The sequence below is a fragment of the Thermostichus sp. MS-CIW-40 genome, assembly GCF_054058315.1.
This window is the reverse complement of record NZ_JBSSAC010000021.1, coordinates 1-45,420: the sequence shown is the minus strand read 5'-3', so window position 1 is coordinate 45,420 and position 45,420 is coordinate 1. Positions and strand designations below refer to the sequence as shown.

At 58.5% G+C, this 45,420-nt stretch carries 44 protein-coding genes and 1 CRISPR repeat array; of the genes, 26 read left to right on the top strand and 18 right to left on the bottom strand.

Annotated features, from left to right (window positions below; translation table 11 throughout):
* Positions 1 to 97 precede the first annotated feature (97 nt).
* The gene (locus ACVWXF_RS08325; protein WP_414331953.1) at positions 98 to 442 is read right to left on the bottom strand and encodes a DUF4168 domain-containing protein; all 345 of its coding nucleotides are present in this window, start codon (positions 440 to 442) and stop codon (positions 98 to 100) included.
* 388 nt (positions 443 to 830) lie between these two features.
* Between ACVWXF_RS08325 and bchI the strand changes: the two genes are divergently transcribed.
* Positions 831 to 1,889, top strand: coding sequence for a magnesium chelatase ATPase subunit I (gene bchI, locus ACVWXF_RS08320; RefSeq protein ID WP_414374395.1), 1,059 nt, complete (start codon positions 831 to 833; stop codon positions 1,887 to 1,889).
* Positions 1,890 to 1,928: 39 nt separating this feature from the next.
* Here the strand turns inward: bchI and ACVWXF_RS08315 are convergent, their stop codons facing one another.
* The 3 genes from ACVWXF_RS08315 to ACVWXF_RS08305 all read right to left on the bottom strand — a co-directional run bounded on the left by ACVWXF_RS08315 (position 1,929) and on the right by ACVWXF_RS08305 (position 3,597).
* On the bottom strand, positions 1,929 to 2,627 hold the full coding sequence (locus tag ACVWXF_RS08315) for a cofactor assembly of complex C subunit B (protein ID WP_457407374.1): 699 nt from the start codon (positions 2,625 to 2,627) through the stop codon (positions 1,929 to 1,931).
* Between the two features lie 105 nt (positions 2,628 to 2,732).
* Positions 2,733 to 3,266, bottom strand: coding sequence for a thermonuclease family protein (locus tag ACVWXF_RS08310; RefSeq protein ID WP_457474147.1), 534 nt, complete (start codon positions 3,264 to 3,266; stop codon positions 2,733 to 2,735).
* A gap of 202 nt (positions 3,267 to 3,468) precedes the next feature.
* Positions 3,469 to 3,597: a hypothetical protein gene (locus tag ACVWXF_RS08305; protein WP_414328685.1), complete on the bottom strand. Its 129-nt coding sequence runs from the start codon at positions 3,595 to 3,597 to the stop codon at positions 3,469 to 3,471.
* Positions 3,598 to 4,089: 492 nt separating this feature from the next.
* On the opposite strand from ACVWXF_RS08305, the gene ACVWXF_RS08300 reads away from it, so the two are divergent.
* The 3 genes from ACVWXF_RS08300 to ACVWXF_RS08290 all read left to right on the top strand — a co-directional run bounded on the left by ACVWXF_RS08300 (position 4,090) and on the right by ACVWXF_RS08290 (position 6,441).
* Positions 4,090 to 4,677: a CPBP family intramembrane glutamic endopeptidase gene (locus ACVWXF_RS08300; RefSeq protein WP_414328684.1), complete on the top strand. Its 588-nt coding sequence runs from the start codon at positions 4,090 to 4,092 to the stop codon at positions 4,675 to 4,677.
* A 120-nt stretch (positions 4,678 to 4,797) separates the two neighbouring features.
* Positions 4,798 to 5,646 carry an alpha/beta hydrolase gene (locus tag ACVWXF_RS08295; RefSeq protein ID WP_457474146.1) on the top strand — a complete coding sequence of 283 codons (849 nt, stop codon included), beginning with the start codon at positions 4,798 to 4,800 and terminating at the stop codon, positions 5,644 to 5,646.
* A gap of 144 nt (positions 5,647 to 5,790) precedes the next feature.
* Positions 5,791 to 6,441 carry a peroxiredoxin gene (locus ACVWXF_RS08290; protein WP_414522330.1) on the top strand — a complete coding sequence of 217 codons (651 nt, stop codon included), beginning with the start codon at positions 5,791 to 5,793 and terminating at the stop codon, positions 6,439 to 6,441.
* Between the two features lie 102 nt (positions 6,442 to 6,543).
* On the opposite strand, the gene scpB is transcribed toward ACVWXF_RS08290, so the two are convergent.
* Both scpB and ACVWXF_RS08280 read right to left on the bottom strand, forming a co-directional pair.
* Complete coding sequence (gene scpB / locus ACVWXF_RS08285; protein ID WP_457474145.1) at positions 6,544 to 7,041, bottom strand: SMC-Scp complex subunit ScpB; 498 nt, start codon at positions 7,039 to 7,041, stop codon at positions 6,544 to 6,546.
* A gap of 171 nt (positions 7,042 to 7,212) precedes the next feature.
* The gene (locus ACVWXF_RS08280) at positions 7,213 to 9,369 is read right to left on the bottom strand and encodes an NAD(P)H-quinone oxidoreductase subunit 5 (RefSeq protein ID WP_457474144.1); all 2,157 of its coding nucleotides are present in this window, start codon (positions 9,367 to 9,369) and stop codon (positions 7,213 to 7,215) included.
* Between the two features lie 336 nt (positions 9,370 to 9,705).
* Here ACVWXF_RS08280 and ACVWXF_RS08275 point away from each other — a divergent pair, with 336 nt between their 5' ends.
* On the top strand, positions 9,706 to 10,062 hold the full coding sequence (locus ACVWXF_RS08275; protein ID WP_457474143.1) for a single-stranded DNA-binding protein: 357 nt from the start codon (positions 9,706 to 9,708) through the stop codon (positions 10,060 to 10,062).
* Positions 10,063 to 10,087: 25 nt separating this feature from the next.
* Here the strand turns inward: ACVWXF_RS08275 and ACVWXF_RS08270 are convergent, their stop codons facing one another.
* Positions 10,088 to 10,936, bottom strand: coding sequence for a cobalt-precorrin-6A reductase (locus ACVWXF_RS08270; RefSeq protein WP_457474142.1), 849 nt, complete (start codon positions 10,934 to 10,936; stop codon positions 10,088 to 10,090).
* Here ACVWXF_RS08270 and ACVWXF_RS08265 point away from each other — a divergent pair.
* Both ACVWXF_RS08265 and ACVWXF_RS08260 read left to right on the top strand, forming a co-directional pair.
* Positions 10,935 to 11,450 (top strand): bifunctional nuclease family protein, encoded by a 516-nt coding sequence (locus tag ACVWXF_RS08265; RefSeq protein WP_457474141.1) that lies wholly within the window; start codon positions 10,935 to 10,937, stop codon positions 11,448 to 11,450. The two genes, ACVWXF_RS08270 and ACVWXF_RS08265, sit on opposite strands and share 2 nt — an antisense overlap.
* Before the next feature lie 45 nt (positions 11,451 to 11,495).
* Positions 11,496 to 12,347, top strand: a complete 852-nt coding sequence (locus ACVWXF_RS08260) for an MOSC domain-containing protein (RefSeq protein WP_457474140.1) — start codon at positions 11,496 to 11,498, stop codon at positions 12,345 to 12,347.
* On the opposite strand, the gene ACVWXF_RS08255 is transcribed toward ACVWXF_RS08260, so the two are convergent.
* Positions 12,319 to 13,512, bottom strand: a complete 1,194-nt coding sequence (locus ACVWXF_RS08255; RefSeq protein ID WP_457474139.1) for an RNA-guided endonuclease InsQ/TnpB family protein — start codon at positions 13,510 to 13,512, stop codon at positions 12,319 to 12,321. The genes ACVWXF_RS08260 and ACVWXF_RS08255 overlap by 29 nt on opposite strands.
* A gap of 161 nt (positions 13,513 to 13,673) precedes the next feature.
* Here ACVWXF_RS08255 and ispG point away from each other — a divergent pair, with 161 nt between their 5' ends.
* The gene (gene ispG, locus ACVWXF_RS08250) at positions 13,674 to 14,903 is read left to right on the top strand and encodes a (E)-4-hydroxy-3-methylbut-2-enyl-diphosphate synthase (RefSeq protein ID WP_457474138.1); all 1,230 of its coding nucleotides are present in this window, start codon (positions 13,674 to 13,676) and stop codon (positions 14,901 to 14,903) included.
* A gap of 69 nt (positions 14,904 to 14,972) precedes the next feature.
* On the opposite strand, the gene ACVWXF_RS08245 is transcribed toward ispG, so the two are convergent.
* Positions 14,973 to 15,137, bottom strand: a complete 165-nt coding sequence (locus ACVWXF_RS08245) for a hypothetical protein (protein ID WP_457474137.1) — start codon at positions 15,135 to 15,137, stop codon at positions 14,973 to 14,975.
* The gene (locus ACVWXF_RS08240; RefSeq protein ID WP_457474136.1) at positions 15,124 to 15,402 is read right to left on the bottom strand and encodes a hypothetical protein; all 279 of its coding nucleotides are present in this window, start codon (positions 15,400 to 15,402) and stop codon (positions 15,124 to 15,126) included. Before ACVWXF_RS08240 ends, ACVWXF_RS08245 begins: the two co-directional genes overlap by 14 nt.
* 99 nt (positions 15,403 to 15,501) lie before the next feature.
* Here ACVWXF_RS08240 and ACVWXF_RS08235 point away from each other — a divergent pair, with 99 nt between their 5' ends.
* Entirely contained in the window at positions 15,502 to 16,173 is a 672-nt protein-coding gene (locus ACVWXF_RS08235) for a hypothetical protein (RefSeq protein ID WP_457474135.1), read from the top strand.
* A 205-nt stretch (positions 16,174 to 16,378) separates the two neighbouring features.
* Positions 16,379 to 16,675 carry a DUF2470 domain-containing protein gene (locus tag ACVWXF_RS08230; protein WP_457474148.1) on the top strand — a complete coding sequence of 99 codons (297 nt, stop codon included), beginning with the start codon at positions 16,379 to 16,381 and terminating at the stop codon, positions 16,673 to 16,675.
* A 19-nt stretch (positions 16,676 to 16,694) separates the two neighbouring features.
* Here the strand turns inward: ACVWXF_RS08230 and grxC are convergent, their stop codons facing one another.
* Together grxC and polA are read right to left on the bottom strand one after the other, a co-directional pair.
* A complete protein-coding gene (gene grxC / locus ACVWXF_RS08225; protein WP_011431797.1) occupies positions 16,695 to 16,955 on the bottom strand; it encodes a glutaredoxin 3 in 261 nt (86 codons plus the stop codon).
* Between the two features lie 92 nt (positions 16,956 to 17,047).
* Positions 17,048 to 19,843: a DNA polymerase I gene (gene polA, locus ACVWXF_RS08220; protein ID WP_457474134.1), complete on the bottom strand. Its 2,796-nt coding sequence runs from the start codon at positions 19,841 to 19,843 to the stop codon at positions 17,048 to 17,050.
* A 339-nt stretch (positions 19,844 to 20,182) separates the two neighbouring features.
* On the opposite strand from polA, the gene ACVWXF_RS08215 reads away from it, so the two are divergent.
* The 4 genes from ACVWXF_RS08215 to cpdA all read left to right on the top strand — a co-directional run bounded on the left by ACVWXF_RS08215 (position 20,183) and on the right by cpdA (position 23,533).
* Complete coding sequence (locus ACVWXF_RS08215; RefSeq protein ID WP_457474133.1) at positions 20,183 to 20,866, top strand: polysaccharide deacetylase family protein; 684 nt, start codon at positions 20,183 to 20,185, stop codon at positions 20,864 to 20,866.
* 63 nt (positions 20,867 to 20,929) lie between these two features.
* Entirely contained in the window at positions 20,930 to 21,688 is a 759-nt protein-coding gene (locus ACVWXF_RS08210) for a PspA/IM30 family protein (protein ID WP_457474132.1), read from the top strand.
* Between the two features lie 263 nt (positions 21,689 to 21,951).
* Positions 21,952 to 22,476 carry a photosystem II reaction center PsbP gene (psbP, locus tag ACVWXF_RS08205; protein ID WP_457474131.1) on the top strand — a complete coding sequence of 175 codons (525 nt, stop codon included), beginning with the start codon at positions 21,952 to 21,954 and terminating at the stop codon, positions 22,474 to 22,476.
* Between the two features lie 262 nt (positions 22,477 to 22,738).
* Positions 22,739 to 23,533: a 3',5'-cyclic-AMP phosphodiesterase gene (gene cpdA / locus ACVWXF_RS08200; RefSeq protein ID WP_457474130.1), complete on the top strand. Its 795-nt coding sequence runs from the start codon at positions 22,739 to 22,741 to the stop codon at positions 23,531 to 23,533.
* On the opposite strand, the gene ACVWXF_RS08195 is transcribed toward cpdA, so the two are convergent.
* Positions 23,530 to 24,354, bottom strand: a complete 825-nt coding sequence (locus tag ACVWXF_RS08195; protein WP_457474129.1) for an ABC transporter permease — start codon at positions 24,352 to 24,354, stop codon at positions 23,530 to 23,532. The two genes, cpdA and ACVWXF_RS08195, sit on opposite strands and share 4 nt — an antisense overlap.
* The gene (locus ACVWXF_RS08190; protein WP_011431804.1) at positions 24,351 to 25,280 is read right to left on the bottom strand and encodes an ABC transporter permease; all 930 of its coding nucleotides are present in this window, start codon (positions 25,278 to 25,280) and stop codon (positions 24,351 to 24,353) included. Before ACVWXF_RS08190 ends, ACVWXF_RS08195 begins: the two co-directional genes overlap by 4 nt.
* A 129-nt stretch (positions 25,281 to 25,409) precedes the next feature.
* On the opposite strand from ACVWXF_RS08190, the gene ACVWXF_RS08185 reads away from it, so the two are divergent.
* A complete protein-coding gene (locus ACVWXF_RS08185) occupies positions 25,410 to 26,564 on the top strand; it encodes a homocysteine biosynthesis protein (RefSeq protein ID WP_414381633.1) in 1,155 nt (384 codons plus the stop codon).
* 155 nt (positions 26,565 to 26,719) lie between these two features.
* Here the strand turns inward: ACVWXF_RS08185 and csaB are convergent, their stop codons facing one another.
* The 3 genes from csaB to psbU all read right to left on the bottom strand — a co-directional run bounded on the left by csaB (position 26,720) and on the right by psbU (position 29,172).
* Entirely contained in the window at positions 26,720 to 27,805 is a 1,086-nt protein-coding gene (gene csaB / locus ACVWXF_RS08180) for a polysaccharide pyruvyl transferase CsaB (protein WP_457474128.1), read from the bottom strand.
* A gap of 77 nt (positions 27,806 to 27,882) precedes the next feature.
* Positions 27,883 to 28,752: an Rpn family recombination-promoting nuclease/putative transposase gene (locus tag ACVWXF_RS08175; protein WP_457474127.1), complete on the bottom strand. Its 870-nt coding sequence runs from the start codon at positions 28,750 to 28,752 to the stop codon at positions 27,883 to 27,885.
* Between the two features lie 51 nt (positions 28,753 to 28,803).
* Positions 28,804 to 29,172, bottom strand: a complete 369-nt coding sequence (gene psbU / locus ACVWXF_RS08170) for a photosystem II complex extrinsic protein PsbU (protein WP_041436072.1) — start codon at positions 29,170 to 29,172, stop codon at positions 28,804 to 28,806.
* A gap of 197 nt (positions 29,173 to 29,369) precedes the next feature.
* Here psbU and gcvP point away from each other — a divergent pair, with 197 nt between their 5' ends.
* The 11 genes from gcvP to ACVWXF_RS08115 all read left to right on the top strand — a co-directional run bounded on the left by gcvP (position 29,370) and on the right by ACVWXF_RS08115 (position 44,390).
* Positions 29,370 to 32,336, top strand: coding sequence for an aminomethyl-transferring glycine dehydrogenase (gene gcvP, locus ACVWXF_RS08165; protein ID WP_457474126.1), 2,967 nt, complete (start codon positions 29,370 to 29,372; stop codon positions 32,334 to 32,336).
* 141 nt (positions 32,337 to 32,477) lie between these two features.
* The gene (locus ACVWXF_RS08160) at positions 32,478 to 33,041 is read left to right on the top strand and encodes a hypothetical protein (protein WP_457474125.1); all 564 of its coding nucleotides are present in this window, start codon (positions 32,478 to 32,480) and stop codon (positions 33,039 to 33,041) included.
* A 2-nt stretch (positions 33,042 to 33,043) separates the two neighbouring features.
* Positions 33,044 to 33,481 (top strand): SRPBCC family protein, encoded by a 438-nt coding sequence (locus ACVWXF_RS08155; RefSeq protein ID WP_457474124.1) that lies wholly within the window; start codon positions 33,044 to 33,046, stop codon positions 33,479 to 33,481.
* A 37-nt stretch (positions 33,482 to 33,518) separates the two neighbouring features.
* Positions 33,519 to 34,100 (top strand): peroxiredoxin family protein, encoded by a 582-nt coding sequence (locus ACVWXF_RS08150; RefSeq protein WP_414332206.1) that lies wholly within the window; start codon positions 33,519 to 33,521, stop codon positions 34,098 to 34,100.
* Between the two features lie 45 nt (positions 34,101 to 34,145).
* Positions 34,146 to 35,801 carry an ABC1 kinase family protein gene (locus tag ACVWXF_RS08145; protein WP_414349926.1) on the top strand — a complete coding sequence of 552 codons (1,656 nt, stop codon included), beginning with the start codon at positions 34,146 to 34,148 and terminating at the stop codon, positions 35,799 to 35,801.
* 277 nt (positions 35,802 to 36,078) lie between these two features.
* Positions 36,079 to 37,628: a CRISPR direct-repeat array (repeat unit 37 nt; unit sequence AGTTCCCCCTTCGGGGGGATCCCTAGAAATTGGAAAC).
* Between the two features lie 272 nt (positions 37,629 to 37,900).
* Entirely contained in the window at positions 37,901 to 39,421 is a 1,521-nt protein-coding gene (locus ACVWXF_RS08140) for a glycosyltransferase family 2 protein (protein ID WP_457474123.1), read from the top strand.
* Positions 39,422 to 39,938: 517 nt separating this feature from the next.
* Positions 39,939 to 41,078 carry a cyclopropane fatty acyl phospholipid synthase gene (gene cfa, locus ACVWXF_RS08135; RefSeq protein ID WP_457474122.1) on the top strand — a complete coding sequence of 380 codons (1,140 nt, stop codon included), beginning with the start codon at positions 39,939 to 39,941 and terminating at the stop codon, positions 41,076 to 41,078.
* A 97-nt stretch (positions 41,079 to 41,175) separates the two neighbouring features.
* Positions 41,176 to 41,619, top strand: a complete 444-nt coding sequence (locus tag ACVWXF_RS08130; protein ID WP_457474121.1) for a SufE family protein — start codon at positions 41,176 to 41,178, stop codon at positions 41,617 to 41,619.
* Between the two features lie 13 nt (positions 41,620 to 41,632).
* Entirely contained in the window at positions 41,633 to 42,754 is a 1,122-nt protein-coding gene (locus ACVWXF_RS08125) for a metal ABC transporter solute-binding protein, Zn/Mn family (RefSeq protein WP_414355392.1), read from the top strand.
* Positions 42,751 to 43,542, top strand: a complete 792-nt coding sequence (locus tag ACVWXF_RS08120; protein WP_457474120.1) for a metal ABC transporter ATP-binding protein — start codon at positions 42,751 to 42,753, stop codon at positions 43,540 to 43,542. Before ACVWXF_RS08125 ends, ACVWXF_RS08120 begins: the two co-directional genes overlap by 4 nt.
* An 11-nt stretch (positions 43,543 to 43,553) precedes the next feature.
* Positions 43,554 to 44,390, top strand: a complete 837-nt coding sequence (locus ACVWXF_RS08115; RefSeq protein ID WP_457474119.1) for a metal ABC transporter permease — start codon at positions 43,554 to 43,556, stop codon at positions 44,388 to 44,390.
* Here ACVWXF_RS08115 and ACVWXF_RS08110 read toward each other — a convergent pair.
* A complete protein-coding gene (locus ACVWXF_RS08110) occupies positions 44,359 to 45,210 on the bottom strand; it encodes a hypothetical protein (RefSeq protein ID WP_457474118.1) in 852 nt (283 codons plus the stop codon). The genes ACVWXF_RS08115 and ACVWXF_RS08110 overlap by 32 nt on opposite strands.
* Positions 45,211 to 45,420 lie beyond the last annotated feature (210 nt).

Here is a 45,420-nt window from a genome sequence, read left to right as displayed (position 1 = left end):
CGCCTGAAATTCCGAAACTTAGCTGTCCTCTGGGGCCGCTAGGGATTGGGATAAAGCCCGCACCCTGCGCATAGCGCGGGTGTCGGGTAGTTTACTTTTATCGGACTGGCGGTTGGGGATCCTCGCTTTGCAGGCGGAGAATTTCGGCCTCAATGCGCTGTTGCAAAGCTTTGCCCTCTTCGGAGCGGATCAAGAGTGTAATGCGGTTGTAGTCGGGCACAGTCATACCGTGGCGAGTGATGATCTCGGTCGCGGTGCGGATGAATTCTCGCCGGATTTGATCTTTGCTGGCTGGGTCGTTTGTGGCTTGGGAGCGCTTTTGGGCCTCTTGCCGGTGGGGCTCCATCTCCAAGACGATACGGGCGTACATTGTTACCTGCTCATCGCTCAACACCACAGAGGTGGTGGGGGTTTGAGCCACGGCCAGAGAGACAGTGAGCACAGGGATCCAAGTGCAAACCCAGATCAAACCCACCAGCCCTTTTTGGACCACGCTTTGGATTGGAAATGCCGTCCACCGTCTCCGACTTGCTTTGCCTGACACCGCTGATGTCTCCCCACCCGCCAACTGTTGCTCAGGTTGCCTAGGGTTTTTGTGAGCTTTCGGCCCCACGCCGGTTCAACACTCTGATGAACCCCGCGGGCTTCGATCCTATCTGCTCCTCTCTGTGAAAGCCCAGGGCGTCGTCCACGCTGACAACTGAGCTTGCTTTTCCATTTAACCGAAAACTGGTCTTTAGGTTCCAGTTCCAGTCCCTTTCCAGCCTATCTGACCCCCAGAAGGGAGTGGCCTCTGGGATAATGGGGATGAATTGTTGGTTATTGCCCCTATGCATTTGGAACGTCGCCCGGTTTTCCCGTTTACGGCCATCGTTGGCCAAGAGGAGATGAAATTGGCCTTGCTCCTCAACGTGATCGACCCGCGCATTGGCGGAGTGCTGATCATGGGGGATCGCGGCACGGGCAAATCCACCACCATCCGCGCTTTGGCCGACCTGCTGCCCCAGATCGAGGTGGTGAAAGGGGATCCCTTCAACAGCCACCCGCGGCAGCGGGACTTGATGAGCGATCAAGTGTGGGAGCGCCTGCAGGCGGGAGAAACGCTGGAAAGCACTTGGATCCAGGTGCCGATGGTGGATCTGCCCTTGGGGGCAACAGAAGACCGAGTGTGTGGCACTCTCGACATTGAGCGGGCCTTGGCTCAGGGGGTGAAGGCTTTTGAGCCAGGGCTACTAGCCAAGGCCAATCGAGGCATCCTTTACGTGGATGAAGTCAATTTGCTGGATGACCACTTGGTGGATGTGTTGCTGGATGCGGCGGCCTCAGGCTGGAACACCGTGGAACGGGAGGGCATTTCCATTCGTCATCCGGCTCGGTTTGTGCTGGTGGGATCCGGCAACCCGGAAGAGGGGGAATTGCGGCCTCAACTGCTGGATCGCTTTGGCATGTTCGTCCAGATCGAAACGGTGCGAGATGCTGCCCTGCGGGTGCGGATCGTGGAGGAGCGCAGCCAGTTCGACGCCGATCCCCAGGCTTTTTTGGCCAAGTATGCCGATTCCCAGCAGCGCCTGCGGGAACGCATCGAAAAAGCCCAACATCTTTTGCCCACCGTGGCAGTGGATCCCGATTTGCGCTTGAAGATCTCCGGAGTATGTGCGGCTTTGGAGGTGGATGGGCTGCGCGGAGACATTGTCACCAACCGGGCTGCCAAGGCCCTGGCGGCTTTGGAAGGGCGGAGCGAGGTCACCGTCGCCGATATCCGTCGGGTGATCAGCCTGTGTTTGCGTCACCGCCTGCGCAAGGATCCCTTGGAAACCATCGACTCCGGCTACAAGGTGGAAAAAGCCTTCAGCGAAGTGTTCCAGGTGAGCTTGGAGAGCGCCGCCTAGCCCTCACCCCCCAGCCCCTCTCCCAGGGGGAGTGTGCCCTCACCCCCCAGCCCCTCTCCCAGGGGGAGAGGGGAGTAGGGTGGCTGCTAGCTTGTCGGCAATGGCGGCAATCCAGGCTTGCTCCTGCCGGCTGAAGCTGCGTGGAGTATCGCTCCCCAAAATCAAGCACCCTCGCTGGCCGATGGGCTGGCACAGCACGGCCTGGGATCCGGGGGGCAACAGGCCATCGAACTCGGCGCGGGCCGGGAACAGCTTGAGATCCACCAAATACACGGGCCGCCCCGTCTGCAAGACCCGCTGTAAAACGCTCTTGGGCTGAATGGAGGGCATCTGGCCGGGGGTGGCTAGGATCCCCCGTTGCAGGAGGGTTCGCCCACCCACCCAGATCACCACGGTGCGGGCGGCGGTGGTGCTGAGCAGGGTATGGGAGGCCCAAGCCAGCTCCAGTTTCTCGCTTTCGGAAAGATCGGGATGCCAATCACAGCCGGGGATCCCCTGCAGGGGGGCCGTTTGGGGTGGAAGAGGCTGGATCTGCTGCCACAGCAGGCCGGTCAGGATCAAAACGGCGCTGAGGAGGATCCCCAAGGCATCTGAACGGGACTGGCTGGTGAGCAATTCCGGCGTAAAGGCCAGTCGATTAATAACCAAAAGGACGCTGCCCAAAAGGCCGGTCACCAGAGGCAGCCGCCTCACCCAGCGATTGGGATCCCTGGGGGCTGGGGTGGGTTCAACCGTCAAGGCAGGCTAGGCATAACCTAGAGGAAGTAACGGGAGAGAAGGGAGAAGCTCTTTCCTCTCTGCTCCCTTGAAGATTAAAGAACTGAAGTTCAGTATAAAGCCAACTCAGAGACGGCTCCAAATGCCAAGGCGCTCCTGCTGGGCTTTTTCTTGTAGGCCACCGTAGTAGCTGTCGTACTTGATGTTGTGGCTGTAGGGGACGATACGGGCCAGGCCATTGCGCACCAACATGGCGTTCATCTGATGGCCTTCTAACCAGACATAGGCCTCCACCAAGCCCGTAGCATCTACGTTGCGCAGCAGCTTATCCCCTTCCAGCTTGACGGTGCGGTAGAGGATGCGCTCCCGCATCAGTTCAATGGCTTGCTGGTAATAGGGGTTTTCTTCCGGGCTGAGACCCTCGATCCCGGCCAACCGGATTAGGCGCATCTTCTGTTCCCCTTCGATTTGCACCACTAGGGTGTCGCCGTTGACCACCCGCACCACAACCGCATCTGGGTAGCGATCGAAGCGGTGGTTGTCGAAGTAGAACCGGGTATCGGGAACGACCCGGGGCTCTCCAAACCCGTGGCTGGGAAGGACGGGTATGGCCAGAAGCAATCCCAATGCAGCAGAGCCGAGAGCAATACGCTGGAACATGACCTTAATTCCCCACTTTGGACGCAGCCCCCTCTTCTTTTCCCGCCGGGGAGTTTCCGGTGGCAACGCTCAAAGTGTAATGGTAGCGGCAACTCTCCAGAAAACAATCCCACCGCAGATTTGAATTGGCCAGCAGTAGATCCGCCGTTGGTTGGGTTGCCCAAGGCTCCCAGGCGACTGAGCCATTCCTGCTCGCTTTTCTTCAGTTCCCCGGCTCTCCCCGCAGTTGCTGGGCAAATTTGTCGGCGAACTTGTCGCTGTCGAAGCGAGCCTGCGCGTTTTGAATGGCTTGGTGAATGCGCCGCTCGGTCGCGTCCGTGGTGCGGAGCACTTTGCACCCATCTCGGGTGTGGGTATTTGGGGTATAGCCGGGCTGAGGGTAAAAGCTTGGAAGCCCTTCTCTACTCTAAGCCTTGAATCACGTTTTTCTTTCTGCTTCTCCCAAGGCGGCTCCGGCGGTCGTTGCCAAGGTATTAAAAGTTCCACGGCTCCTGCTCTCTTTGGGAGACATTCTGAACTCAAAAAGAGGCTCTGGGGTGGTTATTTGTAGAACCCAAGCTACTACGCGGGTACAGCGGGGCAAGTTTCCGGAGAGGTTATCAAGCGCTACACAGAGGCTCAGAAGACAGAGCAAGGGGGCGATTGAGTCCCTTTGGTCACACTCAAGGCTCATATCCATGCTGGCTTACAAGCTGAGGCAGTTTTGAGGGACGCTCTGTAGCTGCTGTCAACCTGCCGTGAACCTAGGACCGCTGAGATAAACGATGATAAAAACAGCAGCTGCTGTTAACCCTCCGGAGTTCGAAGCCTAGGGATCCCCTCCATGACTTCCCAGATTCAGCCCTGCACACGCGAACAGATCTTGAATGGAATGGGCATCACCACCCTGTTTTCGGCTCTCATTGTGGGTCTCTGGATCTGGCTGGGATCCTCCTTTCCCGTGCCGTTTCGCTGGGATCCCCTAGCCTTGGCGTGGGGGGCAGGGCTGGGACTGGGGGTGGCTCTGCTCAGCGGCGGGGTTTACCGGCTCTGGCCAGCCTATCGTCGGGCAGCCACTGCCTACTTACACTGGGTGGCGGATCCCTTGCAGTGGGGAGATATCCTTTGGGTGGGCCTGCTGCCGGGCTGGAGCGAGGAATGGCTGTTTCGCGGTGTGCTGCTGTCAGCTCTGGTGGCCAGCCCCTTAGGGTGGACAGGCGGGATCCTGCTGAGCGGCCTCTTGTTTGGCGCCTTGCATTGGCTGGGATGGCAGGGCTGGCCCTATGCCGTCTGGGCCAGCGGGGTTGGTATCCTCATGGGGATTGGCTTGTGGCTGTCGGGAAACCTGTTGGTCACCATTGTCGCCCACACCCTTGTCAACTGGATTGGGGTTTGTGCCTGGAAATGCTTTTTCTCTCAAGCGGAGCCCTGAAGGATGCAGTTTTCCTGCTCCCCTCTTCCCTTATGGGAAAGGGGTTGCCTGTAAGCAGCGCAGAACCTTGGGCAAGTGCCGCAAATTGAGCTTAACTTACTTGTCGATGCCTTCCTGTCAATGCCCCACCGAGATCTCCTACAACTAGTTTGGGGATCCTTCCCATGGCTGCGCGTGGGGCGATCCTTGCTGCTGGTCGGGCTGGTGGTGTACGGCTACCTGCTCTGGCTGGGCTGGTTTCAATCGGAGCGGCTGATCTTTCTGCCCCAGCCCGCCAGCTATCGAGATGGGGACGCCATTCTCAAGCTCACGACCTCTGATGGGCTGCAGATTTCAGCGGTATATCTGCCCAATCCGGCTGCTGCTTATACCCTCCTCTACAGCCATGGCAACGCCGAAGACTTGGGGGATATCTTGCCCCGCCTGGTGGGCCTGCAGCAGGCCGGGTTTGCCGTCTTGGCCTACGACTACCGCGGTTACGGCACCAGCGAAGGGATCCCTTCCGAGGCCGGCGCTTACAAAGATATCGAGGCCGCTTACACTTACCTAGTTGCCCAAGGGATCCCGCCGGAGCGGATCTTGGTCTATGGAAGATCAGTAGGGGGCGGGCCCTCGGTTTACCTGGCAGCGCAAAAACCAGTGGGCGGCCTGATCCTGGAATCTACTTTCGTGACTGCCTTCCGCGTCTTGACGCGCATCCCGCTGCTACCTTTCGATCGCTTCGACAACCTCAGCCGCATGGCCAAGATCAATTGCCCGCTGCTAATTTTGCACGGTACCCAGGATCGTCTAATCCCCTTCTGGCATGCTGAAGCCCTTTACCAAGCAGCACGGGATCCCAAACGCTTGGTGCCTATCGAAGGGGCCGGTCACAACAATTTGCTGGAAGTGGCCGGAGAGCGCTATGTCCCCATCCTGCACCAATTCGTGGCCGAGCTGGTGGATCCCCATGTCGTCTTCCCTCAGTAGCGGCTTAGGTGAGGACAATCTTAAAATCACCTGCAATCCGCTCGGAAAATCGGGGTTTATGTGGCAAGATCAAGAGGGATCGGATCGAAGGATTCGGATCCCTGTCTCACCGGATTGAACCCTTTTACGGAGGATCAAGAGCGTATGTCTCTCCGACTTGGCGATACTGCTCCCAATTTCACGCAAAAGTCTACCCACGGCGAAATCGATTTCTACTCTTGGGCCGGGGATAGCTGGGTGGTGTTGTTCTCTCACCCCGCCGACTACACGCCGGTCTGCACCACGGAGCTAGGCACTGTTGCGAAGCTGATGCCCGAATTTGAAAAGCGGGGTGTGAAGGTGATCGCCCTCAGTGTGGACGATGTGGACTCCCACGTCGGCTGGGTGAAAGACATCGAGGAAACCCAGAACACCACCCTGAACTATCCCATCTTGGCGGATGCAGACCGCAAGGTTTCTCAGCTCTACGACATGTTGGATCAAACCAACATCAACCAAGAAGGGCTGCCCCTGACGGTGCGCTCGGTGTTCATCATCGATCCCAACAAGAAGATACGCCTCATTCTTACCTACCCGGCCAGCACAGGCCGCAACTTCGACGAGCTCCTGCGGGTGATCGATGCCCTACAGCTGACGGATAAGTATAACGTTGTCACTCCCGCCGACTGGAAAGACGGTGACGATGTTATCATCCCGCCTTCGTTGAAAGATCCGGAATTGCTGAAAGAAAAGTTCCCGAAAGGCTATCAGGAAATTAAGCCTTATTTGCGGGTCACCCCTCAGCCTAATAAGTAGTAAAAGCCCGAACACCAACTTTGACGGGCGCTTGAGAAGGGATCCCTTCGTCGGGTAAAGCTGGGATCCTTTTGGTCTGGATCCCCTTATCGGGGATCCTTTTTACTGTTCGGGGAAAGAAGCCGCCTCTGCTGCTTTTTTGGCCAGCTCATCTACTGTGAAGTAGCGATGAAATTTATCCGTCACGCGCAACCAAGGGGAACGGCAGCCTTCTTTGCGATAGCGGGTCACAAAGCCTTTTTCTACCAGCTCTGCCACGTGCTGATAAGCACCTTGGCCGCGCAACTCCACCAACTCCGCCTGCGAGAGCGGGCCACGCAGAATGATTGTAGCCAGGGTACGGGTAGCACCCACCCCAATTTCAGGGGGTAAAAGCTGGTTGGCCAGCTCCAAAAACGGCTCCCGCAACTGCAGGGCAAACCCTTCCCCCACCTGTAGGACTTCCAGGGCAGAATCGCGATGGGCATAGTCTTCCATTAATTCCAGCAGCGCATCGTAGGCTTCGTCGCGACTGCAATGGGCCAACTGGGCCAGGGCGGATAGCTCCAGGGGCTGCCCTTTTAAGTAGAGGATCGCTTCGATCTGATTTTTCAGGGCCAAGACACGCTCCCTCTGACCTTGCCTTTCCGCCAACAAGGGATGCGAAATCGACTTAAGAGAACGCGGGGCCATTGCAACAAGGGATCCGCTCAACTTGCTCCGTAGCATAGCAGCAGTTCTAGGCTGAGGGATCCCTTGGCCAAGCGGGCCGGATCCATCCTCGCCTTCGAGCTAGAACCCTACCCCTGATGCCACCACCATCACCACCACCGCTGCAAAGATAATCAAAGCGTAAAACTGGGCCTTGCCGCTCTCCAGGTATTTCATCGCCTCGCCGCTCACCATGGTCACCAAGCCCGTCAGGTTGACCACACCATCCACAATGCGGCTGTCCACCTCCAGCGCCTCCCGTGCCACGAAGCGGGTGCCCTGCACAAAGACTCGCTCATAGAGGTCGTCAATGTACCACTTGTTGAGGGAGAAGTAGTAGAGCGGCTGCAGGCTTTGGGGGAAGGTGCCCGGGTCGATGCGCTTTTGCCAGTAGATCAAGCTGGCCAAGGTGATGCCGATCAGCCCAATGCCCACGGAACTACCCGCCATGATTAGAAACTCTGCCCAATCGAAATGGCCCGCCAGCACCTCCTGCCACTCTGCTGCCACCAGCGGTAAAATCGAGCCTGCCTCTGCTACAGACTCAGCCGGCGGGTGGATGAAAGCTTCAAAGAAGTTGGCAAAAGGGGTGCCCACCAGGCCAATCAGCACAGAAGGGATGGCCAGAGCCAACAGCGGGAAGGTCATCGACCAAGGGGACTCATGGGGCTCTGAGGCATGGGCATCTCCGTCGTGCAGGTTTTCGTGGGCTTCAGGATGGCTGCTGGGCTGGGGTTTTTCTTGAATGTTCATGGCTCCAGGGCCAAAGGCCGGTTGTTTCCCCGCAAAAACGTAGGCAAAAGCTGGCACAGGACGGCCCTGGCTGATGGCCACCTCCTGCCGCAGTCTCAGGTTGGTGCCGCGAAACTCCCCTTCAAAGGTGAGGAAATAGATGCGAAACATGTAGAAGGCAGTGATGCCGGCGGTGAGGAAGCCCACCCCCCACAAAGCTGGGTTCCGTTCGAAAACAGCGCCCAAGATCTCATCCTTAGACCAAAAGCCGGCGAAGGGCGGGATCCCACAAATGGCCAACGTGCCGATCAAAAACGTGATGGCCGTAACCGGCATGTATTTGCGCAACCCCCCCATCAGGCGCATGTCTTGGGCCAAAACCGGGTCATGGCCGACCACCGCTTCCATGCCGTGGATAACTGAGCCAGAGCACAAAAAGAGCATCGCCTTAAAGTAGGCGTGGGTCATCAGGTGAAACAGGCCCGCCCCATAGGCGCCGCACCCCATGGCCATGACCATGTAGCCCAGCTGGGAAATGGTGGAGTAGGCCAAGCCTTTTTTGATGTCGTTTTGGGTGATGGCAATGGTGGCCCCCAAGAAGGCTGTGCCCGCCCCCGTCCAGGCGATGATGTCCATGGCCACCGGGATCCCTTCCAGCACCGGGAACATGCGGGCCAAGAGGAATACCCCAGCCGCCACCATCGTGGCTGCGTGGATGAGAGCGGAAATGGGCGTGGGGCCCTCCATGGCATCCGGCAACCACACATGCAGCGGGAACTGGGCCGACTTGGCCACCGGCCCCAAGAACACCAACACCGCAAACAGGGCAATCAAGCTGCTGCTCACTGCCCCGCTAGCCAGCATCTCCTGCAGATTGCGCCCGATCTCGTCAAACGCGAAGGTACCGGAAATCCAGTAAAAACCTAAGATGCCCAACAGCAGGCCGAAATCTCCCACCCGGTTGACCACAAACGCCTTTTGCGCTGCTTCTGCCGCTGCCTGCCGGTCGTGCCAAAAGCCAATGAGCAGGTAGGAGCACATCCCCACCAGCTCCCAGAAGATATAGATCTGCACCAGGTTGGGGCTGACCACCAAGCCCAGCATCGAGGAGCTAAATAAGCTCAGGTAGGCGTAGAAACGCACATAGCCGGGATCGTGGGCCATGTAGCCATGGGAGTAGATCTGCACCAAAAAGGCCACCGTGGTCACCACCACCAGCATCATGGCGCTCAGGTGATCCACGACAAAGCCCATGTCCACCGAGAAGGATCCCGCCTGGGCCCAGGTGATGGTTCTGAGGACGGTTTCGTGCCCTTGCACCTGGCTGACCAAAAGGGCAAAGGCATGAACCATCGCCGTCCCGGTCGCGAACACGCTCAAAAAGGCAGCCAAAGAGCGGTTGGCCCTTGTCCAGGCGTTGAACATCAGGATACCTAAGCCGAGGAGAAAGGCTGCCACCAAAGGATAGACGGGGATCAACCAGGCGTATGTGTAGATGAATTCCATGGGAAATGCTTCCGAATGCGTCCTCTCACAGCAACGAACCTGCTCTGCTAGCCCTGCAATTGGCCGGTGGGAGTGTCTGGTGGGCTGGCATTTGCTCAACTGCTTCTGCCATTGTAAACTTTTGCGACAGAGTGCGGATCCGGATCCCGAGCATCAAGTCCATCACAGCAGAGGCTTTTCCCAGAGATCAATCGGGATCCCCGCAGCTAAATCTGTAAATATCCTAAAGAATCGGCTCTGAGCCCAAGCTGACGGTCGCAAGCAAAAAGATGACAGGGATCCCTTGCGAGCGCTACAACGAAGGCTAGATCTACTGGCGGTCTGGAGAAACTACCCATGAGCTTGAACCTGGTGGCCCTGGTGGGGCGAGCCGGCATGGATCCGGAGGTGCGCTACTTTGAGTCAGGCAAGGTGGTCTGTACTTTTAGCTTGGCGGTCAACCGATTCCGCAAAGGGGAAGACAAGCCCGATTGGTTCAGCCTAGAGTTGTGGGACCGCACTGCCGAGGTGGCGGGAGAGTATGTGCGCAAAGGCAGTCTTATCGGAGTAACGGGCAGACTGAAGTTTGATCGCTGGAAAGACAAATCCACCGGAGAAGAGCGCCAGAGGCCCATCATCGCTGTGGATCGGCTGGAACTGCTGGGATCCCGTCAAGACCGCGACGCCAACCTGCCCCCCGAAGAGCCGTTTTGACCCGTTGGACTGGAGCTGGGCAACCTCAAGGTTCCGCTCCTTCCAAGCATCGCCTACAGGCCTGCACCACTGCTGTCAAATCCTGGCTGCACCAGGGATAGTCCAACGGGGGTCGCCGGATCACCCACAGAGGGATCCCCAGGGTTTTGGCCACCGCCTGCTTGATCCCCAGCCCGCCTGCTTCCCCAGAGGCTTTGCTGATCACCACCTGAGGGCTGAGCTGTTGCCAAAGCTGCAGTTCTTGCTCAAAGCTGAGGGGTAAGCGCATCCCAATCACCCGCTCGGCAGGGATCCCCGTTTGCACCGCCTGGGAAACCGATTCCGGCAGCACCCGCGCCCACAGTTGGCAGCGGTCTTGCCAAGGCACAAACAGGGGCAGGGCCTTCACTCCCACCGTCAGCAGCACCCGCCGCCCCGCCAGCACCGCCTCTGTGAGCACCCCCTGCCAGTCCGGCACCACCTGGACCCAGGGATCCAGCTCCAGAGGAGGGCGTTCGTAGCGCAGGTAGGGGATCCCCAGTTGAGCCGTCACCTGGATGGCCAGTTGCGAGATTTGCTGGGCAAAAGGATGAGAGGCATCCACCACTACGCGGATCCGGCACTCTTGCAGGAATTGTTCCAGAGATGGCGGCGAAAATCGGGTGACCACCACCTGACCAGGCAAATCCTGATACAGTCTTCTGGCCCCTTCGGTGGTGACGGTTGCCACCCAAGGGATCCCCTGCCGGCTGAGGGCGTCGGCCAAGCTGCGGCTCTCGCTAGTGCCCCCGATCAAAGCCACTTCAACTGGACTACCAACTGAGCTCATGGTGTGTTGCCAAACTTTGACGCCCGTAGATACGATCAAGATCACCGGCTGGAGGCAATTGCTCATGATCGAGATGCATGTGGCTGGGATTGCGGTCGATGCCGTCAACCAAAACCCCATTGTCATCCTGCGCGATGGCAGTGAGCGTCGTGCCCTGCCCATTTGGGTGGGAAAAGCAGAGGCCAACGCCATTTTGCAGGCCCTGGACGACCAAAAGCCACTGCGCCCCATGACCCATGATCTCATCCTCAACTCCTGGAAGACGTGGGGGATCAAGCTGGAGCGAGTCATCATTCACGCGTTGCTGGATAACACCTTCTACGCGGTGCTCGTCACCGTGAATGGTGACAAAAAACAAGAGATCGACTGCCGCCCCAGCGACGCCATTGCCCTCGCTCTGCGGGCCCATGTTCCCATCTGGACGGTGGAAGAGGTCATTGCGGAAGCCTCGATCCCCATGAACCAGGATGCCGACGAGGCGGAGCGGGAGGCCTTTCGCAAGTTTGTAGAAAATGTAACCCCCAGAGACTTTATCCGCAGCTACCGCATGACCGACCATCCCACCGAAGCCGACAGTTAAGCAGCTAAGGCGGATCCCACCCCCAGGGATCCCGGCAGACAGGCCATGCCCCAGGTTGCCAGGTTAACGGTCTATCCCATCAAGTCCCTGGATGGGGTCTCTTTGTCTGAGGTGAGGCTGACGGCGGGGGGAACTTTGGAAGGGGATCGCCGCTACGCCCTCTTGGATGCGGAGGGGAAGCGGGTGAACGGCAAACGCCATGCTGCGGTCCACCGCCTGCGGGCCCGGTTTGATCCCCAGTTGGGCCAGGTGCAGTTGTGGGGGGATGGCAAGACGGCCCAGTTTGACCTGCAGCAGCAGCGGGATGCTTTGCAGACTTGGCTCAGCGATTGGTTCGGTTTTCCGGTGCAACTGCTGGAGGAGCCTCTCAGGGGGTTTCCGGATGATCCCTATGCCAACGGCCCCACCCTGATCAGCATAGCCACTCTGGAGACGGTGGCCGGTTGGTTCCCCAACTTGACCCTGGAAGCGGTCCGGCAGCGCTTTCGCATGAATATCGAGCTGTCGGATTGCTCTGCCTTTTGGGAGGATCGTCTCTTTGCCCGCGCAGATCAAGGGGTGCGCTTTCGCATTGGGGAAGTGGAGCTCCTGGGCCTCAACCCCTGCGCCCGCTGTGTAGTGCCCACCCGGGATCCCCTGAGCGGAGAGGCCTATCCCGGTTTTCAAAAGCACTTCGTAGCGCAACGGCAGAAAACCTTGCCACCCTGGGCCGAAGCCAGCCGCTTTGACCATTTCTATCGCCTTGGGATCAATACGTGGATCCCGAGAACGGAGGCGGGCAAGCACCTGAGGGTTGGGGATCCCGTCGAAATCCTCGGGGTTGAACCCCTCAGCCTTTACCCTGAGGTAAACTACCCGACCCCGACCGCTAAGCGGTACGGGGCGGGCTTTCAGTAGCCCTGAGCCTGCTCTGCTCTACCAGAGAACAAAACAAGCCCGGACCTCTAGGCTGGTTTACGACAGCCCCAAAAAGCGCAATCACATTCGCACCATTCAAATCCGCATCCCCTTCCCATCCACAGTGCCCACACTTAAACGACTTACCACTGCGGTAGGACTTGCCCTGCTCAGGGTGGATGTGCAAACACCGGTGGCAGGTCTGCGACGTGTAGGCAGGCGGCACCAGAATCAAAGCAACCCCTGCACGCAGAGCCTTGTACTCCAGAAATTGACGGAGTTGATAAAACGCCCAACTGTTGGCCCTGCGCCGTTCGGCTTTGCTGCGTGGCTGTTGATTGACCCTTTCCCGGATCCCTGTCAGGTCTTCCAGAGCAATAGCGCTGTTGGTAGCCTTTGCCCTAGAGACAATAGCTTTGGAGATGCGATGATTGACCCACGCTTGAAAGCGTCTCTCCTTGCCAGACAGCCGTTGCAACAGTTCTCTGCATCTGCGCCGCGAACTGCGTGTGCCCTTACTGGCTTTGTGTTGGAGTACCGCCCTCAACCGAGAGTAGTGGTCTCGTACCTTGTTTAACTGCTGTCCATTCCAGTTGTCCCCCTCTGACGTATGGGCAATATCTGTCCTTCCAAAGTCCACCCCGATCACCTTGTCGGTATCTTGTTGCTTGGGTGGCTTTTTCTCTACGCAAATCTGGATGTAGTAGGAGCCATCTTTGCGCTTGATCAGCGTGGCGGCTTTTGGGTTGGAACCAGCCAGCATCCCGCGCTGGTAGTTACCAATGGCCAGCCCAAAGCGCTCCCGACCCTCCACCGTGGCCAGCGACACCGTCCAGTCTTTCTCGCGAAACGAGAAGATACGTGCGTCGTAGGCGACGAACCTACGCTTGAACTCTTTAACCGGACGGTTGCGCTGTCTCGCCACTTTGCGAGCGCCTGCCACCCGCCTGCACACCTGTTGAGCCAAGTTACTGGACAAGCCAAACCGGGCTCGAATCTCGTAGTAGCAAAGGGATTGCAGTTTGACCGCGTTGACGATCTTCTCCGGCATGTTTTGGTTGACCCAGTTCAGTGCCTGCACAAAGGCATCCATCGTCGCGTCCAATTTGGCGGCTTGCGACTGGGACGCCTTGAGCTTACAGGATATGGTCAGGACTTGGCTCATAAGTTCATTGTACTTCAATTGTACTTCATCAAAGCGCATTCCTCCCGGCACTGACCCTACGGGTACAGTGCGGGGCTCCTGCGATTTCTAGCTGAATCGAACCCCAGGTTAGTTTCCGACCTACAATCAAGCTAGAGCAGCTCTTTTGGCTTGACCAAGCTATGCAAACCCTGGATCGGCCCAACGCCCCCACCCAGCAGCCCTACCCAGAACCGGTCTATCCCCGTCGCCCCACCCGTACGGTGGCCGTAGCTGATGTGTTGATCGGCAGCCAGCACCCGGTGGTGGTACAGTCCATGATTAACGAGGACACCCTCGACATCGACGCAGCAGTAACCGGGATCCGCCGTCTGCACGAGGCGGGCTCAGAGATTGTGCGGGTTACCGTTCCCAGCATGGCCCATGCCAAGGCGATGGAGGCGATTCGGGAGAAGCTGATCCAAACCTACAAGCCGGTGCCTTTGGTAGCCGATGTCCATCACAACGGCATCAAGATCGCCCTGGAGGTGGCCAAATACGTGGACAAGGTGCGCATCAATCCAGGGTTGTTCGTCTTTGAAAAACCTCAGCCCGGTCGCACAGAATATACCCAGGCGGAATTTGAGGCCATTCGTAACAAAATCCGGGAAACTTTCACCCCCCTTGTCCAGACCCTCAAAGCCCAGAACAAAGCCCTGCGCATTGGGGTCAATCATGGATCCCTGGCAGAGCGGATGCTCTTCACCTACGGGGATACGCCTGAGGGCATGGTGGAGTCGGCCCTGGAATTTGCCCAAATCTGCGCCGAGCAAGACTTTCACAATGTGGTGCTTTCCTTCAAGGCCTCCCGCCCGCAGGTCATGTTGGCGGCCTACCGTCTAGCAGCCCGTCGCTTCGATGCCCTGGGCCTAAACTATCCCTTCCACTTGGGCGTCACCGAGGCCGGAGACGGGGAATATGGCCGCATCAAGTCGGCGGTGGGGATCGGAACCCTCTTGGCTGAAGGGATCGGCGACACGATTCGGGTTTCTCTCACGGAAGCGCCAGAGAAGGAGATCCCGGTGGCCTACGGCATTTTGCAAGCTCTGAACCTGCGCAAAACCATGGTGGAGTATGTGGCCTGCCCTTCCTGTGGCCGCACCCTCTTCAATTTGGAGGAGGTGCTGCAGAAGGTGCGCGCCGCAACCCAGCACCTGGTGGGGCTAGACATTGCCGTCATGGGCTGCATTGTCAATGGGCCGGGAGAGATGGCCGACGCCGACTACGGCTACGTGGGCAAGACGCCGGGGGTGATCTCTCTCTACCGCGGCAAAGAGGAAGTGAAAAGGGTGCCGGAATCGGAAGGCGTGCAGGCGCTGATCGATCTGATCAAAGCCGATGGGCGCTGGGTGGATCCCCCTTCTTCCCATTAACTCTGCTTCCCCCTCAAGAGGCGACCTGCCCAGCCATCCTGCCGCGCTCTTGCTTTGCTGAGAAACTGGCTAGCGGCGTTTGCCACGCAGAGCTTTGGCGCGGTTGTTCACCTGCCTTACAAACAGAGGCAGCAGGTGCGCCTGGATATATTCAAACGCTGCTTGTAGACCTTCTTTTTCGTAAACCAGGCCGATTTCCGCCTCAACCTGCGTGGGATCCCTAAAGGCCGACAAAAAATTGGTTGGAAGTCAGCCAAGTGAAGAGTTCTGCGCGATTCAAGTCACAACTGGGCGGGGAAGGCACTTGCCAGTCTTGAGGTGGCCCAAGCAGCCACTGCCGGGCAAACAAGCTCAACACCGCATCCCCCAGCCAAGCCTTGTCGCGACGGGATCCCTCGTCCAACTGGGCCACCTGCTGTCTGATGGTCTGGCCGGTCGAGGAGAAATGGGATCCTGTCAGCATGGAAATGGGAAGTGTGCAAGAACTGGCAGCAGACAAGCCCGGCGGCGAAGCAGCCCTGCCTCATTTTAAGATAAGGTCTGGCCCGCCCTCACCAGGGTTGCAGATGGAGTGTGGCATTGCGAGGATCCTTGGAGCATGTTGTTGGAGCTAACCCCAGAAGAATGCGAATCGGTGATTCCGGTGGTGCCAACGCGCCTTCAGTATGCGGCTTACTGGAGCGATGCCCTCAAGAGCACGGGCCGTATCATCACGGCCATTTTGGTGGGCGTGGCGCTGCTGGTTCTTTCCCGCGCTTTTGGCGAGGGATCCTTTCTGGGGGGGATCTCCTTTCTGGTCGGGATCCTCTCGTTGCTCTATCCCTTCCTGTGGGGGCCGCTCTACACCATCTCCCGCCGTCAGCTAGCCTTTCGCGAGATTCCCTATGGGGGATTGTTTTTTGGGCAGGTGCTGCGCACTCGCCGCTTCGAGGTGGTGGTGGAAGAGCGAGAAAAGCTGGATGAAGATGGCAACTTCTACATTGAAGAGGTGCGGGAGCGCCAGTTTGAGATGGAAATTGGCGATGAGACCGGAGTCGTCTATCGTGTGCGGGCCAAGGACGATCCCCGCTACAGGCGAATTGTCAAAAAGCAATCGGTGCTCGGGTTGGTGAAAGCCTATTCCCGCGATTTGCAGCGCCGGCCCACCTTGAGCGAGGTCTATGTGGTCAAGCTGGGGGAGTGGGTGGGAGATGTCTCCTATCTGGATCGGGAGGCTTTTTTGGATATGGCAGATGAGCTGTTGGAGCTACAGGCCCAAGGACAAGCTTGATCCCCTGGATCCCTGGTGTTCTCTGGGATGGAGGGGAAGGGATCCCTGCCTTTTTATTCTGAAACCTAAACGGCTGCCTATCCGGGAGCGCCGCTTTTAACGCTGGGTTAGCCGCATTATTGTACTGGCCAGGGGTAGGGTTGGGTAGTTTACTGTGGACTGGCGGGAGCTTTAAACTGAGGGCTGTATGCCAGAAACAACTGCCATGGGCGATCCTCTCACCCCCCAAGTTAGCGAGCGCATCTGCAAGCACATGAACGAAGATCATGCCGATGCAATAGCCCTCTACGCCAGGGTCTTTGGCCGGGTGGAAGGAGTTACCCAAGCCCGCATGCAGGCCATTGACCCGGAAGGGATGGACTTGCGGGTGCAGGTCGACGGGGCCGTACAAACGCTGCGGATCCGCTTCGACCACCCCCTGCGGGACTCCGAGGACGCCCATCAAACCTTAATTGCCATGGTGAAGCAGGCTCGCGCTCAAGTTAAACAGGCTACAAAGTGATGAGAGATACAGTTGAGGCTTAGCTGGCCTGCTGTAGGAGCAGATCCAACTGGCCGCGAGCCTCTAGCGCGTAAAGATCGTCGCAGCCGCCGATATGCTGGTCGTTGATGAAAATTTGCGGCACCGAACGGCGGCCGTTGGCCCGCTTGGCCATTTCCGCCCGTGCTGCCTCGTCTCCATCGATGGCGTACTCGATATACTTCACGCCTTTGCGATCCAGCAGTTGCTTAGCCCGGATGCAAAAGGGACAAAAACGCCAGGTGTAAATCTCAACAGTCATAAGAAAACAACAAACGCTTTTACATAGCTTAACATTTTCACGGAGCCGGGATCCCTTTCCTTGCAAACCTGGGGTTTTCTGCCTCCCATGGTCTAGTTGGCTTCCTTCCAATTGTGGCCAATTTGGATATCCACCACCAGCGGTATGGAGAGGGGCACTGCTCCTTCCATTTCCCTTTGGATCAGCGGTTTTAGGGCCTGCCATTCCGAGGGATCCACCTCAAACACCAGCTCATCATGCACTTGCAGGAGCAAGCGGGAACGAAAGTTCTGCAGCTTTTGCCGCAGGCGCACCATTGCTACTTTGATAATGTCCGAGGCGGATCCCTGGATGGGGGCATTCACAGCCGCCCGCAATTCGGCTTGTTTGCGATGGCCTGTCAGACGGGACAAATTGGGAAAATAGCGACGGCGACCCAAGATCGTTTCCACATAGCCATGTTTTTCCACAAAGGCTTCGGTGGAGCGCAGATAGGCGAAAATACCGGCGTAGCGCTCGTTAAATCGCTGTAAAAATTGCTTGGCTTCCGACAAAGAAACCCCCGCAGTGCGGGCAAAGCGCTGCGCTCCCATGCCATAGATCACCCCATAGTTGATCGTTTTGGCCAGGCGGCGTTCTTCGCTGGTTATTTCCTGTTTTTCCAGGAGCAGGCGGGCGGTCAGGGTATGCACATCTTCCCCTGAGCGAAAGCCTTCCAGCAAGGCAGGTTCTTGGCTGAGGTGGGCCAAAATGCGCAGCTCAATTTGAGAGTAATCTGCTGCCGCCAATAGCCATCCCTCTTGGGGAATAAAAGCTTGTCGAATCCGGCGACTGAACTCGGTGCGAATGGGAATATTTTGCAAGTTGGGGTTTGAGGAGCTGAGCCTGCCGGTGGCAGTAACGGTTTGGTTAAAGTCGGTGTGGACTCTGCCGGTATCGCTTCTTACCAGGGCAGGCAGAGCATCCACATAGGTCGATTTCAGCTTGGCCAAGGTGCGGTATTGCACGATGGTTTCGATGAGAGGATGATCCCCCTCTAGCTTTTCTAAAACTGAGGCATCAGTGGAATAGCCAGTAGCCGTTTTGCGGGTTTTGCGAATGTCCAATTTCAGCTTTTCAAAGAGCAGGGATCCCAGTTGCTTGGGAGAATTGAGGTTAAAGGTTTCTCCAGCCTGGGCATAAGCTTTCTGCTCCAAACTTTGCAGCTCTTGTTCCAGCTCTTGGGAAAATTGCCTCAGAAACTCGGTATCAACGCGAATGCCGATCCACTCCATCTCTTCCAAAACTTGGGCCAAGGGCAGCTCGACTTGAATAAAAAGATCCCACAGGCGTGGATCGGTTTTCTGCAGCTTTTCGGTGAGGATCGGCACCAGACGATAGGCACAATAGGCGTCGGTTCCACAGTATTCTGCAACTTTGGAAATCGGGATATCGGCAATGGACTGTTCCTTGCCCAGCAACTTTTTGTAGCTGGTGGTTGGCAAACCCAAATGGGTAGCTGCCAAATCGGCCAAGTTGTGGCTGGCTTCTGGATCCAAAACGTAGCTGGCCAACATGGGATCAAACTGGATCCCTTGCAGGCGGATCCCGTGGGCGCGGAAAATGCTCAGGTCGTACTTACAGTTTTGTAGGCTTTTGGGTCGGTTGGGATCTTCCCAAAGGGGTTGCAGGCTTTGTTTCACCAGCTCCCAATCCAGGTTGGATCCCTGGCGGTGGCCGATGGGCAAGTAGGCGATATCTCCCTCTGACCAACAACAGCCGATCCCCACCAATTGGGCATCCCGTGGATCTAGACTGGTGGTTTCAGTATCCCAAGCTACAATCCCTGGGCAGGCCAACAGCTCTTGCCGCAAAAGCTCCAGTTGCTCCGGCGTATCGATGATGCGCACCGCCGGCAGAGAAGGGACGGGATTGAGGGCAAAATCAAACCACAGGGCTTCGTCAGGAGCGTTTGCGGGATCCCCGGTGGGATTAAAAGCGCCAACCACCTCTGCCTCGGTTGGGATCCCCCCCAAAGCCGTTTGTATTTTGCGCACTTGGGCGATGAAGCTGTGAAACTCCAATTTTTCCAGCAGCGGCAGCAATTCTGCTTGATCAAACCCGGTTAATTTCATGCTCTCCCAGTCGGGAGAAAGAGGAACGTCGCATTTGATCCGAGCCATAAATTGCGAGTGATGGGCCGCCGGGATCCCTTCTTTGAGGTATTGCTGAACTTTTCCCTTGATCTCGTCCAGGTGGTCGAAAATTTCATCCAAACTGCCGTAGCGCTCCAGCAGCTCTGCAGCTCGCTTGGGGCCGATCCCTTTCACCCCGGGAATGTTGTCAGAAGGGTCACCACAGAGGGCCTTATAATCCACCACCTGCCAAGGCCAGATGCCCAATTTTTCTTTCACTTGTTCGGGGCCAAACTCGCTGATGCGATCTTTGCTGTTGAGGTGCAAAACCCGAACTCTTCCATCGGTATCGATCAACTGGAACAGATCTTGATCGCCACTTAAGATCTGCACCCGGTAATCTTGGGGGGCTAGCCTACTGAGGGTGCCCAAAATGTCATCGGCTTCAAAACCAGGCACCACCAAAATCGGGATGCGTAGTGCCGTCAACACCTGCTTCAGGTTCTCCACATCTTCGATAAACTCCGGTGGCGTTTCTGGGCGGCCTGATTTGTAGGTTTCGTCGGCCTCGTGGCGAAAAGTGGGCTGCCGTGTATCAAAGGCAACGGCTACATGGGTAGGGGTGTATTTGTCCAAGACTTCTAACAGCGATTTCAAAAAGCCAAAGCTGACGCTGGTGGGGATCCCAGTGGAAGTGCGCAACCCCCCCTCGCGGCTGTAGGCAAAGGCGTAGAAGGAGCGATAGGCCAGAGAGTGACCATCCACCAGCAGCAGTGTTGGAGTTTGCCAAGCCATCAGCTGATACCTTGAGGGTGAATCTAGCCTATCGGATCTGGGCTATGGGCAGAAGGGATCCCACATCCGTCTCAAGAACTCGAGCGGCGGGCTGCTGCCGACACCCAATGGCAACTTCTGTAATCACAATCTGTAGGCACAATCTGTAATCACAACTGGCTAGGACGAGATCCAAAAGCCCATCAACGGGCCCGCCAACCCTGATTTCCGTTTTGCGGGCTACAATGCTCATGCCCATTTTTTCAATTGGTTGGCTCAATCGGCAATACCTAAATTTGTTACCCAGTTGATCACCCAAAGCATTGGCCTCTGGTTCTGGACAAAATACAGCCCGCCACAATGCTCTTCTCTTCTCAGCAAATCCTGCCCCCATCTCTCTACCCACCCCTGCATTGGGGCCTCAAGACCCTCTTTCCCGACGGCCTGTGGGAGTTGCCGGCAGATCCCCACACCCAGCGGGTGGCTCTGACCTTTGACGATGGCCCTCACCCTGAGTACACCCCTGCTTTGTTGCAGGTTTTGATGGATTTTCAGGTGCCGGCCACGTTTTTTGTGTTGGGAGAACGGGTGCAGCGCTGGCCCCACCTGGCCCGTCAGATCCGCCAACAAGGCCACCGCATTGGCCTTCACGGCTGGCAGCATCGCTCCTTCACCCAGCTTGCCCCTGGAGAGCTTTATCAGAGCCTGAAGCGCAGCCAAACCACCCTCGTGGCTGCCTGTGGCGGGATCCCTGACGATTATCGGGCTGTGCGCCCGCCTAATGGCTTGTTTTGGCCGCAGACGCTTGCGGATTTGCGCCGTTGGGGCTTTTGTCCGGTGATGTGGAGCGTGGTGCCTGAGGATTGGCTGATCCCACCGGTATCGGTGGTGGTGGAGCGGGTGCTGGCCCAGGTGCGGCCTGGCTCCTTAATCGTGCTGCACGATGGGGTACAAGGAGGAGCCCAAGTGGTTGAGGTAACGCGGCAGTTGATCCCAACTTTGAAGAAGCGGGGATTTGAATTTGTCCACTTGCCGGATCCCTGAGATCTTTCCAGTTGGGGAGAAATTAAATACAGTAGAGGCACGCGTAGGCAGGAGAGTCAAGCCATGGGCGCACGCAAGATCATCTACGGCATTTTTGGGCAACGGGCCGGCAGCATCATCGTCGGAACTTGGAACTGGCTGTGGGGGATCCCGGTGGAGAAAGGTGGCACAGGGGCGGTGATGGTGGCGGAAGAATCCCTACGCACGATGCAGGAGACGGTTCAGCGTCTCACGGAAGCCGTTGCCACCCAAGTGGCTGCCTATCAGCGGGCTGAGCAGAAGTACATGCAAAAGGTGCGGGAGTACCAGGCCCTGGAGAACAAAGCTCGCCTGGCCGCCCAACGGGGCGATCAAGAGGCTGCCCGTCTGGCTATGTCCCAAGCGCTGCAAATTGAGGCCATTCTCGGCCCCCTTAAGGAGAACGTGGAAACTGCCGAGCGCTACGTCAACGCCGCCAAGCAAAAGCTGGCCCGCGAGAAAGAACGACTGGCCGCTTACAAGAGCGAGCTGAGCAACCTCAAAGACATCAACGAGGTGAACCAAGCTCTGGAGCAGATGGCCCGCGTCAACAATTCCTACAACATCGACTCGGCCAAGTCCCAATTTGAGGCGGCGAAGAATGCTATCCAGGCTCGCCAGCTCAGATCCCGAGCCATGAGCGAACTCTCGGAAGATCGCAGCGAGCAGATTGCTGCCCAACTGGATGAAATGGCCATGGACGACGAAATCTCCCGCCGCTTGGCAATGCTCACCGGCCAAGGAGGTGCCCAGGCCAACCTGCCGCTACCGGATCTGGATTTCGAGAAGCGGCTCCCCCAATAGCGGCAGTTGCTTCCAAGCTTGGGGATCCCTCGCTTTTCAACCCACGTCGGCAACCCCGCTGCTAAGTTGCAGGGGGAGTTTTCCGTTGGGAATTGACGGTCAACGGGCTAGAGGGAGTGCGCTCGTACTAGGATGATAAAGGAACAATAGGCAACCCATCTGAGGAGAGGATCCCAGCAATGTCAGCAGCACGAGGCGCGCATTCTGCCCGATCAGGCCTGTGGCCCACTTCTGCAACCAGCCCGTGGCTGTCTAGAGCGCTGTTGCTGCTCTGTGTTTGCCTCAGCTTGGTGGTTTGTGCCTGTTCCGCAGGCTCTAACCTACGGGCCTACAGGGATCCCAGCGGAGCCTTTGCTTTTGCCTACCCCAACGGCATGGTGGCGGTCAATCTTGGGCCGGGAAAAGGGCCGGTGGTTCTCCTGCGCGACCTGGTGTACGAGACCGAGAACGTCAGCTTGATGATCGCCCCATTTGACAAAGGGGAGACGATTGCCGATCTGGGCAGCCCGGATGAGGTGGGGCAGTTGGTGGCGGAGAAGATCATTGCTCCTGAGGGATCCGGTCGCTCGGCCAAGCTGTTGTCTGCCGAAGCCTTTGAGCGGCAGGAGCACCCCTATTACCTGCTGGAATACCAAACCGATATGGGATCCCAGCTTCGTCATGAGGTGGTGACAGTAACCGTTCGGCACCATCGCCTCTATACGCTGACAGCCTCTACCCAAGAATCCCGCTGGCCTCAGGTGCAGGCTGCTTTTAGGAGCGTGGGCCGCTCTCTGAATGTTTCCTAAGGCTTTCTCAAGGGGTTGAACCGGGTTGTAGGCCAGGGCTGAGCCCTTTAAGACTGAGTTGTGGTCATTTAGGTTGGGGTGAGACGCCTGGTCTACAGGGGAAAGCCTTGTGGTTCCCTGCATTCAACATTTTAGGTGTGGGTGCAGTTCCTAGGTTGCATTGAAATGACCCTACCTACGGGTTCCAGCCGGGCCATCTGGTGCTAGAACGGTAGTGTTTTGAACCTGCGGAGATGGGATCCCACCCTCTTGGGCCTGCTCTATGACCGTATACGTGGTTCAGATCAGCGACCTGCATCTGTTTGCCAAGCCCCATCACCGGCTGCTGGGGGTGGACACGGAAGCCTCTTTCCTGCAGGTGCAAAAGGCCATTGCCGCTCTGGATCCCTTGCCGGATCTGCTGCTGCTTACCGGAGATCTCTCTCAAGATGGCAGTGCGGCATCTTACGCCCGTTTGAGAGCCCATTTGCAAACTCTCCCCATCGATACTTACTGGTTGGCGGGCAACCACGATCGCCTGCACAACATGAACCAAGAGCTCCACGCCGAGCGGCTATTTGGGGACAAGAGCTTCAGCCGGGAAAATTGGAGTTTTATTTTATTGAACTCCCTCGTGCCCGGCAAAGACAGCGGTTACCTGACGGATCGCACGCTGCTGTGGCTGAAACAAGAATTGCAGCGGAGCAAAGCCGCCCAACACCATGTTTTGTTGGCCCTGCACCATCCCCCTTTTTCGGTGGATTCTGCCTGGCTGGATCAAAGTGCCCTGCAGCAGCCGGAGCGGTTGTTTGGGGTTCTGGACGAGTTCGACCACATCCGCCTCGTTGTATTCGGCCATATTCACCAAGACCTGCACCGCCGGCGGGAGGGGGTTGATTACCTGGCTTGTCCCTCAACCTGTGTGCAATTTCGTCCCAAGAGCCCCCAGTTTGGCCTGGAGGTAATTCCCCCTGCCCTGAGGCAGATATGGTTGGAGCGAGATGGCAGCTTCAAAACTCAGGTTCAACGGGTGGGAGCTGCTCTGCAACGGCCCAACCTGGCCCTGAAGGGATATTAGCTCTCTTCCTCTTGAGCCTCTGCGGGGGGTAGCCCGATGGCCTGCCCCAAACAGACGCTGGCCCCCAGCAAGGCCAACCACCCCGGCAGCAGCGACAGGAAGGCCACTGCAGCCACCAGGGTATTGTTTCCCCCTTGCAAAAGGCTGTAGAGCAGCATTGGCAGCGTGAGAACCCGCCCACCGCCGACAAAGAAGGTGAGCAAAAATTCGTTCCAAGAGATCAAAAAGGCAAATACCGCCCCAATGGCTGCCCCAGGGGCAATGAGGGGCAACGTCACCTGCCACCACACTTGCCAGGGATCCGCCCCCAAACAGCGGGCCTGCGCCTCGTAGCCGCGGTCGAAACGGGCGAACACACTGCCCATCACCAGAGCCATGTAGGGAATGGTGGGGATCAGATGCACCAAAACCACCGCCAGCAGGGTACTGTCCAGCCGCAGGCGAATCAGCACCCCTTGGATGCCCATCAATACGGCCAAAGGAGAGGTGATGATAGGCAATAGCAGCAGCAGGCGCAGCCAGGCGGGCACAGGATGGGTGCCCAAAACTCGCCCTGCCGGGATCCCCACCCCCAAGGCCAGCAGGGTGGTAAACAGGGCAATTTGCAAGCTCTGGCCGAAGGCTGCCCGGAACTGGGATCCCCAGCTCAGCAGTTGCTGCCAACCGGCTATGCTCCATGCCCGGGGCAGGGCATCGGGAAAATACCAGGCCCGCGTGAAGGCCCAAAGGGCTAGCACCCCAAAGGGCAAAGCCCAAAGGAGGGCCACTCCGGCCACCCCAAGGCGGAGCAGGGATCCCCCAATCCATCTGCGTCCTTTCACGGCTTTCTCCAAGGACTCCGTCCCGCTGAGCCAAACGGCAGCTGCAGAAAGGATACTCTGGCTGCAAACAGCCCTCCGATTAGGCTGACCACCGCTGCCGAGACAGCCAGCAGGATGATCCCCAGCGCCACCGCCTGCTGCCGCTGCTCCAGGTTGATGTGGGTGAAGCGCTGATAGATCAGAACGGGCAAGGTGCGCGGGTAGGTGGGCCCTAAGAGCAAGGGAACCTCAAAGGCGCTGAAGACAAAGCCGAAGATGAGAATCCCGGTGGCCAGCAGCCCCGGCCTCAGCAAGGGCAGCGTTACATACCAAAACGTCTGGGCGGCAGAAGCCCCCAGCAGCCGAGCCTGTTGCTCCAGCTCGGATCCCATCCCGCGCAGCAGCGTCAGCGCCACCAGAGCGGCAAACGGGATCTCCTTCCAAAGCCAATAGAGCAACACCCCCACATAGCCGCGGTCGTTCACCCACAAGGGAAAATCCTGATCCGAGGCAATCCAGCCCAGTTGGAAGGCCAGCCGCGCCAGCCAACCGCTGGGCCCCAGCAGCAGCAGCATCCCCGCCACCCCCACCAAATGAGGAATCGGCAGCGTCAACTGGCCAAGCCAGATGGCCCACCCCCCCACCCCCCGCAACAGCAGCGCCAGCCCCAGCCCCAAAAGCAGCGCCAACCCCGTTGCCAACAGAGCGATTCTGAGGCTGAGCAACAGGGATCCCCCGACTTCCGCATCCCGCAGCAGCTCCCCATACCCCTGCAGGGTAAACCCCCTCTCGCCCAGGCCGTAGAGGCCCACACTCTGGGCCAGAGCCAGCAGCAGCCCCCCGCCGTAGAGCAGGCCCACCAACCCCAACGCCGGCAAAAGCGGCCCATACTGCCGGATCCCCTTAAGCCCCACCGGCCCAGATCCCCGTCCATTTAAGCTATTCATTGAGCCAGTCCCAAGAGCTGCCTCACGAGAGAATTCAAGATGGGAGCGGATCCCTCGACGATCAAGCGATCAAGACTGCCTAGTGCTCCACACCGCCAACGCGACCAACCATTGCGATCTTTACATCCCATGGAGAGAACCCTAGACCAGATTAACCAACGCATTGCCAAAGGCCAGGTGCGGGTGTGGACGGCCCTGGAAGCCAAAGCCAAGCTGGCCACCTTGGGGATCCAGGAAGCCTTTGAGCAGGTGGATGTGATCACCACCGGCACCTTTGAGCCAATGGAGTCTTCAGGAGCCATTGTGAACCTGGGCCATACGGATCCGCCCATCAAGATTCGCCAAGCTTGGCTGAACGGGGTACCGGCCTATGCCGGATTTGGCGCGGTGGATCTTTACCTGGGGGCAGCCCAACCCAGCGAGCAAGCGGATCAAGCCTATGGGGGCGGCCATGTCATTGCCGACCTGGTGGCGGGCAAGCGCGTCCATTTGCGGGCCATCGGCCAAGTGACCGATTGTTACCCCCGCGCCGACTACGAGACCACCCTGACTCGGGATCAGCTCAACCAGTTTTACCTGTTCAACCCCCGCAATGCCTACCAAAACTTCATCGTCGGGGTGAACGGCGGGGATCGGCCTTTGTACACCTACTTGGGTCTGTTGGAACCGCATCTGGGCAATGCCGTCTATTCCAACCCGGGAGAGCTATCCCCCTTGTTGAACGATCCCCTGTTGCGCCGGGTGGGGATCGGCAGCCGCATCTTTTTGGGAGGCGGCATCGGCTACGTCGCCTGGGAGGGCACCCAACACTTTCCGCTGCAAAAGCGATTGCCCAACCAAACTCCCATCGGCCCGGCGGCCACTCTAGCCCTGATTGGGGATGCCAAGCAAATGCAGGCGGAATGGGTGAGGGGCTGCTACTTCCGCAACTACGGTCCCAGCTTGATGTTGGGGGTCGGGATCCCCATTCCCATCCTCGCTCCTGCGGATTTGGAGGCCATCGCCATCCGGGATGAAGAACTGGTGGCACCGGTGATCGACTTTTCCATTCCCCGCCGGGTGCGGCCCACCTTTGGCTTAGTGAGCTATGCCCAGCTCAAATCCGGCCAGATCACCCTCAATGGCCGCAAGGTTCGCACTGCCCCTCTGGCCAGCCTGCGCCGCTCCATGCAAATTGCCGAAATCCTCAAGCAGTGGATAGAAAGTGGCCAATTTACCCTCACCCAACCTGTCGCCCCCCTGCCCCTGGATCGGGAGTTTCTCCCCCAAAACCCTCTCAGGTGACGTCCTCCCCTCAATGAATTGGGGGCCTCCTCAAGCGGATGCACGCAGCGCTTTGGTTCGGGGACACCGTGCCTCCCTACTTTTGGGGTAAAGCGGCTCTCCAGAAGAACCGCTACCGGAATTCGCCCTGGCAGCAACTTCTCCAGGCAACCCCATCAACCCCACTTCAGGTGCTGTCTCAACAACTGAGCGTGCTGAGCCGATTGCCTCGCCCACAGGTCAGCTTGGGCAGGGCTGAGAGCTAGGCTCTCTGAGTAGCAGGCCAGCCAAGCTTGGTGTAAGGCTTCAGGATCGGTGGGCATCTCCTGCAGATCCCAGCCAGGCATGCCCAATTCCTGGAGCAGCGTTTTCACCTTGGGATCGTAGCTGAGACCAAAACAGGCGCAGCCCTCTGCCGCCGCCATCACCAATCCGTGGTAGCGCATGGTGATCGCCAACCTGACACCCCGAAAGACTCCTTTCAATAGACAGGGATCCCGAATTTCCAGCACTTGGCTACAGTGGGGTAGGCGCTGCTGAAGCTGCTGAGCCAAGTGGTAGTCTGGCCCAAGGTCAGGGGATCCGGGAGGAGCCAGCTGAAAGGGCACGAAGAGAAGGTATGCCCCCGTGGAAGCCTGGAGACGCTGTAAACCCTGGCTCAAAGCTTCTAGACAGGCTCCAGTCAGTTGCGGATGCGGACGCAAGACCACAGCAATGCGGGGCTGAGGCCACGTTTCCCATTCCGGCAAGGTTTTGGACGGCAAACTCCAGACGGGATCCGGAGCCACCTGGTGAGGGATCCCCCACTCTTGCAGCCATTGGGAGGCAACTCCATCCCGCACACTAATGGCCGTGCAACCTGCCAGAGACCGGCGGGCCAGTGCACGAATCCACCCTCGCTGCAGCGGCCCGATCCCTTGGGCCCAGGCAACGGTTCTTAGCCCCCAGCGCTGGGCTAGGCCCATCACCCCCAGGTAGTAGAGAGGGCTGCGCCAACTGGTGCGATCCTGCAACAGACCGCCCCCACCCCAGATGAAAGCCTGGGCCTCCTGGAGACAGCGCCGTAAAGCCAAACTGTTGAAGCGCGGATAGGCCAGCACCCCATAGGTGGCAGCCGTTTCGGCAGGGCGACGGGAGAGCACCACCGGCTGTACGGGGCTGGGCAACTGCTCTAGCTCTCGTAAGAGAGCCAGCAACAGCGCCTCATCGCCGGCATTGCCGTAGCCGTAGTAGCCACAGATCAAAACCTGTGGCCGTTTCATCGAGTCCATCTGAGTAACAGGGATCCTAACTCACCCACAGAGTCCCGTGAGGTTGGAAAAGGCCGCGACGGCAAACCCTAGTTGGATGATGACTCCCTGAGCCATTGGATCAAATCGGCCAGGGTTTGGAAGTCCAACAGCGCTTCCGCCAAAGCCTCCAGTTGCTCGGTAGGTAAGAGGCGGATGGTTTCAGACAGGTCTTCCGGCAAAGATCCCAGCTTGCGCCGCAGTTGACTCAGAGTCAGTCGAGCTGCTTCTTGCTGCAGACCTTGCTCTAGGCCTTGTTTCAGGCCCTCCTCTCGCCCTTCTTTGAGGGCTTCTGCTCGCCACATCTGATAGATGGTCGATTCCCGCACAGCCAAACCTCCCAGAACCCTGCTGATTTCCTCTGGCGTCCATGTTAATCCTGCTAAGACGGCAGTGGCCGCTTTCAACTCCTGCCGCAGCTTGGGATCCTCCATCTCAGCTATGGCTCTGGCCACTTGGCGGAGTCGCGGCTCCGGGTTTTCCGGATCTGCCAACACGGCTAAAGGCAGGAGTCCTGGATATTGAGATAGCACCTCTGGATCTTGTTCCCACAGGCGCAAGACCTCAAAGCGATGAGAAAGGGATCCCCGTTGAAAAGAAGTCTGGTACACCCGTTCTGACTGGGTTTTTCTTAGGTAGATGACAATCTGCCGCACTTCCTGGGCAGGATAGCGGCGGTAGAGGCGCAGGCAGTAGTCGGCCATGCGCAAGGGAATGTCGGGATCCGGGTCGGTTTGAAACTCCAGATGCAAAATTAAGTTTTGGGCCCGCAGCAGGATAAGAGAGTCCGCGCGAATGGGCTCGGTGGACAGCTCCGTTGGCTGGAGCTGGATCAAGGGAACCGGGGATCCCAGTAGCCACCGGGCAAAGGACTCGGGGAACCATTCCACCAAGTACTTGCAGACGTTATCGTAGGCCACAGGATCCCTTTCCTACAAAAGCCGATTCTCCCGATGGCCCCTCTGCCGAGATCAGCCGTAGTACCCTTGGTTGATGCGGTTTTCCAGTTGGTTAGCCCCTTCCTGATACTCGCCAAACACGAAGTTCTCGGCGTTGGCTTTGATCAGGGCCTTTTGCTGCTCTGTCAGGCCTGAGATCTGCAACATGTCTTCCAGGCTCTTGTAGGGGGCATTTTTCACCAGGATGCGAGCTAGGGTGGGATAGAAGCCGGGCAGTTGGCGGTAGTTGCGCAAGATGGTGTTGTTCACGTCAATCGGAGTGTCCAAGTGCTTTACCGGGGGAAGCTCTGCGGCCCTGGCCACAACAGGGATCCCCAAAGGAGCGAAGCACAGACAGAGCACTAACACCACACGAACCAAGATGGACAGCAGCCAACGCATAGCATCACTTCTCCAAGCAGAATCCAAAAGGCTCATCTGTATGTATAGGTCGCTAGCATTCTCCGACCATCTAGTGTCTCATCCCCTCTACCCCGAATCGAAGGCCAAGACAGGATTTGGATCCCGACAGAAACAATTTTTAACAACTATGATCAGGAGACAGTCTTTCTTGCTCTCCCTTTCTCGGCTATCGCACCATGTCCGACTTGGCCCTTCTCCACTCGACTCGACTTGACCCCCCAAGCCGGGATCCATCTCCAGGGATCCCACAACCCACGCCTTCTCCGGAGCTGGAGTTGCTGGGGCAGACCGAACTCTTTCTCAGACGGCACATTGGGCCGGATGCCCGGCAAATTGGGCAGATGTTGCAAGTGTTGGAGCTGAGTTCGCTGCAGGAGCTGGTGGAGAAGGCGGTGCCGCCGGCCATTCGCAGCAGCCAGCCTTTGCAATTGGGATCCCCTTGCCCTGAGCAGCAGGTGTTGGCGGAACTGCAGGCAATGGCGGCCCAGAACCAGGTGTGGCGCTCCTTTTTGGGCATGGGCTATTCCAACACCCTGACGCCACCGGTGATTCAGCGCAACATCCTGGAAAACCCTGCCTGGTACACCCCCTACACCCCCTACCAAGCTGAGATTGCCCAGGGACGGTTGGAAGCCCTGCTCAACTTCCAGACGATGGTGATCGACCTGACGGGGATGGAGATCGCCAATGCTTCCCTGCTGGACGAGGCCACCGCAGCCGCCGAAGCCATGGCTCTTGCCTACACCTTGGCAGGCAGGGGATCCCCAGTTTTCTGGGTGGATCGGGGCTGTCATCCCCAGACGATTGCCGTGGTGCAGACGCGGGCAGAGCCCTTGGGGATCCAGGTGCGCGTGACGGATCTGGCGGAGTTTTGCCCGGAGAAGGGCTTTGGGCTGCTGTTGCAATATCCCAACACCTTTGGGGAAATCCGGGACTACCGGCAGTTGGTGGAGCAGGCTCACCAGAAGGGGATGGTGGTGGCGGTGGCTGCCGACCTGCTCAGCTTAACCCTATTGCAACCCCCAGGAGAGTGGGGAGCGGACATCGTGGTGGGATCCACCCAGCGCTTCGGCGTGCCTTTGGGCTATGGCGGCCCCCATGCGGCTTACTTCGCCACCCGCGAGGCCCACAAGCGGCTGCTGCCAGGACGGCTGGTGGGGATTTCTCAGGATGCTCAAGGCAAGCCAGCCCTGCGCTTGGCGTTGCAGACCCGCGAGCAGCACATCCGGCGGGACAAGGCCACCAGCAACATCTGCACTGCCCAGGTGCTTTTGGCGGTGATGGCTTCTATGTATGCCGTCTACCACGGCCCCCGCGGCTTGCGACACATAGCCGAGCGCATCCACCGCCAGGCCCATCACTTGGCCACCGGGATCCGTCAGTTGGGCTATGAGGTGGGGCCCGAGCATTTCTTCGATACCTTCTGGGTCAAGGTAGCTTCTCCAGAGCAGGTGCAGGCGATCCAGGCCGGCGCTGCCCAGCGACAGATCAACCTACGTCAGATCGATGACCGGACGCTGGGGATCAGCTTGGATGAGGCCACCACCACTCAGGATCTGCGGGATCTGTGGGAGATCTTCGCCGGAACCCTTCCCCGCAGCGGAACGGAGTCCTTACCGCCAGCTTGGGATCCCGACAGCCCAGGGCCGGATTTGGGCCAGAGCTTGCCGCCTCAGCTTCTGCGCGCCACACCCTACCTCACTCACCCGGTATTTAACCGTTACCACTCGGAAACTGAGCTGCTGCGCTATATCCACCGCCTGCAAAGCCGGGATCTGGCTCTCACCCATTCCATGATCCCCTTGGGCTCTTGCACCATGAAGCTGAACGCCACGGTGGAGATGATGCCGGTTACCTGGCCGGAGTTTGCCCAGCTCCATCCTTTTGTGCCCCTGGAGCAGGCCCGTGGCTATCAAGCCCTTTTTGCCCAGTTGGAAAAGATGCTGGCGGAGATCACCGGTTTTGCCGGAGTTTCTCTGCAGCCCAACGCCGGATCTCAGGGGGAATATGCCGGCCTGTTGGCTATCCGCCGCTACCACCAAGCCAGAGGGGAAAGCCGGCGGCAGGTGTGCTTGATCCCCACCTCGGCCCACGGAACCAACCCGGCCAGCGCCGTGATGGCGGGGATGCAGGTGGTGAGCGTAGCTTGTGATGAAGCCGGCAATATCGACATTGAGGATCTGCGGGCCAAGGTGGAGCAGCACGGGGAGCGGCTGGCCGCCTTGATGATCACCTACCCTTCTACCCACGGTGTGTTTGAGGAAGGGATCCGCGAGATTTGCCAGATAATCCACGAGGCGGGGGGACAGGTGTACATGGATGGGGCCAACCTCAACGCTCAGGTGGGCCTCTGCCGTCCTGCCGAGCTGGGGGCCGATGTCTGCCACCTCAACCTGCACAAGACCTTCTGCATTCCCCATGGGGGAGGTGGGCCGGGGGTAGGGCCCATTGCCGTGGCCCGCCACCTTGTGCCCTATTTGCCTGGCCATCCTGTTTTGCCCGGCTGTAACGGCCCCGTCAGCGCTGCCCCGTGGGGCAGTGCCAGCATTTTGCCCATCTCCTGGGCCTACATTCGCCTTATGGGATCCGCCGGCCTCACCCTGGCCAGCCAAGTGGCCATCCTCAACGCCAACTACATCGCCAAGCGGTTGGATCCCTACTACCCGGTGCTCTACAAGGGGCCGGGGGGGTGGGTGGCCCACGAGTGTATTTTGGATTTGCGCCCCCTGAAAAAAAGCGCCGGCATCGAGGTGGAAGATGTGGCCAAGCGCCTGATGGACTATGGCTTCCACGCCCCCACCATCTCCTGGCCGGTGCCGGGGACAATGATGGTGGAGCCCACCGAGAGCGAATCTCTGGAGGAGCTGGATCGCTTCTGCGAGGCGATGATTGCCATCCGCCAGGAGATTGCCGCCATTGAGCGAGGCGAGATGGATCCGGTGCGCAATCCCCTCAAGCTGGCCCCCCACACCGTCGAGGTGGTGGCTGCCGACCACTGGGATCGCCCCTATCCTCGCTCGCTGGCCGCCTACCCGCTCCCTTGGGTCAAGGCCCACAAGTTCTGGCCCAGCGTCAGCCGCATCGACAACGCCTACGGGGATCGCCACCTGGTGTGCAGTTGTCAGCCCTGGCTCGACGAATGATGGCTGCTCTGGAACTTGGCCCAGAAAGGGAGATTGGTTGTATCCAAAGGCGGGATCCGCTATAACCAGTCAGGGATCCCTGGCCAACGGATGAGAAAAAATCCCCGTCTTGAGCGGTTCACGTCAGTGGGGCCAAGTTCTTTGCCTATTCTTACTCGGCTAACCCTGGGGCTGTTGGCGGGATCCCTCGTGGCCTGCCGCAAGATGCCTGATCCGGTTGCTCAAGAAGTGGATCAGGATCCCGTGCGGCGTCACATCGGCAAAGATGGCACGCATTTTGAGGCTTCCCTGGGGGATACCCGCGCTCTTCCCCCCCAGTTTCCCCGTCACTTGCAGTTGCCCAACGCTTCCATCATCTCTTCGGGACAGATTCGGGATCGAGAGGGGGGCCTTGCCTCCCTGATCTTGCAGACCTCTCAGCCTCTGGAGGCGATTGCCGCCTACTATCGCCGCACCCTGTGGGGCCGGGGCTGGGACATCCTCTCGGACATCGAGCAGGCCAATGGGATCCGCACCTTGGTGTTCGAGTCTCCCCCCCACCCCAAAAAGCCTCTCCAACAGGCGGTGGTGCAAGTGGGATCCCCCCGTCGCGGGCCGGATCAGGTGGAATACCGCGATATCTTGATCTTGCTGAGCACCGTATCCCCCTCTGCCACGGCAGAAGACCTCTCTGCGGCCAAGCTCGCTCCCCCAACTTTCCCCTGAGGATGCCCATCTATACCCAGTCAATTCCGATTGCGGCCAGCGTGGCCCAGGTGGATCGCTGCCTCACCGACCTGGAGTTGATGAAGCGCTGGCTCAACCCGCTGTTGGGCTGTGAGGCGGTGGGATCCCCTCTGGCGGAATTGGGCAGCCGCTACCGCTTTTTCCTTCGCTTGCCGTTTGTATCCCCCAGCTTGGATTGCGTGATTACAGAGCGGGCAGAAGGCTTGGTGCAGTGGCAGTTTGAGGGGTTTTTTGAAGGAACCGACCGCTGGGAGTGCCATCCCCAGCCGGAGGGTACCCTCCTGGTCAATTGCTTCGACTTCCGCATCCCCAATCCCTGGGTGGCGGCAGGGTTTTACCTGTTGGCAGCAGGGCCGACCCAGCAGGATATGCGGGCCCAGCTCCGACGGCTGAAGGCAGTGGCCGAGGCTTTGGGTTAGGCTGGTGGCAAGTAGTAAAGAAACGTAAAAAACTGCAATGACCAGCAACAGCGGACTGTTTAACCGTCGCTTTGCCGACAACTTCATCCCCCAACCAGCCAACACTTCTCTGGAAATCGGCCAGATTGCCCCCGATTTTGAGCTGCCGCGCGTGCAAGGGGATCCCGTGCGGCTATCGGACTACCGCGGCCAAAAGCCGGTGGTTCTGGCTTTTACTCGTATCTTCACCGAAAAGCTTTTTTGCCCTTTTTGCTACCCCCACATCCAAGAGCTGAAAGCCCGCTACAGGGAGATCCAAGCTCTGGGGGCGGAGCTGCTGATGGTCACCAGCACCGATCCGGTTCAAAGCCAGCAGATTCAAGCAGACCTGCAGCTGCCTTACCCGCTGCTGGTGGATCCCGAATGTAAAACCTTCCGCCTCTATGGGGTTGGCCAAGCTTTGGGAGCACCCCTGCCGGCCCAGTTCGTTGTGGATCGGGAGGGCAAACTGCGCTTCAAGCATGTTTTCTCCTTTGCCCAGCCCAATGCCGATACCGATGAGGTGCTGCGGGTGTTGCGGGAGGGGCTGCAAACCGGCTGGGATGGAACCCGTAGGGTGGCCCCTATCCCCTTTTTCTAGGGATCGGGCTTCTCTGCCATTGGACTTCCAGGGAGAGAGACTGCGATGTTTGCCCGTCTGGCCCAGAGTGGGGCGCGTCAGGCCGAGATCCTGGAGGTGGTTTTGCGCCACGGTTGGGACTACATGCGCCGCTTGCTCTCTTTTGGCAAGGCTGGGGAACCCCAACTGCCCCCCCCAATGGTGCTGCGCAACATTTTGGTGGATCTGGGGCCGGTCTATGTCAAGCTGGGCCAGCTGCTGAGCACCCGTCCGGACCTGTTGCCGCGAGAGTACATCGAGGCCCTCAGCACCCTACAGGCCGACGTACCTCCTGTTCCCTGGAATGCGGTGGAGATCCTGCTGCGGCAGCAGTTGCGGCAGCCGTTGGAGCAGGTGTTCAGCAGCCTGGACACAGAGTCGGTTGCGGCGGGATCCATTGCCCAGGTCCATCGGGCTTGTCTGGTCAGCGGCGAGTGGGTGGCCCTCAAGATCCAGCGGCCCGGGCTGGAGGCGGTGGTGGAGCGGGATACGCGGCTAATCCGGGGCATTGCCGAGCTGGTGGCGCAAACGGAGTTCGGCAGGTTGGCAGATGTGGTGGCCTTGGCGGATGAGTTCTGCCGGGCCATTCAAGCAGAGCTGGACTTTACCCAAGAGGCCCGCCACACCGAGCAGCTCCGCCAACAGTTGCAAAGGGGGCGTTGGTTTGATCCGGCCCAACTGGTGGTGCCGCGCATCCATTGGCCTCTCACCACCCCAAAGGTGTTGACGCTGGAGTGGATCGAGGGCCGGCCCCTGTTGGAGGCGGATCGCAGCGACGCGGACCCGGAAAACATCGCCCGCCTCTTGACCCGCGCTTTTTTCCAGCAGATCTGCATTGATGGCTATTTCCACGCCGATCCCCATCCCGGCAACCTCTTTTACTTGGGATCCGGTCGCGTAGCCCTGCTGGATTGCGGCATGATTGGGCGGCTGGATCCGCGTACGCAGCAGATTCTGCTGGAGCTGATGCTGGCCATTGTCAGCCTCGATGCCCAGCGCTGTGCCGAATTGACCCTGGAGTTGGCCCTGCCGGAAAGATCCACGGCCCGCTCGCGGGATCAGACTGTCAGCTTGGCCCAGCTCCAAAGCGACTACGAGCGCCTTCTGCGGCAGTACTACACCCTGAGCATTGCGGAACTCAACTTCAGCCAGCTCTTTTCCGAGATCCTGCAGGCGGCCCGGCGCAACCAGATCCGCATTCCCGGCAATTTGGGCCTCTGTGCCAAGGCGCTGGCCAATTTGGAAGGGATCGCCCGCCAGCTCACCCCCGACTACAACCTGCCGGAGCAGCTTCGCCCCCTGATGGCGGATGTGTTTCGGGCGCAATTGCTGGGGGAGGCCCCTCTGCCTTCGCTGCTGCGCACGGCTTTGGATTTGAAAAATCTCTCTCTGCAATCGCCGCGCCAGATGGAGCTGCTGCTCAGCCGCATCACGTCGGAAACCCAGCGCTGGAACTTGACCATCCAAGAGCTGGACGGGATCCGCAGCAGCCTGGATCAGTCGGCCAACCGCCTTTCCTACAGCATTGTGGTCGGCTCTCTGATCGTCGGAGCTGCCATCATCTCGGCTCAGACGCAGCGCTTCCAGGTCTTTGGGCTGAGCGAACTCCTCTTCGGCGCGGCCAGCCTGTTGGGGCTGTGGCTCGTCATCAGCATCCTGCGCTCCGGTCGCCTGCGCGGCTAGATTGGCTGAGGTTGGCTCATCAGTGGACTCAGGGCCCTACTGCCCTTGTCTAGATCTCGATGTTTCCAAAAGAACACCAAAACGGTATCAACGCCTCCGCGAGCGATCCGCCAAAAGCCGCAAAGGCCGATTCTTTCGTTCGATCCCTCGACGCCTTGCGCCACAAGGCTTTCCGGCCCCAAAACCCCCTCGCCAAAACTCTTTTTGCCGACTTTTTTCCGGATCCCTCGCAAATGGGCCTTGCATTCCTTGCCCTGCTTGGGTTTAATAGGGGTGGAGTTCCCCCTTCGGGGGGATCCCTAGAAATTGGAAAGGCGGCAACCGTGTCGGTGGGTGGTAAGGGGGATCCCATGTTCCCCCTTCGGGGGGATCCCTAGAAATTGGAAAGGGGCGCGTTGCCGCGCTTTCTCGAGCTCCAGCCATTCGCGTTCCCCCTTCGGGGGGATCCCTAGAAATTGGAAAGCTTTGCCAATACCATATTAGCTTTTCATTATAGCCATAGTTCCCCCTTCGGGGGGATCCCTAGAAATTGGAAAGCGCGTAGTGCGGAGGATGTCAATACTGCAGTTCGCAGTTCCCCCTTCGGGGGGATCCCTAGAAATTGGAAACCTCTTAGTGAACTGAACGCCCTTAAGGTGTGGTACATAGACAAGTTCCCCCTTCGGGGGGATCCCTAGAAATTGGAAACGACCGTAGAACCTGCTGTTTGGTGTACTTCATCTGGAGTTCCCCCTTCGGGGGGATCCCTAGAAATTGGAAACCCAAAAACACCAAACTGGACAAAGGTATCGAAAAGGCAAGTTCCCCCTTCGGGGGGATCCCTAGAAATTGGAAACACTTTAAGGAAGTTCTCTACTCTTACTTGGACAACTTGTTCCCCCTTCGGGGGGATCCCTAGAAATTGGAAAGGTCCCTACCTCTAAGGTAGGGTAGTTCCATATATATAAGGAGTTCCCCCTTCGGGGGGATCCCTAGAAATTGGAAAGCTAGAATGGATCCCTTATCCTCGTATTCTCCTAGTTCCTGTTCCCCCTTCGGGGGGATCCCTAGAAATTGGAAACTGCAATTTCCACCTGACAATCAGGTGAAATGGGTACGTTGTTGTTCCCCCTTCGGGGGGATCCCTAGAAATTGGAAACAGCAATAGGCATATCACCTGGATAGTCACAAACATCCAAGTGTTCCCCCTTCGGGGGGATCCCTAGAAAATGGAAACTAGTAATGGGGGTGGTAAAGGTAACCGTGTAAGGTGTTCCCCCTTCGGGGGGATCCCTAGAAATTGGAAACTCGAGATACATATCTTCGATGTCATCCAGCTCGCGATCCGTGAAGGTTCCCCCTTCGGGGGGATCCCTAGAAATTGGAAACTTACCTGGAACCCCATAGAACACAGCGGTAGCCATATTTTGTTCCCCCTTCGGGGGGATCCCTAGAAATTGGAAACTTCGTACTCATCAGGTACGAAGTCGGGATCCAGTTCATGTTCCCCCTTCGGGGGGATCCCTAGAAATTGGAAACCCTCCGATTGCGGTGGACGGCAACCGGCAAGTTTTCCGTGGAAGTTCCCCCTTCGGGGGGATCCCTAGAAATTGGAAACACGCAAGCTGTTCGAAATCAGGTGCTGCCGGATGAATCTGGTTCCCCCTTGGGGGGGATCCCTAGAAATTGGAAACCATTCTGCGTAGAGACACGGCAACTCATCCTTGTAACAATAGGTTCCCCCTTCGGGGGGATCCCTAGAAATTGGAAACGCGGCGGCATCTGTGCGCGTGTGATCGTGATCATTTGAACGTTCCCCCTTCGGGGGTATCCCTAGAAATTGGAAACTCCCTACCGACGTGGCGAACGGCTGCCTATGGTCTGACTGGTTCCCTGTCACTCCTACGTAAAAGGTGGCGAGCTGCTGATGACGATTGAGCACTTTCTCTTGGAAGACGCGCTCACGTTGCATGAGCAGATGCAAGAGCTGGACACCATACTGAAGCGTCTGGCCAGACTAAACGGCGCTATTGGTTAGCCAGCGACAAATTTGCACACTTATCGAGTTCTGTCCCAGGTCAAGCTGCGGGCAAACTTTGCTGCATATTTTTTCGCTGTATATGTATCTGCCTAAACCCCCCGACTACGCGGAGCGCTACGCCTATGTCAAGACTCATAAAGCCGCCCTAGCGTTGTACAATTTCCTGTCCTTAGCAGGGCTGCTGACCGCTTCCGTGCTGTTTGCCGCCCAAGCACCTTGGCTAGCTATTTACTGGCTCTACATTGCCACTTACAGTTGGTGGCTGGCCTTCTCCTACGCCGTGACGCTGGTGGCGCGACCGTTTCGGTTGAGCGAGCAGGAGCGGTTGCTTCGGCGATACGCCAACGGAGCCGAGCGGGTGGACGTATTCGTGCCCAACTGCGGTGAGGACTTGGCCGTTTTGGAGAATACGTTTGCCCACGCGGCGCGCCTGAAGTGGCCGCGAGACCGTTTGCGCTTGTACTGTTTGGACGACCGGGGACGTCCTGAGGTGCGCAAGCTGGCAGAGCGCTACGGGTTTATCTACTTGAGTCGACCCGACCGGGGCCACATGGCCAAGGCGGGCAACCTCAAATACGGGTTTACGTACAGTGCGCTGGCCGAAGGCGGCGGTGGGGACTATATTTTGGTTTTGGATGCGGACTTTGCGGTGGCGCCGGACTTTCTGCGGCAGACGGCGCCGTACCTGCGGGCCGACCCCCGGCTGGCCATTCTGCAGACGCCACAGTACTTCGACAGTCGTGACCCCCGCCTCAACCGTTTGGCCCGTGGCGCTGCCTATGTGCAGGAGCTCTTTTACCGGGTGGTGCAGACGGTGCGGGACACCTGGGGTGGGGCCATCTGCTGCGGTACCAGCGCCCTGTACCGGCGCAAGGCGTTGGAGAGCGTGGGCGGGTTTTACCAGATACGCCACTCGGAAGACGTCAATACGGGCTTTCAGCTCTTGCGCCACGGCTGGCGGATTCGCTACATTCCGCTGATTTTGTCCAAGGGCCTCTGTCCTGACCAGATGCCGGCGTACTTTGCCCAGCAGTACCGCTGGGCTTGTGGCAGTCTGTCTCTGTGCTTCTCGCGTCGCTTTTGGCTATCGCCCATACCGACGATGGTGCGCCTCAACTACTTCGGCGGGATGCTCTACTACCTCTGCACGGCCGCAGCAGTGCTGCTGACGCCCCTGCACCCGTTGGTGATGGCGTGGTTCTTTCCGCAGAACGTCCATTGGTACAACCCGGTCTTTGTGCTGCCCGCGTTTATTTACACCTTTGCCGTCATGCCGTTCTGGCACCGAGCCCGTTGGGGCCTGTATGCGCTGCGTTTGCCCGTCGTCTATAGCTGGGCTCACGCTTTTGCCCTTTGGGACTTGGCCACCGGCAACCTCATGCCTTGGCAGCCCACGGGCGCAGTGAGCAACAAGCTACGTCGCTTCCAGCGTTTCCGCTTCTGCTGCCTTGGGTACAGCATCGCCGTTACTTTGGTTACCTATGTGGGCATGGGGCGTGCTGTAGCCACCTACCCGCTCTACGATTTCTTGCCGACTGCGTTGTTAGCGACCTTTTGGCTGTGGGTCAACGCCGGCGCAGCTATCGACGACGGTAATTAACCTAAGTTGGAGCTTGGGGTATTTGAGGAGTCGTGCGTTGCTATCGACTGGCAAGGCAGTTTGGAGGTGCCGGGCAGTAAACTGCACGAGTACCCTCAGCTATCCTAAATACAGCACGACCTTAAGCTGCGAGCTGCTTTTTAGGACTATCCAACCACCATCCAGGGCTACCTGCAAGCCGCTTGCTCGTCTGCTCTGTTGCCCAAGCTCTGGGCTGCGGAGCCGGAGTTGAGCTAGGTAGAGGTCGACTTTCTAAGTTTGTCACAAGCTTAGGGTGAGGATTGACAGCTTGTGGGCGCTCTGGAGCTTAGGGTCTGGCTTTGAAGCTATTTCTTTCCTTCTTTGGGAGATCCATAGGAATTGGAAACAGTTCAAGCAAGCGCTTGAATCTAGACTTTTGTAGGTCGAAGTGTTCCCCCTTCGGGGGGATCCCTAGAAATTGGAAACTTGTTGGATCCCTTGCCACCTTGGGGTGTATTTGTTGAGTCAGTTTCCCTGCAGTGAGGGCTCCCTAGGGATGGGGAAAGGACTCAACAGCTTGCGCTGGCTGGCGCGTCAGCATGCGCTTCGAGTTCTGGATGCTGCCGGTATAACCCTCAATGGCTCACAGCCCTGGGATATTCAAGTTCACGACGAGCGGCTCTACCTGCGCTGCCTGCTCTATGGATCCCTGGGCTTTGGCGAGGCCTACATGGAGGGCTGGTGGGATTGCGAGGCCATTGATGAGTTAGTTTGTCGTCTCCTAACTGCCCAGGCACCGCAGCAGGTGGGTTGGCTAACTCAGCCCTTGCTTGGGTTGGACAGTTGCCTCATCAACCGCCAGCGGGGCAAGGGGGCATTCGTCATTGGCCAGCGCCACTACGACATTGGCAACGATCTCTATGAGGCCATGCTGGATCGCCGCATGATCTACAGCTGTGCGTATTGGGATGGGGGCGCGCAAACTCTGGATGAAGCCCAAGAAGCTAAGCTTGACCTCATTGCCCGCAAGCTGGAACTCCAACCCGGCATGCGGGTGCTCGACATCGGCTGTGGCTGGGGCGGCACAGCCCAGTACCTGGCCGAACGCTACGGGGTGCAGGTTGTGGGGATTACTGTTTCCAAAGAGCAAGCCAAACTGGCCAGCGAACGCTGCCGCGGCCTGCCGGTCGAGATTCGGTTAGAAGACTATCGCCAGACCCAGGGAAAGTTTGATCGCATCCTTTCTGTCGGCATGTTTGAACATGTTGGCTACCGAAACTACCGAACGTTTATGCAGGTAGCCCGCCGCTTGTTGAACGACAATGGCTTGTTTCTTCTGCACACCATCGGCAGCAACGTGGCCTACCAGGGGCGGGATCCCTGGATTGAGCGCTACATTTTCCCCAACTCGATGCTGCCCTCGCCTCATCTGATTACTGCAGCCTTTGAGGGCTTATTTGTGCTGGAAGACTGGCACAATTTTGGGATCAATTACGTGGCCACCTTAAAAGCCTGGCACGCCAATTTCGAGCAGGCATGGCCAAAATTAGCCGACCGCTACGATGAGCGCTTTCGCCGCATGTGGCGGCTCTATCTCCTGATGAGTGCCGGTAGCTTCAAGGCCCGGGCCAGCCAACTTTGGCAACTGGTCCTCTCACCACGGGGAGTAAGTGGCGGCTATCGCTCGCTTCGGTAACGACAGTCCCAAAAGTTTGCAGGTGCCCCTGCGCCCTCGCTGAGTGGGGGTGTTATGATGAGTTTGATTATCATTCTCACTCTAGACAAGCTGAGGGATGCCCGCAGCTCTGCAGCAAATTGTCAATCGCTTCCAGAAGGCCAAGACCTCGCGGCAGAAGTATGAGCTTCTCCTAGCCTATGCCAAGCACCTGCCACCCTTTCCCGAAGCGGAGAGGAAGGAGGAGAACCTAGTCAGAGGTTGCGCTTCGCGGGTGTGGCTGGCCACTGAGTTTAGGGAGGGCAAGGTCTACATCCAAGGGGATGCCGATGCTCAGTTGGTCAAGGGTTTGGTGGCCATTGTGGTGGAGGGGCTAAGTGGCCTAGCGCCGGAAGAGATTTTGGGGGTTTCCCCAGAGTTTGTGCGGGAGATGGGCCTCAATTTCAGCCTTAGCCCTTCCAGGAGCAACGGTCTGGTGAGCATGTTTTCGATGCTGCGGCAGAGGGCCTTGGCTTTTGGGAAGTCAGTTGCTTCCAGCTCTGCTGTCTCTGTTGTCTTGTGAGGTATTCAGGCTCATGACTGATCAAGCTAACTCTATCCGTTCGGCTCGACCGGTGCGATCGCTGGTCTCGCTGCTGGCCGCCCTCTCGGTCGGGATTCTGGGAAGCCTGCAGATGCGCCAAGAAGAGTCCCGGGCCCAGCAGGGATCCAGCCCCCCAAAGGTGGTGACCACGATTTTGCCGATAACGCAATTTACCCGTGCTGTGGCCGGGGATCGGGCAGAAGTCACGCCACTCCTTCCCCCTCAGATGGGGCCGCACGATTTTCAGGCTCGACCTGAGGAGGTTCGTTTGCTGGCTCAGGCGGATGTGTTGGTAATCAATGGGCTGGGAATGGAAACTTTCCTGGAGGGGTTGATCGCCAATGCCGCAAATCCCCAATTGCTGACCATCGACAGCAGCGAAGGGATCCCAACTTTGCGGGCTGAGGAGCCAGAGCATGGGCACTCCCACGGTCACGGCCATGGACACTCTCATGGACACAGTCACGGCCATTCTCACGGGCATGGCCATGGCCACTCTCATGGGCACAGCCACGGCGAGTTTAACCCCCACATTTGGCTGGATCCCAGGCGGGCTATTCAGCAGGTGGAAAACATCCGCGACGGCTTAATCGCTGCGGATCCGGCAGGGGCGGAGATCTACCGGGCCAATGCGGCTGCTTTTATCGAGAAGCTCAAGGCTTTGGATGAGGAGATTGCCGCTCGGCTAGCTCCCTTTGCCGGAAGAAGCTTTGTGGTCTTCCACGACTTTGCCCCCTATTTTGCCGAGCGCTACAACCTCAAAGCCGAGTTCTTGGTGGAGATCCCAGAGGCCAATCCTTCTCCAGAAGATGTGCGACGGGTGATGGAGACGGTGCGGGAGTCGGGCCTGAAGACCATCTTGGTGGAACCTCAGGTGGGAGACAACAACCCCTTCCAGATCTTGGCCAGGGATTTGGGGGTGGAAGTGCGGGTTTTCGATCCCATCGAGACTGCCGGCCCTGAGGGGATCGAGCCGGAATATTACCTGACCATCATGCGGCAGAACGTGGATAATCTGATCTCGGCCTTTGAGAAGGAGACGGCCTTTGTGCCGCTGGAGCTGCCCTGGCTTGGGCAAGGTTCGCTGGAACAACTACTGGCGAGGGGGCGGTGACCGGCGAGGTTGTCCTTCGCGTGGAGGGGCTGACGGTCTATCGGGGATCCCGCTTGGCAGTACAGAATGTGTCATTTGAGCTGAGGGCGGGATCCCATACGGCGGTTGTTGGCCCCAATGGAGCCGGCAAAAGTACCTTGGTACAGGCGATTTTGGGGATCCTGCCGCGGCAGTGCGGCTCGGTTTGGATTCTGGGAGAGCCGGTGCGCCTGTCCGGCTATTTGCCCCCGTCAGTGCGGCAGCAGGTGGCTTACGTGCCCCAGCGTTTTCAGTTCAATCCTGGGCTTCCCATGGTGGTGGAGGAGTTTGTGGCTTTGGGTTGGGGGGCGTTGCAACCCCGCTGGCCCTGGCAGCAGCGCTCTGCTCGGCGGCAGGCGGTGAAAGAGGCGTTGGAACGGGTCGGCGCATCCCACCTGTCCTCTAAGGCTTTGGGCCAGCTCAGCGGCGGGGAGCTGAAACGGGTGCTGTTGGCCTATTGCTTGGCTTGGCCGCGGCGGTTGCTTATCCTCGACGAGGCACCGGCAGGCTTAGATACGCTCAGCGAGGGGGAGTTTTACCGGCTCTTGGAAGAGCTGCGCCAATCTCTGGGCTGGGCCATTTTGCAGATCTCCCATGATCTGGAAATGGTGTCTTGCTATTGCGACCGCGTGCTGTGCCTCAACCAATCCCTCATCTGCCAGGGATCCCCCCAGGTGGCTTTGGCACCAGAAGTGTTGAGCCGCGTTTATGGGCCTGTTCGCGACAGCGGTGCGGAGCACTATTTTGCCCGCTACATCCACCGTCACTGAGAGACAAAGAGATGTCGGAAGGCTGGGCGCAGGTGGTGGAGCTGTTGCAGTTGCCCTTTATGCAGCGGGCCATGCTGGGCGGGATCCTCACCGGCATGACGGGCGGGCTGCTGGGCAGCTTTGTCATCTTGCGGCAACTGTCGTTTTTTAGCGATGCCCTGGGGCATTCGGCTCTGCTGGGGATTGTTTTGGGAGTGCTGCTGGGGCTGGATCCCACCGTGGTGTTGATGGTGTTTGGGGTGGGATTTGCTTTGGGCGTCACCTTTGTCTTGGAGCGCACTCAACTGTCGGCGGATGCGGTGCTGAACATCATCTACTCTTCCTCTTTGGCGCTGGCCGTTATCGCCCTCAGCTTGCTGCCCGGCTATCGGGGCAACCTCAACCAGTTGCTGTTCGGGGACATTTTGGGGATCAGCCCAGCGGCCCTGTGGACGAGCGGGATCCTCTTGCTCATCGGCTTGGCCTATGTGGGATTGACTTTGCCCTCCCAGATGTTGCTTACCTTGGATGAGCCGCTGGCGCGGGCACGAGGGGTTCAGGTGGGCTGGCAGCGGCTGGCCTTTGTGGTGTTGCTGGCTTTGGTGGTGGCCCTGGCGATTCGCTCGGTGGGGGTGTTGCTGGTGAGCGCTTTTGTGGTCATCCCGGCCTCGACGGCAAGGCTTTTGGGATCCCGCTTTACAACCTATGTGCTGCTGGCCATAGGTATTGGGGGACTGAGCGCGGTGCTGGGGATGATCGCCTCGGCAACCTTCAACCTGCCCTCCGGCCCCAGCATTGTTGCCACCCAGTTGCTCTTTTTTCTCCTAGCTATGGCGCTCAAGGGGGTGTCGCAACTCCTGCAGCTCTAGCTAGCGGCAATCCAAGAGCTCTCTCGGGCAGCGGCTTTTCCTGCAGAAGCTGGCCAAACAGGCGGCGATAGCTCTCTGGAAAGACCTGCCCGCTGAGGGTGGGCTGCTCGTAGACGCGCTTGAGGGTGTTGAGATCCCGCTTGGTAATGTTGGGCACCCGCAACACCCGCCGATTGCCGGTAGCCGCCGCATGGTGTCCGCCATACATCAGATCCCGCAGGTTCGGGCTATGGCCCCACAGCCCCAGCCCATGCCCGATCTCGTGTCGGGCCACCGCCGTTATTTCGGCCAACCCCTGTCCTTCTGCAATGACGATGCGCACCCGCTGCTGCAAAGAGCCATCGGAGGCGAAGAAAAACTCCGGGCGGGCCGCCCCAGCCACCCCGCCGCCAATAGGAGGAACGCGGTAAATGCTCATCCCGTAGAAAGCCTCCTCCTCTTTGGCCACCACCTTGAGCGGGATGTAGGCCGACCACTCCTTCACCGCTTGCTCCACGGAGGCCTTCCACTGGGGGTGATCCCCTTGGATGTAGATAGGGACGGGATAGAAGGCCCACTGGGCATAGGCTCCACCTGGCAAAAGCGGCTCGATTTCCTCAAAGTAGTCTCCCACCGCCTTGTCGTAGGCGTAGCGATCCAGGCCGGGGGGGAGTTTGAGCCGCATCGGCTGCGGCAGTTCTCCGGCTTGAGTTTGAGCCTGGGCTTGCAGGGCTTCAATGCCAAAAAAGCGGGGAACCAGCAGGGATCCCCTGCCCCCCACTGCCAGGACGAGGAGCATCGTCCAGCCGAGGATGCAAAGCTGTAGAATGCGCCGCCGCATCAAAGCCGCCCTTTCGCCCTTGTCTTTCTACAAGGTTAGTGGCTCAGAAAGCAAGTGTCGTTCGTTTGACATCCTCCCCGGCCTGAAGGCCGGAGATTCCTACCACGCTACGCACGGATGGCTCCTTGCGCAGTCGTCTCGGCGGGTTCCTGCTTCCGACCGCCCGTGCAGTTCGATCCACAGGCCATCCGGGCTGACACGGGTGGTTCA

What these genes read in the sequence shown, in the direction of transcription:
- bchI (WP_414374395.1), top strand. Translation starts at nt 831, where the DNA reads ATGCATTTGGAACGTCGCCCGGTTTTCCCGTTTACGGCCATCGTTGGC.
- ACVWXF_RS08310 (WP_457474147.1), bottom strand. Translation starts at nt 3,266, where the DNA reads ATGTTCCAGCGTATTGCTCTCGGCTCTGCTGCATTGGGATTGCTTCTG.
- ACVWXF_RS08300 (WP_414328684.1), top strand. Translation starts at nt 4,090, where the DNA reads ATGACTTCCCAGATTCAGCCCTGCACACGCGAACAGATCTTGAATGGA.
- ACVWXF_RS08295 (WP_457474146.1), top strand. Translation starts at nt 4,798, where the DNA reads ATGCCCCACCGAGATCTCCTACAACTAGTTTGGGGATCCTTCCCATGG.
- ACVWXF_RS08290 (WP_414522330.1), top strand. Translation starts at nt 5,791, where the DNA reads ATGTCTCTCCGACTTGGCGATACTGCTCCCAATTTCACGCAAAAGTCT.
- ACVWXF_RS08280 (WP_457474144.1), bottom strand. Translation starts at nt 9,369, where the DNA reads ATGGAATTCATCTACACATACGCCTGGTTGATCCCCGTCTATCCTTTG.
- ACVWXF_RS08275 (WP_457474143.1), top strand. Translation starts at nt 9,706, where the DNA reads ATGAGCTTGAACCTGGTGGCCCTGGTGGGGCGAGCCGGCATGGATCCG.
- ACVWXF_RS08265 (WP_457474141.1), top strand. Translation starts at nt 10,935, where the DNA reads ATGATCGAGATGCATGTGGCTGGGATTGCGGTCGATGCCGTCAACCAA.
- ACVWXF_RS08270 (WP_457474142.1), bottom strand. Translation starts at nt 10,936, where the DNA reads ATGAGCAATTGCCTCCAGCCGGTGATCTTGATCGTATCTACGGGCGTC.
- ACVWXF_RS08260 (WP_457474140.1), top strand. Translation starts at nt 11,496, where the DNA reads ATGCCCCAGGTTGCCAGGTTAACGGTCTATCCCATCAAGTCCCTGGAT.
- ACVWXF_RS08255 (WP_457474139.1), bottom strand. Translation starts at nt 13,512, where the DNA reads ATGAGCCAAGTCCTGACCATATCCTGTAAGCTCAAGGCGTCCCAGTCG.
- ispG (WP_457474138.1), top strand. Translation starts at nt 13,674, where the DNA reads ATGCAAACCCTGGATCGGCCCAACGCCCCCACCCAGCAGCCCTACCCA.
- ACVWXF_RS08235 (WP_457474135.1), top strand. Translation starts at nt 15,502, where the DNA reads ATGTTGTTGGAGCTAACCCCAGAAGAATGCGAATCGGTGATTCCGGTG.
- ACVWXF_RS08230 (WP_457474148.1), top strand. Translation starts at nt 16,379, where the DNA reads ATGGGCGATCCTCTCACCCCCCAAGTTAGCGAGCGCATCTGCAAGCAC.
- grxC (WP_011431797.1), bottom strand. Translation starts at nt 16,955, where the DNA reads ATGACTGTTGAGATTTACACCTGGCGTTTTTGTCCCTTTTGCATCCGG.
- polA (WP_457474134.1), bottom strand. Translation starts at nt 19,843, where the DNA reads ATGGCTTGGCAAACTCCAACACTGCTGCTGGTGGATGGTCACTCTCTG.
- ACVWXF_RS08215 (WP_457474133.1), top strand. Translation starts at nt 20,183, where the DNA reads ATGCTCTTCTCTTCTCAGCAAATCCTGCCCCCATCTCTCTACCCACCC.
- ACVWXF_RS08210 (WP_457474132.1), top strand. Translation starts at nt 20,930, where the DNA reads ATGGGCGCACGCAAGATCATCTACGGCATTTTTGGGCAACGGGCCGGC.
- cpdA (WP_457474130.1), top strand. Translation starts at nt 22,739, where the DNA reads ATGACCGTATACGTGGTTCAGATCAGCGACCTGCATCTGTTTGCCAAG.
- ACVWXF_RS08190 (WP_011431804.1), bottom strand. Translation starts at nt 25,280, where the DNA reads ATGAATAGCTTAAATGGACGGGGATCTGGGCCGGTGGGGCTTAAGGGG.
- ACVWXF_RS08185 (WP_414381633.1), top strand. Translation starts at nt 25,410, where the DNA reads ATGGAGAGAACCCTAGACCAGATTAACCAACGCATTGCCAAAGGCCAG.
- csaB (WP_457474128.1), bottom strand. Translation starts at nt 27,805, where the DNA reads ATGAAACGGCCACAGGTTTTGATCTGTGGCTACTACGGCTACGGCAAT.
- psbU (WP_041436072.1), bottom strand. Translation starts at nt 29,172, where the DNA reads ATGCGTTGGCTGCTGTCCATCTTGGTTCGTGTGGTGTTAGTGCTCTGT.
- gcvP (WP_457474126.1), top strand. Translation starts at nt 29,370, where the DNA reads ATGTCCGACTTGGCCCTTCTCCACTCGACTCGACTTGACCCCCCAAGC.
- ACVWXF_RS08155 (WP_457474124.1), top strand. Translation starts at nt 33,044, where the DNA reads ATGCCCATCTATACCCAGTCAATTCCGATTGCGGCCAGCGTGGCCCAG.
- ACVWXF_RS08150 (WP_414332206.1), top strand. Translation starts at nt 33,519, where the DNA reads ATGACCAGCAACAGCGGACTGTTTAACCGTCGCTTTGCCGACAACTTC.
- ACVWXF_RS08145 (WP_414349926.1), top strand. Translation starts at nt 34,146, where the DNA reads ATGTTTGCCCGTCTGGCCCAGAGTGGGGCGCGTCAGGCCGAGATCCTG.
- ACVWXF_RS08140 (WP_457474123.1), top strand. Translation starts at nt 37,901, where the DNA reads ATGTATCTGCCTAAACCCCCCGACTACGCGGAGCGCTACGCCTATGTC.
- cfa (WP_457474122.1), top strand. Translation starts at nt 39,939, where the DNA reads ATGGGGAAAGGACTCAACAGCTTGCGCTGGCTGGCGCGTCAGCATGCG.
- ACVWXF_RS08130 (WP_457474121.1), top strand. Translation starts at nt 41,176, where the DNA reads ATGCCCGCAGCTCTGCAGCAAATTGTCAATCGCTTCCAGAAGGCCAAG.
- ACVWXF_RS08125 (WP_414355392.1), top strand. Translation starts at nt 41,633, where the DNA reads ATGACTGATCAAGCTAACTCTATCCGTTCGGCTCGACCGGTGCGATCG.
- ACVWXF_RS08115 (WP_457474119.1), top strand. Translation starts at nt 43,554, where the DNA reads ATGTCGGAAGGCTGGGCGCAGGTGGTGGAGCTGTTGCAGTTGCCCTTT.
- ACVWXF_RS08110 (WP_457474118.1), bottom strand. Translation starts at nt 45,210, where the DNA reads ATGCGGCGGCGCATTCTACAGCTTTGCATCCTCGGCTGGACGATGCTC.